This is a genomic window from Streptomyces sp. NBC_00328, assembly GCF_036139655.1.
GTDB lineage: Bacteria > Actinomycetota > Actinomycetes > Streptomycetales > Streptomycetaceae > Streptomyces.
Genome location: NZ_CP108013.1, coordinates 4,138,553 through 4,196,223, shown reverse-complemented (window position 1 = coordinate 4,196,223; position 57,671 = coordinate 4,138,553). Strand labels below are relative to the sequence as shown.

The following is a 57,671-nucleotide window of genomic DNA, read 5'->3' as shown; positions in this document are numbered from 1 at the left end:
GCCGTCGCGGGTGTAGGGCGGGAGCAACCGGGCCGGGCGGGCCGCGAGTTCCCTCAGGCGGGGCAGGTCGCGCGGGGCGGGGCAGGCGAGGATCACGCGGGCGACGAGGCGGCCGGGGGCGGCCGGATCGACGGTGAGGTCGGCCGCGTCGAACGTCGACAGGTACGCCCGCGTGTGGTCCCACCAGGCGCTGCGGTAGGCGGGAGCGCGCAGTTCCAGTTCGCGCGTGTACATCCGCAGCTCGTGGTCGAGGAACTTGGTGTGCACGGCCCGCGCGAGCTGCTTCTCCCCGGCGCTCAGCAGGATCTCGTACGCCGCCCGGTTCGCCTCGGTCCGTGCCCGCCAGTTGCCGATGCCGGCGCGGTCGAGCGAGATGGACAGGCGCTCCGCGGTGCGCCGCACGTGCCAGATGTACACCGTGTCGGGGATCAGCGCGATGCGCGGCGCGGCGGCCAGCACCCGCGCGGTGAACACGAAGTCCTCGTAGGGGTAGCGGCCTTCGGGGAAGCGGATGCCGTGTTCGCGCAGGAAGCCGGTGCGGTACAGCTTGTTGACGCAGAGGGTGTCGTGGGCGAGACGGAGGCGGCGCGAGGGGCGGGCTATCACGGCGGGGCGTGCGTAGAGCGCGCGTTCCCAGGGGACCTCGCGGCCCGAGGGCAGTTCGCGGCGCACGCACAGGCCGGCCGCGACCTGGACGTGGTGTTCCTCGGCGGCGGCGAGCAGCGCGTCCACCGCGCCGGGAGGCAGGACGTCGTCGCTGTCCAGGAACATCAGGTACGGGGCCGTGGCCGCGTCGATGCCGTCGTTGCGGGGGCTGCCGCAGCCGCCGCTGTTGGCCGGCCGGTGGATCACCCGCAGGCGCGGTTCCTCCTCGGCGAGCGCGTCGAGGAGGGCGGGGCTGCCGTCCGTCGAGCGGTCGTCCACGGCGATCACCTCGCGCACGGCCGGACCCTGGGCGAGCGCCGAGCGCACGGCGTCCGCCACATGGGCGGCGTCGTCGTACCCGATGACGACGACGCCGACCTTCGCCTCGTGAGGGTTCATGTGATCCATGTGCCGTAATCGTAGGTATTGCGGGTAATTCTCCGTCAAGAGGCGGTCACTGTCGCGTTCGGAGCCCGGCGGGAATCCGGTGTGCGCCCCGCTCCCGCCCGGCCGGCGCGGCACGGTGCGGGGCGGCCGTGGACAGGCCCGACCGCCACAGCCGTACGAACGACACCCCCGCCGCCGTGGCCAGCAGGCCGTTGCGTACGAGCATCAGCAGGCAGCCCGTCCAGGTGCTGTCCACCACGTCGCCGTACAGCCCCGGATACACCACCGAACTGACCGCCGTCGCCGCCACGATCAGCGCGGCGACCGGGCGCTGTGTGGTGTGCCGAGAGGTCAGGCAGACGGCGGCGAGACCCAGCAGCCACACCATGTACTGGGGGCTGATCACCCGGCTCGTCACGGTGAACAGCAGGACGGCCGTGAGCGCCGCGTCGTACGGGGTGGCCGTCGTCCAGCGCCGCGCGCGGACCCGCCACAGCAGCACGAGCGCGAACGCGGCGACCGTCAGGGCGAGCGAGCAGGCAGCGACCACGCCGGTGTACGGGCCGACGAACTCCATCGCGCCGTACTGGTAGCGGGCCGTACCCGGCCAGCCGGCGTGGCGCGCGAAGCCCAGGACCGTGCCGCCGAGGGACTCGATCTGGACACCCCGGCCGCTCTGCTGGCGCAGGAAGTCGAAGGGGCCGCTGAAGACCGCCGCGAGGACGGTGAGCAGCGCGGCCGCGGTGACCGCGGCCGACGTCCACACCTCGCGGGTGGTGCGGCCCCGGGGGGTTCCGATCAGCGCCAGCGCGGGCCAGACCTTGACCAGCGCCCCCATCGCGGCGAACGCGCCGCACACACGCGGACGGCGCGAGAGCGCCAGCAGGGAGACGACGGCGAAGGCCGTGACCTGCACGTCGTACCGGGCGAGCGGGATGTGCAGCAGGAGGGGCAGGCCCAGCACCCACAGCCAGGCGCCGCGCGAACTGCGGCCGGAGCGCAGCCCCGCGCGGGTGAGGACGACGGCGATCACGGCGTCGGCGGCGAGTGCGCAGGCCACGAACGCGGTGAAGTACGTCAGCCCCGGCAGCAGTCCGGGCGCCAGCAGCACCGGGCCGGCACCCGGCGGGTACTGCCACAGCCGGTCGCCCGCCGGGAACGCGCCCTGGGACAGCACGCCGTACCAGTGGAAGTACAGATGGCCCACCTCGCGGGACACCCCGCCCCTGCCGAGCGGGGCGAGCCGGTCGTGGGCGAGGAGCCACAGCATCAGGGCGCGGGTGGCGAGCCAGGCGGCGGCGAGGGCGGGCGGGCGGTGGTTCCGGATGGCGCTCATCAAGCCCGGATCGTAAGCCGCATGGATGGGTCATGCCGTGCGATACGCCGTCAATACCGGTCAAAGGTTGTTTAATAGCAAAAAATCGCCCCCATGGTGTATGCGTGGATGAGGCCGACGACGGCTCTGCGCCCGGTGGCCCGGCATCCGGTCGCCCGGCGCCGGCAGGCCCGGCGGTGGGGGGCGGCCCGGCGGTGGGGGGCCCGGCGTCGGGAGGCGGCGGCCGTGGTCCTGTCCGTCCTCGCGCCCGTCCTGGTCATGTTCGGGATCGGCCTGTGGGGACTCGACCGCGGCGGCATGTGGCGCGACGAGGCCGTGACGTTCCAGGTCGCGCAGCGCTCGGTGCCCCAGATCTGGCACCTGCTGCACAGGGTGGACGCCGTGCACGGCGTCTACTACCTCCTCATGCACCCCGTCCTCGCCCCGCACCCCGGCGAGATCGCCCTGCGGCTGCCCTCCGTCTGCGGCGCCGCCGCGACCGCCGGGCTCGTGGCCGCACTCGGGGCCCGTCTGAGCCGTCCGCGCGTCGGCCTGTGGGCGGGCCTGCTGTACGCCGTCACCCCCATGACCGGCCACTTCGCCCAGGAGGGCCGCTCCTACGCGCTCGTCGCGGCCGGGGCGGCCGGAGCGACCCTGCTGCTGGTCCGGGCCGCCCGGTCCACCCGGCCCTGCCCCTGGGTCGCCTACGGGGCGACGGCCACCGCGACCTGCCTGCTGCACGAAATGGCCCTGCTCCTGCTCCTCGCCCATGCCGCGACACTGGCGCTCGCCCGCGTACCGGCGCGGGTGTGGCGGGCCTGGGTCCTCGCCGCCGCGGCCACGGTCCTGGTGCTGGCGCCCCTCCTCCTGGTCTCCCACGGTCAGTCCGCGCAGGTCGCCTGGCTGCCGCGCACCGGCCTCGCCAGCGCGAGACGGCTGCTCGGGCTGTTCACCGGACCGGCCCGGCTCGTGATCGTGCCGTACCTCGTCCTCGCCGCCCTCGCGTTCCGGCCCGAGCGGACCCCGCGCGGCACCCTCTCGCTCACGGCCGTCGCCCTGCCCCTGGTGGCCGTGCCCCCGGGCGTGCTGCTGACGGTGTCCCACTGGCGTCCGTTCTACGACGAGCGTTACGTCCTGTACGCCCTCGCCGGGGCCCCGCTGCTCGCGGCCGCCGGAGCCGACCACCTCGCGACGAGGCTGCCGCGGCTGCTGCCCCACGCGGTCCCCACCGGCGTCCTCGCCGTGACCCTCGTCCTCGCCGTCCAGCTCCCACTGCTGCGCGCGGACCGCAGTCCCGACCGTCGCCCCGACAACCTGGCCGCCGTCTCCGCCGTCGCCGACCGCGAACTGCGCCCCGGTGACCCGGTGCTGTTCCTGCCGTCCCTCGCGCGGCGCGCGGCACTGGCGTACCCGAAGGGCTTCCGCGGGATCGATGACATCGCGCTGACCGTCCCCGCGCCGGCCTCCGGAACCCTGTACGGGCGCGAGGCCGGCCCCGGTGAACTGCGCCGGAGGCTGGACCGGCTCGACCGGGTGTGGCTGGTCGCCGCGCCCTTCGCGACGCGCCGGGCCTGGTCCCCGGCCGAGGCGGCCGAGCGTCTCAAGCTCGCCGTGGTCCACGAGCAGTTCGTGCCCCTGGAGCGGGTCGTCCGCAGAGGCGTGACGCTGCGCCTCTATGTGCGCCGGACTACGTACAGCCCGGGGCCTGGGACAGGGCTGCCTCGTCCAGTGCCGCCGTCAGCCGGTCGAGCCGGGCCCGGAGCTCTCGGATCTCCTCCAGGTCCGCCCCGGTAGCGGCCGCGATCCGGCGCGGCACGTCCAGCGCGCGCTCCCGCAGCGCGGACCCGTCCTCGGTGAGCCGCACCCGCACGGACCGCTCGTCGCGCGCGCTGCGTTCCCGCCGTACGAGCCCGGCCGCCTCCAGTCGCTTCAGCAGTGGCGACAGGGTCCCCGAGTCGAGTCGCAGATGCTCGCCGACCTTCTTCACGGGCAGCTCGCCGTGCTCCCACAGCACCAGCATCACCAGGTACTGCGGGTAGGTGATCCCGAGGTCCCTCAGGAGGACGCGGTAGACGCCGCCGAAGGCGCGCGAGGCGGCGTTCAGCGAGAAGCAGATCTGCTCGTCGAGGCGGAGGAAGTCCGCCGTGGCGGGGGCCTCGGGGCTCGGGGCGGGTGTTGCGGTCATGCCCTCAGGATAGCTCTAGTGGGCAATTAAGTTGTGCACAACTGAATTGCGTGCTCTAATTCAGGTCGTGGGGCTGCCGGACCGGCGGCCCCCGCCAGGATTCCGACTTGAGAGGGATGGTCCCCATGGACGCGATCTACACCGCCGTCGCCACCGCCACCCACGGCCGCGAGGGCCGTGCTGTCAGCTCCGACGGCACGCTCGACCTCCAGCTGGGCATTCCGGTGGAGATGGGCGGCAGCGGCCAGGGGACCAACCCCGAGCAGCTGTTCGCCGCCGGGTACGCGGCCTGTTTCGCGAGCGCCCTCGGCCTGGTCGGCCGCGCCGCGAAGGTCGACGTCACGCAGGCCGCGGTGACCGGCGAGGTGGGCATCGGCAAGCAGGGCGAGGGCTTCGGCCTGGCCGTCACGCTCCGCGTCGAGCTGCCCGACACCGTGGACGAGGCGACCGGCCGCAAGCTGGTCGAGCAGGCCCACCAGGTCTGCCCCTACTCCAACGCCACCCGCGGCAACATCCCCGTCGAGCTCGTCATCGAGTAACCGGCATCGAGCGGGCAGGTGCGGGACGGTTCGTCATCGAGCGGCACGGACCGCCGCACCGGCCTTCGCCCCGGCACCCGCACCGCCTTTCGCGCCGGCTCCTGCACCGGCCGCCGCACCGGTGCGGGTGCCGGGCCCCGGGCCGATCCGGGCCAGCACCTCCCCCGTCTCCCGGCTCCACGCCACGACCGTCGCCTCCTCGGGCACCTGCCGCCAGCGCGTCAGCAGCAGCCAGCGGACGTGGTACCGGCGGGCGACGGCGGTGCGCCCGGCCCGGGTCGAGGACGGGGCGAGGTAGGCACGGACCGCCGCGAGCCTGCGCAGCCGCTCGCCCTCGGCGAGAGCGGGGTCGGGCCAGGCGGGGGCCGCGAGATCCGGGCCGTAGCCCGCGAGCAGGTGGACCGAGTAGTACCCGTCCGCGATGACCGCCTCGCCGGGCCGGATGTGCCGCGCCGCCCAGTCGTACGTCGGCCAGCGCGGCGGCTGGCCGAAGCCGACCGGGTCGAGCGAGCGCGGCACCAGCGCCCCCGCGTGCACGGTCAGGAACCCGGTCAGGGCGCCCGCGGCCGCGGCCCCGCCCAGCAGCCGCCGCCACGGCCCCCACGGCCGCGGCTCCGCCAGCTCCACCCCGAGCGCGAACTGGAGCGGCACCAGCGTGAGCCCGAGGATCCTGCCGTACGTGTAGTGCCCGCTCACCCAGCCGTACCCCACCGCCGCGCACTCCAGCGCGAACATCAGCACCAGCGGATCGCGCCACCCGTGCCCCCCGCCCCGCCGGACGCGCCGGGCCCGCAGCCACAGCGCGGGCACCCCGGTCAGGGCCAGCCAGAAGTGTCCGGGCATCCCCTCGTACAGCCGCTCGTGCATGGCGTCCACGCTGCGGTCCCCGGTCAGCGCGAAGACATCGAAGTACGGCCATCCGTACGCGACGAGGAGCGCCGTCGCGCCCGCGAGCAGCCACCGGCCCGCCACCGCCGGACGCCATCCGCGCTGCCCGCCCGCCACGAACGCCACCCCGCCGAGCACCGCCGCGACCGACGTGATCGGATGCACGAGCAGGATCAGTCCGTACAGGGCGCCGAGGGCCGCGTACCCCCGCCGGCTCCCGAGGCCGCCCGGGCCCACGAACCGGACCGGGCCGCCGGTGCCCGCAGCGCGCCGGCCCGTGAACGCCCAGGCCCAGAAGGCCAGCCCGATGGCGAACGTCGAGGGATAGCCCAGGTTGCCGGTCATCGACATCAGCCCGAGGTAGCCGCTCCACCAGGCCCGCTCCGTGCCCCACAGCAGCACCATCGCGAACAGGCAGAGGACCGGCGCCGGGCGGCGGGGCGTCAGTACGCGGGTGAAGCGGCCGATGCCGGTCAGCAGCACCAGCAGGTTGACGGGCCCCGCCAGCCGCACCACCGCCCAGCCGCCGAGTCCGGTCAGCCGGGCGAAGGCGCCCTGGGCCACCGCGTACGGCGAGTAGTAGGGGCTGCCCGCGCCCGGCAGGTCCGCCATGGGATGCCGCGGATGCAGCAGGTCCGCCCGCAGACGTTCGACGACCGCCGCGTGCTGGCCCGCGTCGCAGCACAACGGGATCCGCCAGTAGGCGAGCGTCATCACCAGCCAGAACAGGCCGCCGCACACCTGGTACGGCGTCGGACGCCAGGTGCCCCGGCCGCGCAGCGCGGTCGCGCCGAGGACGGCCTCCCGCCGCGTGACGACGTCGGCGCTCATCGGGCGGTGGGGGAGCAGGGATCGGCGGTTTCCGGCATCTGCCCTATATGCCCGCCCCGAACGGCGGCCTAGCCGGGGATCACCTCATCGGGCGACCTCGGACTCCCTGCGCGACGGCCCCGGAACCAGGCCCCCCGGCATCCGCGCGCCCGGCCGGACGACCGCGTCGAGAAGCAGCGGAAGGCCCACCGCCGGCAGCAGCCACAGCAGCACGATCAGCCGGTCGCCCCAGACGTTGATGTCGGGGTGCGCGGCCTGGTTGAGCACTCCGGTGCCCGCCGCCGCCAGCAGGAAGACGGCGAAGGCCCGGTGTCTGCGCAGCGCCCCCCACCCGGCCGCCACGACGGCCGCGAGGAACAGCGGCTCCCACAACTGGCGGCGCGTCCACTCGATCCAGAAGGCGGCCTCCAGATGGAGGAACTCCGGCCACGGACGGACGCGGTCCGGACGTGCGTAATGCCCGGTGAGCAGATCCTGCACGCTCTCCGACTGGGACGGGTAGTGCAGCGCCTTCGCGAGCAGCACGGTGGCCAGCACGCCGCAGCCCGCCACCACGCCCAGGGTCCGCAGCGGTCCGTCCCACCGGCGCCGGCGCGCGAGCAGCACCCCGCACGAGGCGCCCAGGCACAGCCCGAGGAACAGCGCCTGCGAGTGCTTCACCGTGAAGAGGACCGCCAGACAGCCGCCGACCAGCCAGGTCCCGGCCCGCGCGCGGCCCTCCAGGACCAGCGCGCAGCCCCACAGGGCCGCGAGGGTCACGGCCATCATCAGGCCCTCGGTCATCGGGCGCATCGCCGTCGTACCGCACGGCAGGACGTAGTAGAGGGCCTGCCCGGTCAGGGCCGCGCCGGTGGAGGTGCGCAGGGTGCGCAGGAGAAGGAAGACGAGGACGCCCCCGGCCACCGTCACGGTCACGGCCGAGGCCCACAGGCCCCAGGTCACCCCCAGCAGCGTGACGAAGGGCACCAGCAGCACCGGATACCCCGGCCGCGCCTCGAAGATCCGCATGAAGCGGGGCGGCATGAACGGCACGGCGTGTCCCGTCGTCCGCCCGGCCGCCAGCCGCGCGGACACGCCCCGCCACTGCTCGCGCCGGCACTCGGCGAGGACCCGGCGCGTCGGGCTCGCGCGGTGGAAGCGCACCACGTCGACGGCCTGGTTGCGCCGGGCGACGGACGCCTTGCCCGCACAGACGTAGTCGATCGTCAGCGCGGCGGCCTGCTGCTTGCTGTCGCCGCGCAGGTTCAGCGCGTACGAGAGGTAGTTCTTGGTGTCGGGGGTGTCCCGGTTGGTGACGTTGGCGAGCTGGAGGACGGCGAAGACGACGGCGATCAGGATCACCCGGGCGCGGGCCGAACGCGGCGCGCGCGGGGCCCACGCCCGCAACCGGCGGGAGAGCGCGGTTGCGGGCGAGCCGCCGGAGCCGCCCGGGGCGCCGGCCGCCGTGCCGGTCACGGGGCCCCGCGCGGGGCTGCCCGCGGGTCCGTTCACGGGTCCCCGAGCCGGGCTGTCCGCCGGCGCCGGGCTCTTGGCGGGTGCGTTCGCGGGTCCCGGCGCGGGGCCGTCCGAAGGGCCGGTCGTGGGACCGGTCATGAGGTGGCTAGGACGTCGTGGCCCGCCTGCGCGGGCACCGGGGCGACCGCGGCCGGCGGCACGAGCGGCTCGCCGAGCATCAGCGTCCGCACCACCCGCTCGGCGGCCCGGCCGTCGTCGAACTCGCAGAACCGCTCACGGAATCCGGCCCGCAGCCGCTCCGACTCCCCGTCCCGCCAGGCCCCCGACGCGAACAGCCGTCCCAACTCCCGCTGGGAGCGGGCCACATGGCCCGGCGCGTCGGCCGTGATGTCGAAGTAGGTGCCCCGGCTCGCCGCGTACGCGCCCCAGTCGTCGGCGAGGATCACGATCGGCCGGTCGAGGTTGGCGTAGTCGAACATGAGGGCCGAGTAGTCGGTCACCAGGGCGTCGGCGGCGAGCATCACGTCCTCGACGCGCGGCTCGTCCGTCGCGTCGAGGACGACACCGCGCCGGTGCAGTTCGGCCAGCCCCATGCCGCGCGCCGGACCCTCCGCGAGCGAGGGATGCAGCCGTACGACCAGGGTGTGGTCCGTGCCGAGGTCCTCCGCGAACGCGGCCAGGTCCAGCCGCTCGGCATGCCCGCCGCGGACGTACTCGCGGCGCGTCGGCGCGTAGAGCACCACCCGGTTCCCGGCCGGGATCCCGAGGCGCGCGCGGGCCGCCGCCCCGTCCTCGGGCCGGGCCCGCACCAGGACGTCGTTGCGGGGGCTGCCGCTGCGCAGCGAGGTGAAGTGGCAGGGGTAGGCGCGGTCCCAGACCAGCTCCGAGTGCCGGTTGGCGACCAGGCTGTAGTCCCAGCGGTCGGCGCGGCGCAGCATCTGCGGCACGTCGATGCCGTGCCGCGCGCCCGGCTTGTGCAGCAGGTCCGCGGCCATGTACTTCAGCGGGGTGCCCTGATGAGTGTGGATGTGGACGCTGCCGGGGCGCTTGACCAGCGAACCGGGCCAGTTGACGTTGTTCACGAAGTACGTGGCCCGCGCGGTGATCCGGCGGTAGCGCGGCGAGTCGAGCAGGACGTGCTCGGTGTCCGGCGGCAGCAGCGCCGCCTGCTCCTCGTCGCGCACCACCCACACCCCGCGCACGTGCGGGGCGAGTTCGCGCGCCGCCGCGTACACCGCGGCCGGATCGCCGAGGACCCCCCGGTGCGAGAACGCCGAGTACACCGCCAGACGCGGGTCCAGCGGCCGGAGCCCGTGCACAGCGGACCGGCCGCGCTTGACCCGCGCGGCGGCGATCCGGCGGGCCTGCTGTCCGCGCCGGACCAGTTCCCGGCCCGCGCGGTCCGTCTGGCGCCGCACCCGGTAGCGGGTGAAACCGCGCTCCAGGACGCGTAGTTCGGCCGGTACGGGACCGGCCTTGTGCCTGCGGAAGAGGGCGGCCGTCAGCCGGAAGAACTCGGCCTTGTCCTCCTCGGGCAGCCGGTCCTCCTTGGAGAGGATGTCGAGGCAGTGCTCGCCCATCTTGCGGTGCAGGAACGGGCGCCAGTGGGAGAGTTCCGGCCTGGAGCCGACGAACGCGAAGACCCGCTCGTACTGGTCGTGGATGTCGAAGTGCTTGCGGCTGGTGGTGGACAGGATGTTGCCCTGCCGCCGCTGGCGGTAGGCCAGACAGATCCGGTCCAGGGCCGCGATCCGCTCCGCGCTGAGCATCACCGGGAACGTCCAGGGCGTGTCCTCGTAGTACCCGGGCGGGAAGGCGAAACCCTCCCGCTCGACGAACGCGCGGCGGTAGACCTTGTTCCACACCACCATCAACAGATCGAGGATCTCCGGGTGTTCGGCCGCCGTGAAGGTGCCGGGGCCGGCCTCCGCGAGGACCCGCGCGAGCACGTTCCTGCGGGTGCCGCCCCACCAGTAGGTGCGCGCGTAGTCGAAGACCAGCACATCCGGGCCGGCGGTCTCGTCCAGACGGTCGGCGACGGCGCGCAGCGCGCCCGGCGTGAGGGTGTCGTCGCTGTCGAGGAAGAGGAGGTAGTCCCCGCCCGCGAGCGGCATCCCGGCGTTGCGGGCGCGGCCGAGCCCCACGTTCTCCGGCAGATGCAGCACCCGTACCCGGGGGTCGCGCTCGGCGTACTCGTCGAGGATCGCCCCGCAGCCGTCCGGGGAACAGTCGTCGACGGCGATGACCTCCAGGTCCGGGTACGACTGCTCCAGGACCGAGTCGAGACACTCGCGCAGAAAGCCCTGCACCTTGAAGACGGGGACGATGACGCTGAAGCGGGGCACGTCAGCTCCTTACGAGGGTGGACGCGGCGGGAGCCGGGACGCGTTCGGCGAGCGGCAGGACGGGCGGGATCGTCTCGGGGGACTCGCCCAGCAGCACGCGGCGCACGACCCGCTCGGCGGCCCTGCCGTCGTCGAACTGGCAGAAGCGCTCACGGAAGCGGGCCCGCAGCGCGGCGGCGGCCGGATCCGCGTAGGAACCGTCGGCGAACAGCGCGGCCAGCTCGTCCGGGGTGCGCGCCACCCGGCCCGGCGGCTCGTCCAGCACGTCGAAATAGACGCCCCGGGTCTCCCGGTAGACCTCCCAGTCGTCCGCGTACACGACGACCGGGCGGTCGAGGTTGGCGTAGTCGAACATGATCGACGAGTAGTCCGTGATCAGCGCGTCGGCGGCCAGGCAGACGTCCTCGGAGGACCGGTGCCCGGTCACGTCGATGATCCGTCCGCTGCCGCGCCCGCGGCCCTCGTCGTAGAAGTAGTGGGCGCGCAGCAGGACGACGAACTGCTCGCCGATCGCCTCGCAGAAGGCCTCCAGGTCGAGCCGGGACTCGAAACCGGTGCTGTGGTCGCGGTGGGTCGGCGCGTACAGCAGCGCCGTCCTGCCCTCGGGCACCCCGAGCCGTTCGCGGACCCGGGCCACGTCCTCGGCGGTCGCCGTGCAGTAGACGTCGTTGCGCGGATAGCCGTACTCCAGGGCCTCGTAGCCGCCCGGGAAGGCCCGTTCCCACATCTGGGTGGAGTGCCGGTTGGAGGAGAGGTTGTAGTCCCAGCGGTCCACCCGGGCCAGCAGCTTGGTGAAGCTGCCGGTCGCGGCGGCCACCACCGGGAAGGTCGACTGGTCGACGCCCATCTTCTTCAGCGGTGTGCCGTGCTGGGTCTGGAGGTGCACGCTGCCGGGGCGTTTGACCACACCGTCCGCGAAGTTGGCGTTGTTGACGAGGTACTTGGCGCGGGCCAGCACCTCCCAGGCGCGACGGCTGCCGATCACCGCGTGCTCGACGTCCTTCGGCAGCGCGTCCACCGCCTCCGGCTCGACCAGGAACACCGAGCGGATGTGCGGGGCGAGTTCGCGGGCCTTGGCGTGGATCGCCGCCGGATTGCAGGCGTAACCCCGGCCCCAGTAGGCGCAGTACACCGCGAGGTTCTCGTCCAGGGGACGACGGAGCTGGAGGGCGTAGCGCGCGCGGGTGCGCAGGGTCTTTCCGCGGGGCACCCGCCGGACCACCCCGGAGACGGCCCGGTTCGTTCCGCGCAGCGCCCGGAACGCGCTGTACGCGCCCGCCGCGAGCAGCCGGTGCTGCACACCGAGACTGCCCGCCGGAGCCCGGAACCCGGCCGGACGGTGCCGCCGGTAGAGCTTGCCCGCCCGGCGGAAGAAGGCCCGGCGGCGCCCCGCGGGCACCCGGTCCGGGTGCGCGGCCGTCTTCAGGACCAGCGAGAAGAGCTGGCCGAACAGCGCCTTCGACCGGGCCGCGGGCAGGGTCCGCCGCGAGGCGTGGCCGAGGACCCGCTCGACCTGGTCGAGGAGGTCGAAGTGGTGCTCGCCCGGTGCGTTGAGTCGGCTGCCCTGGCGGCGCGGACGGTGCCGTACGCAGACCGTGCGCAGCACCGCCGACCGCTCGGCCGTCACCGTCACCAGGCCGCCCCAGCCGGCGTCCGTGAAATGCCCCTCCGGAAAAGCCAGTTCGTGCTCGGCGACGAAGCCTCGGCGGTACGCGGCGCTCCACGCCGGAACGTGCACGCCCAGCACCTCCGGGGCCTTGTCGAGCGGGGGCGTGCTCGGCTCGCCCTCCCACCAGTGCACCCGCTGATGCCCGAAGTACAGGACGTCCACGTCGGCCGAGAGCTTCGCGTCCAGGGCGTCCAGCGCGCCCGGCGCCAGATCGTCGTCGCCGTCGAGGAAGAGCAGGTACGCGCCCCTCGCCGCCGCGATCCCGGCGTTGCGCGCCGCGCTCAGTCCGCCCGACGGCGGCGAATGGACCGGGACCACCCGGGAGTCCCGGGCCGCGTACGCGGCGGCGACCGCCGCGGCCGGGGAGTCCGGCTCGTCGCAGACCGGGATCAGCTCGAAGCCGCCGAAGGACTGGGCCAGGACCGAGTCCAGCGCGCGGGCCAGGTGCCCGGCGACTTCGAAGGTGGGCACGATGACACTGAAGCGGGGCATTCTGCTCTTTCTCTCAAGGGGCGCCGAACCTCTTTCTCTCAAGGGGCGCCGGACGGGGGATTCATCGCCCGGGGCGCCCGGCCGGCCGCCAGGTGGAGGGCCGGGTGGGCGTGGGCCGCGAAGGACTGGAGGGCACGCGGGCTCCGGTTCAGAGGGTCTCGGTGAGCGGAACGGCGGCACCCGGCGCCGGCACGCTCCCGAGTGGCAGGCCGGTGCCTGGGACGAGCGCGAGGGCCGCCTCGGCCGAGGGGACCGGGCGGCGCTGGGCGAACGGCACGAACGGCGGCAGGCGGGCGCCCTCGCCGAGCACCACATGCCGTACGACGCGTTCGGCGGCCCTGCCGTCGTCGTACGGACAGAACCGCTCGCGGAACGCGGCCCGCAGCCGGTCCGAGTGCGCGTCGCGCCACTGCCCGGTCGTGAACACGTCGATCAGCTCGTCCTCGCCGTGCGCGAGGGCGCCCGGCGGGAAGGCCCGCAGGTCGAAGTAGGTGCCGCGAGCCGCCTCGTACGCCTCCCAGTCGTCCGCGAGGACGACGATCGGCCGGTCGAGCGCCGCGTAGTCGAACATCAGGGACGAGTAGTCGGTGACCAGCACGTCCGAGGCGAGGCACAGCGACTCGACGCTCGGATGGCCGGACACGTCGATGACCCGGCCGCCCGCCGCCGTCTCGGCGAGCGGCACCCCGTGGAGGTGATGGGCGCGGGTCAGCACGACGAAGCGCGGGCCCAGCCCGCGCAGCACACGCTCCAGGTCCAGGGTGCGCGGCTGGGTGCGCCGGTAGTCGCGGTACGTCGGCGCGTAGAGCACGGCGACCGTGCCCGTGGGGATGCCGAGCGACGCGCGCAGCCGGTCCACGTCCGCCGGTGTCGCGTGCTGGAACACGTCGTTGCGGGGCTGCCCGTACTCCAGCGTCGTGTACGAGGAGGGGAAGACGCGTTCCCAGACCAGCGTGGAGTGGCGGTTGGCGGACAGGCAGTAGTCCCACTTGTCGGCATCGCGCAGCAGCTCGGCGAAGTCGGTGTCGCGCGCGGCGGCCGGGCGGTCCTGGAGGTCGAGCCCCATCCGCTTCAACGGTGTCCCGTGCTGCGTCTGGATCATGATCTGGCCGGGCCGCTTGACCAGTCGCCGGTCGAAGCCGACGTTGTTCACCAGGTACTTGGAGCGGGCGAGCGCCGTCCAGTACCCCGCCGTGCCGGGACGCAGCCGCTCCGTCCGGTCCGGGATCGTGTGGTGGTGTTCGGCGTGCGCGATCCACGCGGTGCGGATGTGCGGGGCGAAGCTGCGGAACGCGGACTCCAGGGCCCCCGGGTTGCAGCCGTGGCCCCGGCCCCGGTAGCTGGAGAAGACGGCGCGGTCGGCGCGCAGCGGGAGACGGAGCTGCACGCGGTAGTGGAACCGGAGCGCGGCGCCGCGCACCGCGCGCCGCAGCCCGGCGGCCGGCCGCACGGCTCTCTTGCGGATCCGCGACAGGAAGGAGAGCAGCCGGTACGTGCGGTGTGTGCCGAGGCCGATCAGCGCGTGGCGCAGCCGGGTGCGCGGGTCGGCCGGCGCGCCCGGGACGCGGTAACGGCGGTAGTGCCAACGGGCCCTGCGCAGGAACTCGGCCCGCGCGGCGCGCGGCAGCCGGCCCCGCTTCACGAACACCGTGGCGAAATGGTCGATCATGCGCCGGAACAGCACCGGGCGCCACCGGTCGAGGTCCGGGTGCGCGGCGACATGCGCGAACACACGGTCGTACTGCTCGAAGACGTCGAAGTGCTTGCGGCTGCTGGTGCCGAGGATGCTGCCGTGGCGCCGCTGGCGGTAGTGCACACAGACCCGGTCGAGGGTCGCGATCGTCTCGGCGGACATCAGCGCCGGATACGTCCAGGGCGTGTCCTCGTAGTAGCCGGGCGGGAACCGGAAGCCCGCCCGCTCGACGAACTCCCGGCGGTACGCCTTGTTCCACACGACCATCAGCAGCCGCAGCAGCCCGGGGCGCTCGTCCAGCCGGAAGGGTGCCGGGCCCTCCTCGGTGAGCTGTGCCGAGAGCTGGTTGCGCACCACCTCGCCCGACCAGTAGGTGCGCGCGTAGTCGTAGACCAGGACGTCCGGGTCGCCGGTCTCCTCGAGCCGGTCGGCGACGGCCCGCAGCGCGTCCGGGGTGAGTGTGTCGTCGCTGTCCAGGAAGATCAGGTAGTCGCCGGTGGCGCGTTCGAGACCGGCGTTGCGGGCGAGCCCGAGCCCCACGTTCCCGGGGAGGTGCACGGCGAGCACCCGGGCGTCGCGGGCCGCGAACTCGTCGATGATCGAGCCGCAGGCGTCGGGTGAACAGTCGTCGACCGCGATGAGTTCGAGGTCCGGGCAGGACTGTCCGAGCACGGATTCGAGGCACTCGTGCAGGTACGCCTGAACCTTGTACACGGGGACGATGACACTGAACCTGGGCACGGGACATCCATGGGTCGGCGTGGGCATACCTGCCCGGAAACGGCCGAAGGGGTGACTTGGTTACGCCAGATGTGGCATCCGGGGGACTCGGGGTGAACGGCGAGGGGCGGGCCGGTGTCCGGCCCGCCCCTCAAGCACCTCCACGACCTGCCTACTTGACCGCGCCCGCCATCACTCCGGAGACGAACTGCCTCTGGAACGCGAAGAAGACGGCCAGCGGGATCACCATCGAGATGAACGCGCCCGGCGCCAGCACGTCGATGTTGTTGCCGAACTGGCGTACCTGCGTCTGGAGCGCGACCGTGATGGGCTGACTCCCCGAGTCGGAGAACACCAGCGCGACCAGCATGTCGTTCCACACCCACAGGAACTGGAAGATCCCCAGCGAGGCGATCGCGGGGCCGCCGAGCGGCATCACGACCCGTGCGAACAGGCGCAATTCGCCCGCGCCGTCCAGCCGGGCCGCCTCCAGGAGTTCCCTCGGGATCTCCGCGAAGAAGTTCCGCAGCAGGAACACCGCGAAGGGCAGGCCGTATCCGACGTGGAAGAGGACCACGCCGGTCACCGACCCGAAGACGCCGATCTTTCCGAAGAGTTCGGCGATCGGGATCAGGGCCACCTGCACCGGAACGACCAGCAGGCCGACCACGCCGAGGAACCACCAGTCGCGGCCGGGGAACTCCATCCACGCGAAGGCGTAGCCCGCGAGCGAGCCGATCACGACGACCAGCAGCGTCGCCGGGACCGTGATCAGCACCGTGTTGAGCAGCGAGCCGGTGATGTCGCTGTTCTCCAGCAGCTTCTGGTAGTTGTCCACGGTGAGCTGCGAGGGCGCGCTGAACACCTTCCACCAGCCGCTGCCGCTCATGTGCTCGGGGCTGCGCAGCGAGGACAGCAGCAGCCCGATCGTCGGCACCAGCCAGAACAAGCCGACGAGCACCAGGAATACGCGTACGACACCGCTGCCGAGTCCGCTCGCGATCCGTGAACCGAGCGAGGGCCGGGCCCTGTTCACGGCCGTCGCGGGCACCGTCTTCGCCAACTGTCCGGCATGTGTGCTCATCGCCGCACCTCCCGCCGAAGCCGGCGCACGTTGAAGGCCATCACCGGGATCACCAGCAGGAGCAGGAACACCGCGATGGCGCTCGCGACGCCCGGCCTGCCCTCCGAGAAGCCCTTGCGGTACAGCTCCAGGGCCAGCACGTTCGCGTCGTCCTGGGAGGAGCCCGGCGCGATGATGAACACCAGGTCGAAGACCTTCAGCACGTTGATCATCAGGGTCACGGCGACGACCGCGAGCACCGGCGCGAGGAGCGGCACGGTGACCCGGCGGAACACCTGCCACTCGTTCGCCCCGTCGACCCGGGCCGCTTCCAGGAGTTCACGCGGCACACCCGCGAGCCCCGCCGCGATCAGGACCATCGCGAAGCCCGCCCACATCCAGACGTACGAGCCGATGATGGCCGGGGTGACCAGGGACGGGCCCAGCCAGTCGACCCCGTTGTACGGCTCCGCGAAGTTGCCCGCCGGCAGCCGCAGCCGGGCTCCGTCCGCCTTGCCCGAGAGCGAGAACGTGCCGTCGGCGCCGGCCTTCGCCGAGTCGACGACCTTGCCGTCCTTGACCGCCTCGATCCGCATCCCGGAGTAGCCCAGCTCGCTCGTGTCGACCTGGCCGAGCCTGCCCACGCCCTTCCCGCGGGTGAAGTCCTGCCAGGCGGTGCCGGTGACCCTGCCGGGATCGGTGCCCGCCCGCACCGCCTTCCTCGCGCTGTCCGGCATCACGTCCGGGGCGACGCCCACCAGCGGCAGGGCGACGGACTGTCCGGCGTGCACGGCGTCCCGGGTGACGAACCCGCCCTTCTCGGCCGTGAGCGGCGATTCCCGGCCGGGGTGGGCCTTGGGGAACGCCGACGCCGGGGCGAAGGTGTCGTGCACCCCCACCCACACCGCGTTCGCGACGCCCTTGTCCGGGTCCTGGTCGTACACCAGCCGGAAGATGATGCCGGCGGCGAGCATCGAGATCGCCATCGGCATGAAGACGACCAGCTTGAACGCCGTTCCCCAGCGCACCCGTTCGGTGAGCACCGCGAAGACCAGCCCCAGCGCGGTCGCGACCGTCGGGGCGAACACCACCCAGACGATGTTGTTCTTGAGCGCGGTGCGGATGCCGTCGTCGGTGAACAGCGCCCTGTAGTTGTCGAACCCGGCGAACCCGTCGCCCTGCTGGTCGTAGAAGCTGCGCACGACCGAGTACCCGATGGGGTAGACCACGAGCGCGCCGAGCAGCACCAGGGCGGGCAGCAGGAAGAGCGCCACCACCGCCTTGCGGGTCCCGGTCACGCTCTTGCGTGTACGGGCCGGGGGCACCGGTGCGGTGCCCCCGGCCGTCGCGGACGTCATGGCCGGATCAGCCCTTGTAGGCCGCTGCGGCGTCCGCTTCGAGCTTCGCCTGAGCCCCCGCCACGTCCATCGGGTTCTTCAGGAAGTCCTGGAGGTCCTTCCACTCGCCCTTGCCGGGCGTCCCGCCGAAGGCCTGCGGGGCCTGGTCGGACATGTCGAAGCGGAAGTCGTCGCCGGCCGCGATCAGCGCCTTGGCGATGGCCTGCTGGACGGCGTTCGGGTACGCGGACTCGGGCACGTTCTTGTTGGGCGAGAGGTAACCGCCGAGCTTGGCCTGGATGGTCGCCGCGTCGGGCGAGGCCAGGAAGGTCAGGAGCGCCTGGGCCGCCTTCGAGTCCTTCAGGACGACGGCCGCGTCACCGCCGCTGACCACCGGGGCATGGCCGCCGCCGACCGCCGGGAACGGGAACACCTTCGCGTCCGTCCCGATCTTCGCCTTGGTCTCCGCGATGTTGACGGCCACGAAGTCGCCCTCGAAGACCATGCCCGCCTTCGGCTGGTCGCCGCCGGTGAACGTCTGGGTGACCGAGGCCGGGAACTCCGTCTGGAGCGCGCCGTCCGGACCGCCCGCGATGAGGTTCTTGTCGCTCCAGATCCCGGTGAGCGTGGTCAGCGCGTCCTTCACGGACGGATCCGTCCACTTGATCTTGTGCTGGGCGAGCTGGTCGTACTTCTCGGGTCCCGCCTGGGAGAGGTAGACGTTCTCGAACCAGTCGGTGAGCGTCCAGCCGTCGGCGCCGGCGATCGAGAGGGGGGTGACACCGGAGTCGTAGACCTTGTGCACGGTGCCGAAGAACTCCTTCCAGTGCAAGGGCTCCTTGGCCCCCGCGTTTTCGAAGACCTTGGCGTTGTACCAGATCAGCGACTTGTTGGCGGCCTTGTAGTACACGGCGTACTGCTTGCCGCCGACCTTGCCGAGGTCCTGCCAGCCCCGCGCGTAGTTCTTCGTCAACTGCGCCTGCGCGTCCGGGCCGACGGGCTTCGCCCACCCCTTGTCGACCGCCTGCTTCACCGCGCCGACCTGGGGGAGCAGAGCCACGTCCGGGGGCGCGCCGCCCGCGATCTTCGAACCGAGGAAGTTGATGATCGGGTCCTGCGCCGGTACGAAGGTGACCTTGGCGCCGGTGCGCTTCTCGAACTCCGCCAGCACCTTCTTGAAGTTGGCCTGTTCCGCCCCGGTCCAGACGGCGGCGACCTCCAGGGTGGCGCCGTCGAGCCTGGGCAGGGTGACGGAGCCCGCGCCGCCGCTCGCCGTGGCCTTGCCGCCGTCGCTTCCCTTGTCGTCATCGCCGCCGCCACCGCACGCCGTCAGCGTGAGCGCACCCGCGACGACGGCGGCCGCGGCGGCCCGCGCGGCTGCGCGCGAGCGGCGGGTGAAGTGATCGGGCGACCTGCGTATCTGAGGAATGCTGCGCATCACTGCCCCGTTCTTCGTTCTTCGTCGAACGTCAAAGCGGCTGCTGCCCGGATCACTCCGGTCTACGCCTGCCCACTCGGGGGCGGCAAGACCGCCGGTGGTGTCAAGTGCGCGATCGTGACGGGGTCGTGACGTCACGTCATGGATCGCCGGGCGCGCCGGCGCCGCTCGGCCGCACGCGGGCGGGAACGGCGCCGTCCCCGTGACGTGCGCGGCCGGGGGGTGCCGCGGGCGCGGGCCGGAGCGGCGGGAGCACCTCGGGCGCGGGCTACAGAAGCGACGGCACCTCGGTGGCGGAGACGGAACGCGCGGCTCGTTCCAGGGCGCTGGCGAGCAGGGCCAGGTCCGTGGGTCCGTTGCCCAGCTCGCGGACCGGGCGCCGGGCCGGCGGGTCGCCCATGCGGTGCCACTCCAGGGGTACGACCGTGGGGCGCAGCGTCGCCGTCCGGGGAATGCGGCCCGTGACCCGCCCGCCCTGGAACGAGGTCTCCCGGCCGTCCGGGAGCAGCAGCCGGCCACGCCCGGGGGCGGGTTCCTCCGGGCCTGGAGACGGCGCGTCGAGGATGACGCGCAGCGCGGCGGAACGCGCCAGTTCCGACGCCGCCGTACGGCCGTCGCCGCCGGACGCCGCCACGAGGTGCACCCCGAGCCGGTCGCCCTCCCGGACGACGGCCTCCAGCGCCCGTACGACCGAACCGGCCGCCGGGCGTCCCGGGGACCCCAGCGGCGGTGCCAGCAGGGCGTCCAGGTCGTCGACGACCACGACCAGCCGGGCCAGCGCGGGCCCCGGCTCGGTCTGCCGGCGGGCGGCGGCGGGGCGCAGCCGCAGCGTCGAGCTGGACGGGGTGTCGAGGTCCGAGGCCCCCAGGGAGGAGGTCCCGCCCGACGAGCTTCCGCCCGAGCGCTGGGCCACGATCCGGCCGGGGACCGTCCGCCCGGCATGCCACTCCGCGAAGCCGAGGCGGCCCAGGAGTTCGGAACGCCGCTTCAGCTCGGCACTGAGCGACTGGGCGAACTCCCGCATCCGTACGGGGTCGTTGGCCGTCAGGTGCGTGGTGACGTGCGGCAGGTCGGTGCAGACCTGAAGGCCTTCCCCGGCGCCCGCGCCGCCATGGGCCGCGGTTCCGTCGCGGCCGTCCATCAGGACGATCCCGAGCCGGTCGGGCCGTTCGGCGGCGGCGAGGGACGCGGCGACCGAGCGCAGCAGTTCCGTACGGCCGCTGCCCGGCGGGCCCTCGATGAGCAGATGCGGGCCCTCGACGGGCAGGTCGACGGCGACGGGTCCGCGCGGACCCGCGCCGAGCACAGCCCGCGCCCGTCCGCCGAACGCCTCGCTGTCGTCCGCGGCGTCCGCCCAACGCGCCATCAGGGAGGCGGGGGTGGCCCGTGCCAGCCCCAACTCGTCGAGCAGACGGGCCGTCTGGGGCAGGGGCGCCGACACGCGCGTGTGCCGGTCCCCGAGCCCGCCGTCCGTCCGCAGCGGCGCGAGGGACCGGGCGAACCGCTCGGCCCAGGCGAGGGACACGGCGTCCACGGCGGCGACGGTGCCGTGCCCCAGGGGGCCACGCGGCAACCGGCCACCGGCGCCGGAGGACGTACGGCCCGTGCGGGACGCGGTGGCGCCGGCGCGCCCGCCCGGACCGTCGTGCCGTCCGGACGCGGGGCGGGGGACACCGGTGTGGGTGGCTCCGTCGTTCCGGGGACCGGAGTGCGCCGGTGAGGTGTGCCCGGCTCCCGGGAATCCCCGCCCGGTGCCGTCGGCTCCGGCGTGCCGGGCCCCTTCCGGGGCGTGCTCGCCGCTGCCGCCCGGTGCCACCCGCAGCAGCCGCAGCGCCGTGGCCACGTCCCCGCTCAGCAGGGCCACCGCCCCGCACTCGCGGAACGCCGGCGACGCCTCGCACGCCGCTTCGTAGGTCTCGCTCACCGGTGACGCGGGCGAGGCGGCAGCGGTCTCGGCGAGGCACAGCAGATGGATTCCGGCCCGCGGGCCGTCGTGCGCGAGGCGCGTCAGGGCCTCCCGCACATCGGCGCCCCCGGGGTCCCCGTCCACGATCACCACCGTGTACGGGCCGTCGTACCCCTCGGCCGCGTCGTCGGCCCGCGCCCAGGACGGCCTTCGTACCGTGTCGCGCGCACCGCTCTCACCGGGTGCGGCCACGTGTCCGGCGCGAGCGGCGTCGGCGTCGTGCGTCGCGGACCGGGCGGCCGGAACCGTGGCACCGGCGCTCCCGGGCAGCGGACCACGGACGCCCGGCGCGCCCGGCGCCTCCGCGAGGTGGTCCTCCAGACGGCGCAGGAGCTCGTCCGTGCGCGCCGCCGCCTGCTCGCGGTCGTACGCGAGCAGCAGACGGCAGTCCTGGCCGTGCGCGGGACGCAGATGGGGGAGCCAGCCGAGCCAGGACCACTCGGCGGTGCGCTCCTCCACCGTGCGGGCCCGGTCGGTGCTGACGAGGACGATCTCCAGGGTGTCGGGGGAGTGCAGCGCGGCGAGCTGCGCGACGACCGAGCGGGCCAGCCCCGACAGACGCGCGCGCGGTCCGGCCAGGCCCAGTGAGCCGGCCTCCCGCAGCCCGGCGGTCACCGGCACCGCGGGCAGCAGGCCCGAGCCGTCCGGTGCCGCCCGGTCGGCCGTGCCCAGCCGTACCGTCAGTGCCTCGGGGTGGCCGGGGCCGCGCTCCCACAGCCGGGGGCCGGGGCCCAGCGCGGTGAGCAGCAGGGTCGCCGGGTCGGGCCAGCTCTCGGGCGAGCGACGCACGGCGGGAAGGAGCTCCTCCACCGCGACGGTTCCGTCCTCGTACGTCTCCGGGGCGTCCTGGGGCGGTCCTCCGCGGCCGCCGGCCAGACGCCGGGCCCACGCGCCGATCCCGCCCCGCCTGCGCACCCCCGGCGGGATGTCCGCGCCCGGCGTCGGCGTGCCCGTGCGCGGGCCGGGGACGCTCGCCCCGGGGGTGCCGGTCGCGTCGGCGGCGCCGGGACCGAAGGCCTCCGGGCGCGCGGCCCGCGGTCCGGCACCCGCGCCGGATGTCTCCCCGCGCGCGGGGCGCGTTCCGGTCCGTTCGCCGGGCGTCTCCCCGGGCCCGCCGGGGCGGTCCGCCTCGCGCGGGGACGCGCCGGTGCCGGACCCGCGGCCCTCCGTCGTCGAGCCCCGCGGCCCGCTCTCGATCCGGGGCGCCCCGCCCTGCTCCGGCACGGCGGGGGGCACCGCCCGCCCGTGCTCCAGCGCCCCGGGGACGCCGCCGGCGGAGGCACCCCACTCGGCGGTCCCGTAGGCGTGATGCGTCTCGCCCACGGGCGGTATGACGCTCCCCCTGGCGAAGGAGGCGCTCTCCCCGCGCGCGTGGGGCACGGCACCGCGCGGCTGCGGGGCGCCCTGCGGGGAACCCGGCCGCGCCGGGGAGTCCGCGCCCGATCCGGTGGGCGAGGCGCCCGGTGAGGTCTCCGCGGGGAAGCCGCCCGCGGCCGCGGTGTCCCGCCGGGCGGTGGCACCGGCGGGGGCCGGAGTGCCGGGCCCGTCGGTCCCGCGGGCCCGGGAGGGAGCGTCCCCGGCGGACCCGGCCCGCACCCTCACATGGCCCTCGCCGTCCGGAGCCGTCTCCACCAGGCCCGGGCCTCCCGGAGGGCAGAGCCGCAGGGCGGACTCGCCGACGCGCAGCAGCGCGCCCGCGGCGAAGGGGACGGGGCGGCTGCCGACGCGGGAGCCGTCGAGCGTCGTGCCGTTCGTGGAGCCGATGTCGGCGACCGAGACACGGCCCTCGGGGGTGACGGTGACCGCGCAGTGCAGGCGGGACACGTCGGGGTCGTCCAGGGGCACGTCGGCGTCTGCGGAGCGGCCGATGCGGATCTGGCCGCCGTGCAGCAGGTGCACGCCGCCGGCGTCGGGTCCCGCGACCACATGGAGCTGGGCCGAGACGCCGTCCAGGTCGGGACCCGGCTCGGCGGGCGCGCCCAGACAGAGCACGGCGCCGTCGGTCAGGGGCGGCTCGCCGAGCGTGCAGCGCTGGGCGTCGAGCCGCTCCGCGCCCGCGTAGAGCACGATCTGGCCCCCGCCGGACTCACGGCCCCGCTCCCCCTGGGAGGTGCCCCCGCTTCCCCCGGCCGCCGCGGCCAGCCCCGACGCGACCGCGGCCAGCGCCGTCCCGGCGGGCGCGGTGACCAGCACATCGCAGGCCGTGGCTCGCCCCCGCGGCTCCGATGACGGGCCCAGCGGGTCTACGACGGTCAGCCGGATCTGCATCGCCGTCAGGGGTCCCTTCCGCGCAGGTGCCCGCGACGAGGGCGAGGCTGCGCTGCGGTCCCCCACCGCAGATCCCCCCACCGCGCACGGGCACGTCGGCCAGTAACTGGAGGCATCCTCGCACCTGCGACCGACAACACGCCCGCCCCCCACCCGTAAGTGATCTTGATTGGTCGGCTCTGCCCGTAAAAGTTCCTGACCAGTGCCCGCCCGATGTCGGCTTGAGATCGCTCACGGCCGGTCGCGGCAACCAAGCGACCGGAGTGAGCGTCTTTCCGTCGAACACACGCGAGCGACTTTCGGTCGGCTTTCCGTCGAACGTGGACGGGAGCGCCTACGTAAGCGCTTATGCGAACCACAGGTGCGCACGGGACCTATGGGAAAGCACACGGGCGGGACAGCCCTTCGCCAGGCAGGGCGGCACTAGAGTGGGTCGGAATCTCCTGTACCACGGTGATCACGGTGGACGGACCAGGCAAGCAAGCAACAGGGAGCGCATGACGTGCGGCCGGTAGGGAGCAAGTACCTCCTTGAGGAGCCGCTGGGGCGCGGCGCCACAGGCACGGTCTGGCGAGCCCGCCAGCGGGAGACCGCGGGCGCCGAGGCGGCCGTCGCCGGGCAGCCCGGCGAGACCGTGGCGATCAAGGTCCTGAAGGAAGAGCTCGCGAGCGACGCCGACATCGTGATGCGGTTCCTCCGCGAGCGGTCGGTGCTGCTGCGCCTGACCCATCCGAACATCGTGCGGGTGCGCGACCTCGTCGTCGAAGGCGATCTCCTCGCCCTCGTCATGGACCTGGTCGACGGCCCCGACCTGCACCGCTACCTGCGCGAGAACGGGCCGTTCTCGCCCGTCGCGGCCTCGCTGCTCACCGCCCAGATCGCCGACGCGCTCGCCGCCAGCCACGCCGACGGCGTCGTGCACCGCGACCTGAAGCCCGCGAACGTCCTGCTCAAGCAGGACGCCGGCCAGATGCACCCGATGCTGACCGACTTCGGCATCGCGCGGCTCGCCGATTCCCCCGGCCTCACCCGGACCCACGAATTCGTCGGCACGCCCGCGTATGTCGCCCCGGAGTCCGCCGAGGGACGCCCCCAGACGTCCGCCGTCGACATCTACGGCGCCGGCATCCTGATGTACGAGCTGGTCACCGGGCGCCCGCCGTTCGCCGGCGGGTCCGCCCTCGAAGTGCTGCACCAGCACCTGAGCGCCGAACCGCGCCGCCCCTCGACCGTCCCGGACCCGCTGTGGACCGTCATAGAGCGCTGCCTGCGCAAGAACCCGGACGAACGGCCCAGCGCCGAGAACCTCGCGCGCGGACTGCGTGCCGTCGCCTCGGGCATCGGGGTGCACGCCTCACCGGCGCAGATCGCAGCCGCCGAGGGCGTGGGCGCCCTGCTCGCCCCTGACCCGGCCCCGGCTCACGTCCCGGACATCCCCGGCGCGGCCGACGCCACACAGGTGCTGCCGCAGGGAGCGGGCTCCTACGACCCGTACGGCGCCACCAGCGTGCTGCCGCACACCGCCGGCGCGGCCGACCCGACCGCCGTGCTGCCGCCCGTGCCCCAGAACCAGCCGGGCGGACAGTCCGGCCAGGGCGAGGACCCGCACCCCTGGCAGAACCAGATGCGCGCGGCCCGCGACCGCAACGAACAGACGCAGGTCCAGTACCTCGACCCGAACGAGGACCCGCTGCGCCACCGCCCGCAGCGCCAGGTCGCCCGACCGCAGCAGCCCCAGCAGCCCCAGCGGCAGCGTCCGCAGCAGGGCCAGCAGCCGCCGCCCGGATACGGCTATCCGCAGCAGGGCCAGCAGCCGCAGCAGTACGCGCCGCAGCACCAGCAGCCGCAGCGCTACGCCCCCGCGCCCCAGCAGCAGCCCCAGCCGCAGCGGTACGCGCCCGAGCCGCAGCGGCCCCAGCAGCCCGCGCCGCGTCAGCCGCGCGAGCCCCGTCAGCGCAGCTCCAACCCCATGAAGATCCCGGGACTCGGCTGCCTCAAGGGGTGCCTGTTCACGATCGTCATCTTCTTCGTGGCCGGCTGGCTGATCTGGGAGTTCAGCCCCCTCCAGGACTGGATCGGCTCGACCAGGAGCTTCTGGGGCCAGCTCACCCACTGGTACGACCAAGTCAGCAGCTGGATCGGGGATCTCGGCTCGAAGGACCCCACGGGCGGCTCGGGCAACTGATCCGGACCCCCTCGGGCAGCCGACTCTGGGGACTTGTCGACATCTGACGGGTGATTTCGGTCTCGGGCGTGAAGGTTGGCTCCGCGGGCGCGTACTTTAAGCGGCAACACGCGTCTGTAGGAGCAGTCTTGGCACGCAAGATCGGCAGCAGGTACACCGCGCACCAGATCCTGGGGCGGGGGAGCGCCGGCACGGTGTGGCTGGGCGAGGGACCCGAGGGGCCCGTCGCCATCAAGCTGCTGCGCGAGGACCTCGCGTCAGACCAGGAGCTGGTGGGGCGCTTCGTGCAGGAGCGCACCGCGCTGCTCGGCCTCGACCACCCCCACGTGGTGGCGGTGCGCGACCTGGTGGTGGACGGCAACGACCTCGCCCTCGTCATGGACCTCGTCCGGGGCACCGACCTGCGCACCCGGCTCGACCGGGAGCGCAGGCTCGCCCCGGAGGCCGCGGTCGCGATCGTCGCCGACGTGGCGGACGGACTCGCGGCCGCGCACGCCGCCGGGGTCGTCCATCGCGACGTGAAGCCCGAGAACGTCCTGCTCGACATGCAGGGCCCGCTCGGTCCCGGCGGCTCCCATCCGGCCCTCCTGACCGACTTCGGAGTGGCCAAGCTCATCGACTCGCCGCGCCGGACCCGGGTCACGAAGATCATCGGTACGCCGGACTACCTCGCGCCCGAGATCGTCGAGGGCCTGCCCCCGCGCGCCGCCGTCGACATCTACGCCCTGGCGACCGTGCTCTACGAGCTGCTCGCCGGCTTCACGCCCTTCGGGGGCGGGCACCCCGGCGCGGTCCTGCGCCGCCATGTCACCGAGACGGTGGTCCCGCTGCCGGGCATCCCGGACGAGCTCTGGCAGCTGCTCGTGCAGTGTCTGGCCAAGGCGCCCGCGTCCCGGCTGCGGGCCTCCGAACTGGGCGCGCGGCTGCGGGAGCAGCTCCCGCTGCTGGCCGGGATGCCGCCGCTGGACGTGGACTCCCCGGACGCGGACTCCGCGGACGGGGACGAGGAGCACGAGGAGAGCGCCGAGCCGTCGGCGCCCGCCGCGGCGCGGGAGCGGCGCGGGGCCGTGCCCCTCGTGCCGGGGGCCGCGCCCGACTCGAACCGGGACACCCACACCTCGATGCGGGTACCGGCACCCGACGAGCTGGCCGGCGGGGCCCGGGGGACGGCTCGCGCGCCCCGGGCCGCGGGCGCGCGCCGTCCCGGTTCCGCCCGGCACCGTGCCTCCGCCCGGCGGCGGCGGATCACCCTGGGGGCGGCGGCGGTCGTCCTCGTGGCCGCGGTGGGTGTCGGTACCTGGCTCGCCACCTCCGGCGACGACGACGCGGCCCCCCAGGACACCAAGAACTCGGCCCCGGCCTCCCCGTGAACCCGGCCTCCCCGTGAACCCGGCCGGTGCGCCGGGAAAGGCCCTTCTCGCCCCCTCCGCCCCTACCCGTCCCGTACCTGGGGCCCCGCCCCAGACCCCGCTCCTCAAGCGCCGGAGGGGCTGATTCTCGGCCCGTCCGGCGATTGAGGACGAGGCCGTCAGGCCGAAGCGGGGGTCTGGGGGCGGCAGCCCCCAGGTTCGGGACGGGCAGGGGCGGAGGGGGCGAGACACGTTTTCGGGGCTTCCGGTCCCTGGCCGGGGCTCCCCCGGGGACGAGGGGCGGGCCCGGTTGCCGCAACCGTTACGCTGGAGGCGTGGCAGTCGTCGATGTATCCGAAGAGCTCAAGTCCCTCTCCTCGACCATGGAGTCGATCGAGGCCGTCCTGGACCTCGACAAGCTGAGGGCAGATGTCGCCGTGCTCGAGGAGCAGGCGGCCGCGCCGTCCCTGTGGGACGACCCGGACGAGGCGCAGAAGATCACCAGCAAGCTGAGCCACCTCCAGGCGGAGGTCAGGAAGGCCGAGGCGCTCCGCGGGCGTATCGACGATCTGAGCGTGCTCTTCGAGATGGCCGAGGAGGAGGACGACCCGGACACCCGCGCCGAGGCCGACACCGAACTCGTCGCCGTCAAGAAGGCGCTGGACGAGATGGAGGTGCGTACCCTCCTGTCCGGCGAGTACGACTCCCGTGAGGCCGTCGTCACCATCCGTGCCGAGGCCGGCGGCGTCGACGCCTCCGACTTCGCCGAGAAGCTCCAGCGCATGTACCTGCGCTGGGCCGAGCGCCACGGCTACAAGACGGAGCTCTACGAGACCTCGTACGCGGAAGAGGCGGGCATCAAGTCCACCACCTTCGCCGTCCACGTGCCGTACGCGTACGGCACGCTCTCCGTGGAGCAGGGCACGCACCGCCTGGTGCGCATCTCGCCGTTCGACAACCAGGGGCGCCGCCAGACCTCCTTCGCCGGTGTCGAGATCCTGCCGGTCGTCGAGCAGACCGACCACATCGAGATCGACGAGTCCGAGCTCCGGATCGACGTGTACCGCTCGTCCGGCCCCGGCGGCCAGGGCGTCAACACCACCGACTCCGCGGTGCGCCTGACCCACCTCGCCACCGGCATCGTCGTCTCGTGCCAGAACGAGCGGTCGCAGATCCAGAACAAGGCCTCGGCCATGAACGTTCTGCAGGCCAAGCTCCTTGAGCGGCGCCGGCAGGAGGAGCAGGCCGCGATGGACGCCCTCAAGGGCGACGGCGGCAACTCCTGGGGAAACCAGATGCGTTCGTACGTCCTGCACCCGTACCAGATGGTCAAGGACCTGCGCACGGAGTTCGAAGTCGGCAACCCCGAGGCCGTGTTCGGCGGCGAGATCGACGGCTTCCTGGAGGCCGGGATTCGCTGGCGCAAGCAGCAGGAGAAGTAAGCACACGACAGAAGCGTGCGGGCGGGAGTTCCCCGCCCCCGCTGAAATCTCTTTGTCGACAAGGCAACTGCCGTCCATCGGACGGCAGTTGCCTTCGTTGTGGGGGCTTTCTGGGTTTTCCGTCACAGTCACATGTCCTCAGGCCAGGCAAACGATGGTGTTCCGGACATTGCGTACGCAACGACCTTGACGCTGCTTTGAAAACTGGGAAGGGTGACGGGTGGCATGCGTATCACCGGGGCGCATGTGAACCGGGGGGTCGAACGCAATCTCCTGTGACGCCGTGGCTCCGGACGCTGCTCCATTGACGATCAGCTACTGGGGGTAGCAGGAACATGACCAAGAAGACGCGGATCCGCGTGGCGCGGATAGCCGCCAGCGCGGTGATCGCCGCCGGTGCCTCACTGACGGCGGCTGGTGCCGCCTCGGCGCTCGACCTCAATGTCGGTCTCACGGCGACCACCGCCGACCCGGCCCCGGACCCGACCGGCATCCCGACGGACCCGGCCCCGACGGACCCGGCGCCGACGGACCCGGCCCCGACGGATCCGGCGCCGACCGAGCCGGCGCCCACCGAGCCGGCGCCCACGGAGACCGAGCCCACCGAGCCGGCCCCGACCGCGACCGAGCCGACCGAGGACCCGGACCCGACCGAGGAACCCGGCACCGGCAGCAGCTCCGCCCCGGCGGAGAACGGCACGGGCGGCACCGGTGGCGGCGGCAACGACGCCGACCCCAACGGTGGATCCAGCGCTCAGGAGGAGGGCTCCTCCGCCCTCACCGACACCGGTTCGGACACCCAGGCCCAGGGCAAGGACGGAGCGCTGGCCGAGACGGGGGCCGGTCAGATCACGTTCCTGCTCATCGGTGCCGCCACGATGATCGCCGGTGGTATCGGCTTCCGTCTGATGCCGCGTCTCGCCGGCGGCCGCGACGGTGCCGCCGCCTGACACGCGCCCGTGCGACGAAGGACCCGGAGCAGCTCGCTCCGGGCCCTTCCCGTGTCAGGTGTGACCGGCGGCCGTGCCGGACCGTCCCGGTGGCTCTCACACCGTCTGGTGGGCCACCAGCGCCAGTGCCGCGATCAGCACCGCGAGCAGGGCGATCAGTGCCATGGGGTTGAGTCCCGCGAAGGGGCTCTCCTGCTGGAGCCGCTCCCGGTTCGCGCGGCAGACGCGGCAGCGGCCCTCGCTGACGGGTGCCGCGCAGTTAGCGCATACCAGTCGGTCGTACGTCATGCGCCGGCCCTCCTTGCCACGTCTCCGCGTACGCAGCGATCTCGCGTACACATCGCTCCCTTAACGCTGCGGCGAACGCAACCGTTCCCCTACCACTGTGCCAGGTTCCGCGGAATTCGGCGCGGCCCCCCTTGTCCTGCCCTTGTCCTGCCCCGTCCGGAGTACTCTCAGCCCGTCCGGCCGGGTGCGAATCGCGCCTCGGATCCGTGACAAATCGTGCAAGCCGTGCCCAACCCCGTACGCCGACTGCGCTCGTCCACCCGGTTCGCGTATGGTCACGCACACCTACCCCCGGCGACCCGTGGTGCACCTGTGATCCGATTCGACAATGTCTCCAAGGTCTACCCCAAGCAGACCCGCCCCGCTCTCAGGGATGTCTCCCTGGAGATCGAGCGCGGAGAATTCGTGTTCCTCGTGGGCTCCTCCGGCTCCGGAAAGTCCACCTTCCTGCGGCTGATCCTCCGCGAGGAGCAAACCAGCCAAGGCCAGGTGCACGTCCTGGGCAAGGACCTCGCGCGCCTCTCCAACTGGAAGGTGCCGCAGATGCGCCGCCAGCTGGGGACCGTGTTCCAGGACTTCCGCCTCCTGCCCAACAAGACGGTCGCCGAGAACGTGGCCTTCGCCCAGGAGGTCATCGGCAAGTCCCGCGGCGAGATCCGCAAGTCCGTGCCCCAGGTGCTCGACCTCGTCGGCCTGGGCGGCAAGGAGGACCGGATGCCCGGCGAGCTGTCCGGTGGTGAGCAGCAGCGTGTGGCCATCGCGAGAGCCTTCGTGAACCGGCCCAAGCTCCTCATCGCGGACGAGCCGACCGGAAACCTGGACCCGCAGACCTCCGTGGGCATCATGAAACTGCTCGACCGGATCAACCGGACGGGCACCACGGTCCTGATGGCGACGCACGACCAGAACATCGTGGACCAGATGCGCAAGCGCGTCATCGAGCTGGAGCAGGGCCGTCTCGTCCGCGACCAGGCGCGCGGCGTCTACGGCTACCAGCACTGATCATCGTCCACGGAAAGGTCTGAGGAAGACGCCATGCGCGCGCAGTTCGTTCTGTCGGAGATCGGTGTCGGTCTCCGCCGCAACCTGACCATGACCTTCGCGGTCGTCGTCTCGGTCGCCCTCTCGCTCGCCCTGTTCGGCGGCTCGCTCCTGATGAGCGACCAGGTGAACACCATGAAGGGCTACTGGTACGACAAGGTCAACGTCTCGATCTTCCTCTGCAACAAGAGCGACGCCGAGTCCGACCCGCACTGCGCCAGGGGCGCGGTGACCAGTGACCAGAAGAAGCAGATCGTCGCCGACCTGGGCAAGATGTCCACGGTCGTCCAGAAGGTCACCTACGAGTCCTCGGACCAGGCGTACAAGCACTACAAGGAGCAGTTCGGCGACTCCCCGCTGGCCAGCTCCCTCACGCCGGACCAGATGCAGGAGTCGTACCGGATCAAGCTGAAGGACCCGGAGAAGTACCAGGTCATCGCGACCGCCTTCGACGGCCGGGACGGCGTGCAGTCCGTCCAGGACCAGAAGGGCATCCTGGACAACCTGTTCGGGCTGCTCAACGGCATGAACTGGGCCGCGCGCGCGGTGATGGCGATGATGCTCGTCGTCGCCCTGATGCTGATCGTCAACACGGTGCGCGTCTCGGCGTTCAGCCGGCGGCGCGAGACCGGCATCATGCGGCTCGTCGGCGCCTCCGGCTTCTACATCCAGGCGCCGTTCATCGCGGAGGCCGCGGTCGCCGGACTCATCGGCGGCGGTGTCGCCTGCGGATTCCTGCTGATCGCCCGGTACTTCATCATCGACCACGGTCTGGCGCTGTCCGAGAAGCTCAACCTGATCAACTTCATCGGCTGGGACGCCGTGTTGACCAAGCTCCCGCTCATCCTCGCGACGAGCCTGCTGATGCCCGCGCTGGCCGCATTCTTCGCATTGCGCAAGTACCTGAAGGTGTGACGCATCCCAAGAGGGCCGTACCGTCAACCGGCGGTGCGGCCCTTCGCGTTGTCCTAGACTCACCGGCATGTCAGGCCGTGACCTGTTCTGTGAGCCCCGCCGCATCCGCCGCGGGGCGGCCCTGACATTGGTGTTCGCGAGTGTCCTCGTCGCCGGCGCGGCCACCGGATCGTTCTCCGACCCCGCCCGGAAGACCACTGACCCGACGGCCGGTTCGGCCTCGGCTCGCCGTCACGACGAGGTCACCCAGGCCGCCGCCGAGGCGATGGCCGACGGCAAATCCCCCATGGAGGCCGCCGAACGGGCCGTCAGCCGCAGCGGGGACCGCTGGGGCGCCGTCTACTCCCAGGGCGAGTACGAGGAGTTCGAGGAGGCCCTGGACGGCCAGTACACCGGCGTCGGCCTGTGGGCCCGCCGCGAGAGCGACGGACGGATCGAGGTCACCCGCGTCAGCGCCGGCTCACCCGCCGCCGCCGCGGGCATCCGCAAGGGCGACCTGCTGCGCACCGTCGACGGCGCGAGGGTGGACGGCCGGCCGGTCACCGAGGTGGTCTCGTTACTGCGCGGCGACGCCGACGCGGCGACCGCCGGCACGAAGGTCTCCCTCGGTCTGGAGCGCGGCGCGCAGTCGTGGAGCCGGACCCTGCGCCGCGCCAGGCTCTCCACGGACTCCGTGACCGTCAGCAGCCTTCCCGGCCGGGTCACCCTGATCAAGGTCGACGCCTTCACCAAGGGCGTGGGCGACGCCGTACGGACCGCCGTCGGCAGGGCGCCGGCCCGGGCCGGGATCGTCCTCGACCTGCGCGGCAACTCCGGCGGCCTGGTCGCCGAGGCCGTCACCACCGCCTCGGCCTTCCTCGACGGCGGCCTCGTCGCCACGTACGACGTGAACGGCGCCCAGCGCGCCCTGCACGCGGACGCCGGCGGCGACACCGCCAGACCCCTGGTCACGCTCGTGGACGGCGGCACGATGAGCGCGGCCGAGCTGCTCACCGGGGCCCTCCAGGACCGTGGGCGCGCGGTCGTCGTGGGTTCCAGGACCTTCGGCAAGGGCTCGGTGCAGATGCCGAGCCGGCTGCCCGACGGCTCCGTCGCCGAGCTGACCGTCGGCCACTACCGCACCCCCGCGGGCCGCTCCGTCGACGGCCGGGGCATCACCCCCGACCTGGAAGCGGACAGGGAGCCGCTGGAGCGGGCCGAGACCGTGCTGAGCGGTCTCGGGGACCTTCCCTGACCCGCGGACCGCGGACCCGGTAATCGGCTTTCCCCCGAGCCCCCCTGTAGTGCGAAAATGGCCAGCACTATGAGCAAGGGAATGTACGTACCGAAGGAGTCCCAGCCCAAGCAGGGCGGCCAGGCCTCCGGCAAGGTCAAGGACGGCAAGCGCAAGATCGTCGCGCAGAACAAGAAGGCGCGGCACGACTACGCGATCGTCGACACCTACGAGGCCGGGCTCGTCCTGACCGGCACCGAGGTCAAGTCGCTGCGCCAGGGCCGCGCCTCGCTGACCGACGGCTTCGTCCAGATCGACGGGAACGAGGCGTGGCTGCACAACGCCCACATCCCGGAGTACAGCCAGGGCACCTGGACCAACCACACCGTGCGCCGCAAGCGCAAGCTCCTCCTGCACCGCGAGGAGATCGACAAGCTGGAGGCGAAGACCCAGGAGACGGGTCACACGATCGTCCCGCTCGCCCTGTACTTCAAGGACGGCCGGGCGAAGGCGGAGATCGCGCTCGCCCGGGGCAAGAAGGAGTACGACAAGCGGCAGACCCTGCGCGAGAAGCAGGACCGGCGCGAGTCGGACCGCGCGATCGCGTCGGCCAAGCGGAAGCAGCGCGGCGAGTAGGGCGCCGGGCGGCCCGGTGAGCGACGCCCGGGAAGGCCGGGCGGCGCGGCGGGCGGGCCCCCGCGGAATAGGCTGGCACCGTCGTGTGTTGGTCACGTAGGATGGCAACGCACCTCACAGCGGGTGCGGGGTTCCTCCTCGGAGGGGCCGAGCTTTGAAAAATCAACATGGGGATGATCGGTTTCGACAGCGGCTGTTGAAGCAGGGGAAGCGTGTCGAGGAAGCGGCAATGATCTCGTAAACCATATGTCGCAAAAAATAATCGCCAATTCTAAGAGCGATTCCCAGTCCTTCGCCCTCGCTGCCTAATAAGCAGTGAGTGAGGGACCCTAAAGGGTGTCAGCCCGGGAGTGTTCCCGGCCCGGATCCTGGCATAATCTAGGGGACTAAACCACTGAGCCCGGTCACGGGGTTCGGTGGGAAATCAAACAGTGACTGAGCCCGTCGGCGACTTGTTCGCGTGATTGCCGGGGCTGAGAAAATCGCAGCGAACTGCACACGGAGAAGCCCTGATTTTGCACCGTTGGACGCGGGTTCGATTCCCGCCATCTCCACTCATCCCATGTTTTAACTGAATATCACGACGAAGGCCCCGCTGCTCCGGCAGCGGGGCCTTCGTCGTGTTGTCAGGAAGTCAGCGTGCGCGGTGCCGTGCTCGCGCGTTCCGTCAGCCGGGGAGTCAGCAGGGTCGCCTCCGCGACCGGCGTGCCCGCCAGTTTCCGCATCAGCAACTCGACCGCCCGCGCGCCCACTTCGGCGGACGGCAGGGCGATCGAGGTGACCGGGACGCGCAGACTCCCGGCGAGCTCGTCCGGACAGATCGCGGTGACGGACAGATCGGCCGGAACCCGCAGACCGAGCTGTTCGAAGGCCTCGATCAACGGTTCCAGGACCGGCTCGTTGTGCACGACGACACCGGTCAACGCGGGCTGCTCGCGGAGGAGTTGCTCGGCCACCCGGCGCGCGGCGGCGGGCGAGGCCTCACAGGGGTGGACGGACGAGGCCAGGCCGTTCCGGTCGGCGGCGGCCGTGAACCCCTGCACCACCCGCTGCGCGAACGCCGTGCCCCGCACGTACACCTCCGGTGGCGAGCCGACCAGCGCGACGACCCGGTGTCCGAGCCCCGCGAGCCGCTCCACGCACAGCTCACCGGCCGCCTTGAAGTCCAGGTCGATGCAGGTGAGCCCGTCGGGGGTGGCCGGGAAGCCGATGAGCACCGACGGCCGGTCCAGCGCGCGCAACGACGGCAGCCGGGGATCGTGGAGCTGGACGTCCATCACGACCAGCGCGTCCACCAGCGCGGTGTCCGCGACCCGGCGCAGTCCCTCCTCGCCCTCCTCCTGGGTGAGCAGCAGGACGTCGTGGTCGTGCAGCCGGGCCGCCGTCACCACCGACACCGCGAACTGCATCACCACCGGCACATGGATGCCCGTCCGCAGCGGCACGACCAGCGCCAGGACGTTCGACCGGCTGCTGGCCAGCGCCCTGGCCCCCGCGTGCGGGCGGTAGCCCAGCCGGCGGATGCTCTCCTCGACGCGCTGCCGGGTCGCCTCGGAGATCGGCCGCTTGCCGCTGAGGGCGTAGGAGACGGTGCTCGGGGACACCCCGGCGTGCCGCGCCACATCGGTGATCTTGACCATCACTCGGACTCCAGCTCGACGGAGAGGAAGCCCGTCCCGGCGCGGGCCCGGACCTCGCGTCCGTCCGCGGCCAGCCCCCAGGGCGCGGACGGGTCGCTGCAGGACGCGCGCAGGGTGTTCCCCTCGCGCACGACGGTGAAGGTGACCGGGCCGACCGGCACCGTCACCCGCGCCCCCCGCTTCAGGCCGTACGCGCGCAGGGTGACCCCGTCGGCGTGGTCGTACTCGGGGCGGTCGTCCACCGCGCCGACCGGGATCACCGCGCCCGGCCGCACCAGCAGCGGCACGCTTGTGAACCCGTGCCGCTCGCGCACCCAGCGCGGTCCGGTCACCGGCGGCCCGCCGAGGTAGGCGGTCCACGTGCCCTCGGGAACGTAGTACGAGACGTCCCCCTCGTCGCTGAAGACGGGCGCGACCAGCAGGTCCGGGCCCAGCATGTACTGCCGTTCCAGATGCGCGCACCCCGGATCGTCCGGGAACTCCAGGACCATCGCGCGCATCATCGGCACCCCTTCCGCGTGGGCGGTGCGGGCGGCCTCGTACAGATACGGCATGAGGCGGAGCTTGAGCCGGGTGAACAGCCGCAGGACGTCCACGGCCTCCTCGTCGAACAGCCAGGGCACGCGGTACGAGGACGAGCCGTGCAGCCGGCTGTGCGAGGACAGCAGACCGAAGGCGATCCACCGCTTGAACAGGGCGGGCGTCGGTGTCCCCTCGAAGCCGCCGATGTCGTGGCTCCAGAACCCGAACCCCGACAGGCCGAGACTGAGCCCGCCGCGCAGCGACTCGGCCATCGAGGCGTACGTCGCCTCGCAGTCGCCGCCCCAGTGCACCGGGAACCGCTGGCTCCCCGCGGTCGCGGAACGGGCGAAGACGACGGCCTCCTGCTCCCCCCGGTGTTTGCGGAGCACCTCGAACACGGTCTGGTTGTAGAGGTACGTGTAGTAGTTGTGCATCCGCTCCGGGTCGGCGCCGTCGGCGTAGGCCACGTCCACCGGTACCCGCTCGCCGAAGTCCGTCTTGAAGCAGTCGACGCCCTGCTCCAGCAGCGCCTCCAGCTTCGCGGCGTACCAGTCCCGGGCCGCCGGGCTGGTGAAGTCGACCAGCGCCATGCCCGGCTGCCACAGATCCCACTGCCACACGCTGCCGTCGGGCCGCCGCAGCAGATGCCCGAGAGCCCGCCCCTCCGCGAACAGCGGTGAGCGCTGCGCGATGTAGGGGTTGATCCAGACGCAGATCCGCAGCCCCTTGTCCTTCAGCCGCGTCAGCATCCCCTCCGGGTCGGGGAACACCCGCGGGTCCCACCGGAAGTCGCACCAGTTGAACTCGCGCATCCAGAAACAGTCGAAGTGGAAGACGGACAGCGGCAGTTCGCGCTCCCGCATGCCGTCGATGAAGGAGGTGACGGTGTCCTCGTCGTAGGAGGTGGTGAACGACGTCGACAGCCACAGGCCGAAGGACCACGCGGGCGGCAGGGCCGGTCGCCCGGTGAGCGCCGTGTACGTGCGCAGGATGTCCTTCGGGGTCGGGCCGTGGATGACGTAGTACGTCAACTGCTGGGCCTCGGCGCTGAACTGGACCCGCGAGACCGCCTCCGAGCCGACCTCGAAGGAGACCCGGCCCGGATGGTCGACGAAGACGCCGTAACCCGCGTCCGTCAGATAGAACGGCACGTTCTTGTAGGCCTGTTCGGTGGCGGTGCCGCCGTCCGCGTTCCACATGTCCACGACCTGGCCGTTCTTGACGAGCGGCCCGAACCGCTCGCCGAGGCCGTAGACCTGGGTGCCGACACCGAGGTCCAGCTGCTCGCGCAGATAGTGGGCGCCGGTCGTGTCCCGCATGATGCCCATGCCCTTGGGGCCGCTGCTGGTGAGGACGCGGCCGTGCGCGAGGAAGTCGATGTGCCAGGGGGTGGTGCGGGCGATCCGGACGGACAGGGCGCCCGAGGTCAGGGTCGCGTGGCTGTCGTCGTACTCCGTGTGCGGCGTGAACCCGGTTCCGTGCAGCTCGAACCGGGGGCCCCGGGGCTCCTCGCCCTGGAAGTGGGTGAACGTGACGCCGATGACGTCGGGCCTCGGCGCGTGGGCGCTGATCGTCACGACCGGTCCCTTCAGCAGGTCACCGCGGTGCCGTATGGGCTGCGTCGGCGCGTGGATCTCCAGGCCGCCCGGGCCCGAGGTCACATCGAGGACCTCGACCGGGTGGGCCGCGGTGACGCCCTCGCGCAGCAGCCAGTAGCCGTCCGTGAACTTCAATGTCCTACCCCTTACTTCACTGCGCCGACGGCGATGCCGCGGGTGAGGGTCCGCTGGAAGACGAGGAAGAAGACGATGGCGGGCAGCACGCCCAGCAGGGCCGCCGCGTTCGTCATCGTGGCGTCCATCAGACGCTGGCCCTGGAGGACGCCGAGGGCCACCGACACGGTCTGGTTGTCGTTGGAGATCAGCATGACCAGCGGCAGCAGGAACTCGTTCCACGTCCAGACGAAGAAGAAGACGAGCAGCACACCGATCGTGGGACGGCTGACCGGGACGACGATGCGCCACAGCACCTGCCACCGGTTCGCCCCGTCGATGCGCGCGGCCTCGATGATCTCGCGGGGGAACCGCCCGAGGACGGCGGAGAGGAGATAGGTGCCGAAGGCCGTCTGGATCACCGCGAACACGATGATCACGCTGAGCCTGGTGTCGTAGAGGCCGGCCTGCTTGCTCAGGTAGTAGAGCGGGTAGACCAGCGCCTCCTGCGGCAGTGTGTTGGCGAGGACGAAGAAGGCGAGCACCCAGGTGCGGCCCCTGATCCGGCCGATGCCGATGGCGTACGCGTTGAGGACCGACAGGACGGCGGCCAGGACCGCCACCGACCCGGAGATCAGGACCGAGTTGAGGAGCTTTTGCCCGAAGTCGACGCGCTGCCAGAAGTCCCTGAGACCGTCGAGGTAGAGGCCGCGCGGAAGGCCGAGGGGGCCGTGCGCGGAGTACTCGGCGGGCGACTTGACCGCGTTGAGGGCGACCACGGCGAAGGGCAGCACCATGAACAGGGCGCCGATGACGAGCGCCACGAGCACCGGGTAGCGGCGGAGGGCGGTCATGCGCGGACCCCTTCCTCGGCGTCCTCGGCGCGGGTCTGGAACCTCAGCCCGATCAGTGCCAAGGCCAGGGTGATCACGGTCAGGACGGTGGAGACGGCCGCGCCGTAGCCGACCTGGGTCTTCTCGAAGAAGGTCGTGAAGGAGAAGTACGACGGCACGTCGGTGGCTCCTCCCGGACCGCCCTTCGTCAGGACGTAGACCGCCCCGAACACCTTCAGCGCGGCGATCGTGCACCACAGCAGGACGACCGAGATCTCCGGGCGGATCTGCGGCAGCGTGATGTGCCGGAACCGCCGCCACCAGCCCGCGCCGTCCAGTTCCGCGGCCTCGTGCAGTTCCGGGTCGACGCGTTGCAGTCCCGCCATGAAGACCACGAGAGGAAAGCCGAGCTGCACCCAGACCATCACCCCCATCACGCTGTACAGCGCGAAGTCGGGGTCGCCGAGCCAGTCCTGCTGCCAGGAGCCGAGACCGACGGCCTTGAGCAGCGCGTTGAGCGAGCCGTTGTCGGGGGCGAGGATCCAGCTCCACACGATCCCGGCGACGGCGATCGGCAGGACCTGGGGGAGGTAGTAACAGGCCCGCAGCACCGCCACGATCCTGCTGCCGAAGTGCTTGCCGATGTAGTCGAACAGAGCCGCGGCCAGGACGAGTCCGATCGCCGTCGGGAGGAGGGCCATCGCCAGCACCATGAACAGGCTGTGCCGGAACGACGCCCAGAACTCGCTGTCGTCCACCAGGGCACGGTAGTTGGCGAGCCCGGTCCACGAAGGAGTCCCGACGCCCTGCCAGTCGGTGAAGCCGAGCCCGGTGTTCATCAGGAACGGCACGACGACGACGGCCGTGAAGGCCACCGCTCCGGGCAGCAGGAACAGTGCGTACGAGGCGCGCGGACGGCGCGGGTGACCGGCCTCGGCCGGCCGGCCGGTCACCCGCCCGCCGCGTTCGGCGGTCACCGTCATCGCCGGGGTGCGCCCTTGTCGTACGCCTTCTGGAGGTTGTCCAGGTAGGCGTCGGGCTCCTCGCTGCCGGTGATCAGCTTCTGCGTCTCGGAGACGAGGGTGTCGTAGAAGCCCGCCACCGGCCAGTCCGGATAGAAGGCGAGCCCGTCACGCCCCGAGAGGGTGTTGTAGTCGGCTATCAGGGTCTTGGTCCTGGCGTCGGTGATCGCGGAGGTGTCCGCGGCCACCGGGACACCGCCCTTGTTGCCCAGCAGGTTCTGGATCTTCTTCGACATGGTGATGTCGATGAAGTCGTAGGCCAGTTCCTTGTTGTCGGCGCCCTTGGGGACCACCCACAGGTTGCCGCCGGAGCCCAGGGTGAGGTTCGAGCCCGGGAACAGGCCGGAGTCCCAGTCGAATGCGGCCTCCGACTCGAAGCGGCCGTACCACCAGCTTCCGGAGAAGAGGATCGGCGACTTGCCCTGGATCCAGGACACGCCCGCGTCCTCGGCCTTCGTGCCGCTGGACTTCTTGGAGATGTACCCCTTCTTCACCCAGTCGGCGAAGGTGTCCGCCGCGTAGCTCCAGGCCGTGTCGTGGAAGTCGGTCCTGCCCTTGTACAGCTCGTAGGTGTCGACCCAGGAGCGGTCGGCCCTGGAGAGGGCGAGCTGGTAGAGGTACTGCTGGGCCATGTACTCGGCGCCCGCGTTGGCGAGGGGGGTGACGCCCTTCGCCACGAACGCGTCCATCGCGGAGACCAGTTCGCCGTACGTGGCCGGCTCCGCGATCCCGTACTTCTCGAAGAGGTCCTTGTTGTAGAAGACCATCGTGTACTCGGCGTAGTTGGGCACGCCGTACCACTTGCCCGAGCCCATGACGCCGTTCGTGTCGTACTGGCTCGTGGTCCTCACACCGGCGCTGAGCTTCTTGTCCCAGCCGCGCCGGCCGGCCTCGGCCGTCAGGTCGGTCAGCAGCCCCTGCTTGGACAGGAGTCCGGCGGTCGCGTTGCCCTTGTTGTACTCCATGAGGTCGGGGGCGTCGTTCGAGTTGAGGACCATGGGCGCGGTCTTCTGGATCTGCTCGAAGCCCTTCTCCTCGAACTTCACCTGCACGCCCGGGTGTTGCGCTTCGAATTCCTTGATGGCCTCCTTCCAGGCCACCCCCATCGCACTGTCCGGACCCTCGTAGTGCCACAGCTTCAGTGTCTTGCCGTCCGGGGAACCGCTGTCCGAGCCGCCGCAGGACGTCGCCAGCAGGGCGCCCGCCAGGGCCACCGCCACCGCCGCCGCCCCACGCCGTCGTTTCGTCAGCATCCACTGCCTCCAGAGGAGTCGGATGGGTATCGGGCCGTCATGCGCCGTCGTCGAACCGTTTCGATGCATGACGTCGAAGCGCTTCGACGGGGGAAGGTAGGTGGCAGCCGTGAACACGTCAATGGGCTGAACCGGAATCGGGTCAGCGGTTCGACGGGCCGGACAGCGGCGGTGCCGGGTCCCGGCCCGGAGCTCAGGCGGTGTTCGCCGGGTCGAGTTCGAGGCGCAGCTCCCGGCGCCGTGCCGTACCCGTTCTCGCGGCCAGCACGGCGATCACCAGCGCGGTCGTCGCCGCCAGGACCGGGACCGTGTACGCCGCGGCCGGCGACCAGCGCTCCACCATCCATCCGCCCGCAGCGGAACCGCCGGCTATCCCGCCCAGCAGGCCGGTCACCGCGAGTGTCATGCCCTCGTTCAGCCGGCCCTCGGGTGTGCGCCGCTGGACCAGGGTCATGCCGGTGACCATGGTCGGAGCGGTCGCCATGCCGGCCACGAGCAGCGCACCCGCGAGAACCGGGAGCGAGCCGGTGAGCCGGACGGCGAGGAGCGGAAGCGTCAGCAGGACCGCCATCGCGCCGACACACGCCGCGTACCGCCGCGCGGCGAGCGTCTCGGCGTCGAACGGTTCGACGTACCCGGCAGAACCCGCCGCGCGGTCGGCGGGAGTCGCACGTCCGGGCGACGGAGCGCCCCGCCGCAGCGCGCCGAAGACCAGGCCCGCCACACACGACCCCGCCGCCTGGAGGGCGAGCACCACGCCCGCGGCCGACCGGTGCCCCCGCTCGTCCGCGAACGCGATCGTGGCCACCTCCATCGCGCCGAACACCGCTCCGGTGGCGAGGAAGGAGAGCAGCAGCGGGGGCATTCCGGGCGCGAGCACGGGCGAGCCGGACGCCGTGACCGGCCGGGGCGGCGGCTGCGTCGAACGCTGTGCCGTGAAGAGCAGAACACCCGTCATCAGCAGCGCGGACCCCACGAGCATGCCCGCCTCCGGGGCGACCGTCCCGCACAGGAAGGCCGCGAGCACCGGGCCCAGCATGAAACACAGCTCGTCCACGGCCTGCTCGAAGGAGTTCGCGGTGTGCAGCGCCGCCGCGTCCCCTTCGAGGAGATGGGCCCAGCGCGCGCGGGACATCCCGCCCGTGTTGGGGGTCGTGGCGGTGGCGGCGTACGCGGCGAACAGGGTCCAGCCGGGCGCGCCGAAGCGCACGCACGCCACCAGCCCCGTCGCGCCGAGCAGCGCGAAGGCCGTGGCGGGCACGGCCACCCGGGCCTGTCCGTGGCGGTCGACGAGCCGCGCGGTCCAGGGGGCGACCAAGGCCGTCGTGGCGAGACCCGTCGCCGTGACGGCACCGGCGAGCGCGTACGAACCACGCGCCCCGGCGATCATGATGACCGCGCTCACGCTGAACATGCCCATGGGCAGCCGGGCGACGAGGTTGCCGAGGGTGAAGGCGCGGGTGCCGGGCAGCGCGAAGAGACGGCGGTACGGGGTGAGCGGTGACATGGGTGAACCGTCGCCCGGCGCGGCGCCGGCGGTCCAACACCTGCTCCGTCGCGATTGACGCACGTGCGTTGTAGGTTCACGTGATGCCTGGTCAACGCCCCCTTCCCGATCACCGGCCCTTTCCCGGTCATCTGGACCCCCGTCTGCTGCGCGCCTTCCTCGCCGTCGCCGAGGAACTGCACTTCACCCGCGCCGCCGCCCGCCTGTACGTCGCCCAGCAGTCCCTGAGCCGTGACATCCGCCGGCTGGAGCGGGAGCTCGGGGCGGAGCTGTTCGTGCGGACGACCCGGCAGGTGACGCCGACGCTGGACGCCGAGCGGCTGCTGCCGTACGCGCGCCGCGTGCTGGAGGCGCACGACGCGCTGCTGGACGCCTTCGCGCGGCCCGGCGGCGAGGAGCGACCGCTGCTCGTCGACGTCAACACCCCCGGCCTGGTCTCCAGCCGCATCCTCGACCGGGCCCGTGAACTCGCCCCCGGCAGCGAGCTGATGGCGCGTTACGAGACCGGGCTCACCGGTGCGGCGGCGGACCTGCTCGCCGGACGTCTGGACGTGTCGTTCGGCCGGTTCGCGGGACTCGACCCGGCCGTGCGGGCCCGGCTGGAGCAGCGGCTCGTGCGCTACGAGCCGATGGCCGTCGTCCTGCCCGAGGACCATCACCTCGCTGCCCTGGACGCGGTGCCGCTGGCCGCGCTCGCGGGCGAGACGGTGTACGCGGGGGCGGGCAACCCCCGGACGCTGGAGTGGACCGATCTGGCACGTCACCTGTTCGAGGGACGGGGTATCCGACTGGCGTCACCTGCACCGGTGGCGGTGGGACCCGAGGAATTCCGGCGGATCATGGCGAAGTGGCGGACTCCGGTCCTGGCCGTGGTGGAGTTTCCGGCCATGCCCGGTTCGGTGTCGAGACCCCTCATCGACCCCGTTCCCCTCTCACCAGTGTCACTGGTGTGGCGCAAGGGACTCGTTCATCCGGGAATTGATGCGCTAATACGAGCTGCTATCGAACTCGCAAGCGACGAAAAGTGGCTCCTGAGTCCCCGGAGAGGGTGGATTCCAGCCACCGACGCCCTCATTTTCATGAAACGCGGATGAGGCGTCAGCGCACGAGTCCCGCCGCCGCTACATTTTTCTTCCGGGCGCGGTGTGATATTGGGGGGCGCTCAGACCGGGTGGGGGCCCGGTCCTGACGGCATAGAGACTATTTGCCCGGAGTCGTCGCGCACCCGTGAACAGTCCCGTGGGGGGAAGCACGTGCGCGTAGAGAACTGGCGGAAAGACGCCCAACCGGCTGATCCGGAAAGCGGTCGGCGGGACGGACGCGGAGTCGATCCGTCACCTGGGAAAGACGCCGGGAAACCGATCTCCCGGCCGAAGGCCGGCAGAACGGTTTCGTGGCCGGATATGGGAGTTGGCATCAGTCCTGAGCGTGGGGGACGCGCCGAGCGAGCAGCCGGCGGACGTCCCGAGCGAACCCCGGAGCCGGAGACCGAACTGCTCGTCGGTCGCGTGACGGATACGGACGTGCTCTCCGGCCGGCGTCCCGAGCCCGCCTCGGCGTCCGGGCGGAAACCAGGGGCGTGGCCCGCCTCCGCGGGCACGGTGACGGCGGCAACGTCGTCCCTCACCCGTACGGCCCCGATACCACCCCTCTTCAACGACGGACCGGTCTTCGACGACGGTCCGGCGACCGAGCTGCTCCCCGGAGCGGCGCCGGACCCCGGCCGCCCTCTGCCCGCTTCCTGGGAGAACTCCGGCGAACCGTCGGACGGCCACGACCGGCACGAGATCACCATCCAGCTCGACAGCGCGAGCAGGGCGGACGACGTGCCGGGCAAGGACGCCCCGGCGACCGCCGACGTCTCCGACGGCCCCGTCTTCGTCGACGAGTCCGGCCGCCGCAGCCGCCGCTTCCGCCGCCTCGGCATGCTCGTCGCCGCGGCCTGCGCGGTCTACGCCGTCGTGATCGTCGCCACGCTCCTGTCGGGCAACTCGAACGCACCCTGGCTCCCGGTTCCGGGCCAGGAGGAGGACACCCCCGCCGGCCAGGTCGAGACCTCACCGCTGCCCGCGCAGTCGGTGAAACCCTCCGGCACGGGCGCCGCCACCGCGCCCGGAGCGGTGGCCAAGGCCACCGACGGAACGACGCCCTCACCCGGCTCGACCGCCACGGCCGGCGCCTCCGCCGAGGCCACCGCCACCGGCGCCTCCGGCGACCCCGAGCCCAGCACGTCGCCGACCAAGAAGCCGAATCCGGGTGTCACCACCAAGAACCCGGACCCCGACCCCGAACCGACCTCCTCCGCGGACGGCCAGCCCACGGCCTCCGCCCCGGCGACCACTCCCGGCAGCACGGCCGCTCCCACGGAGAGCACGGGTACCACAGGCTCCACCGGAGCGGGGACCGGCACCGAATGAGCGGCCTTCGCCGGCGCGCGCCCGCCGGGCGGAAACACGCTTCCGCCACCGCGCCCGGCGCGGTGGCGGCGCTCGTAGAGGACCCGTCCGCGGCGTCCGGGCGGCCGAGCCGCCCCCTCGGTTCCCCGTACTCCCTCTCCCCTTCGTTCCCGGAGACCCTCCTCTGATGTCCCGCACCAGCCGCCACGGCCCCGCGCCCAGCACGCCGCGTCATGGCCCCGGCACCGCCCCGCGCCATGACCGCGGCGCCCGGCGCCGCCGTCTTCCCCTGCGCTTCCTGCTGCCTCTCGTCATCCTGCTCGCGATGATGGGCATGCTGATGCTGCGCGGCTACGTGCACAGCGAGATCCTCGCGGACCACCGCGTCCGGCCCGAGGCGGCCACGGACAAGGTGCCGCAGAAGATCCTCGACGGCGGTCCCGTCATCGACACCCGCGGCGGACGCACGACCAGCCTCGGCGTCCCGGACCACCGTCTCGTCCTCACCTTCGACGACGGCCCGGACCCGGCCTGGACCCCCAAGGTCCTGGACGTCCTCAAGGCGAACCACGCCCACGCGGTCTTCTTCGTCACCGGCACCATGGCCTCGCGCCACCCGGAGCTCATCGAGCGGATGGTGGGGGAGGGCCACGAGGTCGGCCTGCACACCTTCAGCCACCCCGACCTGTCGTACCAGTCCAAGAGCCGTATCGACTGGGAACTGTCGCAGAACCAGCTGGCACTGGAAGGCGCGGCGGGCATCCGCAGCTCCCTGTTCCGCCCGCCGTACTCCTCGTTCGCCGACGCCATGGACGACAGGTCCTGGCCGGTGACGCAGTACGTCGGAACCCGCGGCTACATCACCGTCGTCAACAACACCGACAGCGAGGACTGGCAGAAGCCGGGCGTCGACGAGATCATCCGGCGGGCCACGCCCAAGGGCGGCAAGGGCGCCATCGTCCTCATGCACGACTCGGGCGGCGACCGCCATCAGACCGTGCAGGCGCTGGCCGAGTTCCTGCCCCGGCTCCAGCGGCAGGGCTACGAGTTCCAGAACCTCACCGAGGCACTCGACGCGCCGAGCGCGAACACCCCGGTGACCGGCCTCGACCTGTGGAAGGGCAAGGCCTGGATCTTCCTGGTGCAGGCATCGGAGAAGACCACCGACATCCTGGTCGTCGGCATCGCGATCATCGGCGTGCTGGTCTTCACCCGCTTCGGGATGATGCTCCTGCTCTCCGCGCTGCACGCCCGCCGGGTCCGCCGCAAGGACTTCCGCTGGGGCGCGGCGCCGGTCACCGAACCGGTGACGGTGCTGGTCCCGGCGTACAACGAGGCCAAGTGCATCGAGAACACCGTGACCTCCCTCATGGCGAGCGAGCACCCCATCGAGATCATCGTCATCGACGACGGATCGGCCGACGGCACCGCCCGCATCGTCGAGGACATGCACGTGCCGAACGTACGCGTCGTACGCCAGGCCAACGCCGGCAAGCCCGCGGCCCTCAACCGGGGTCTGGCGAACGCCGGCCACGACATCGTCGTGATGATGGACGGCGACACGGTCTTCGAGCCGGCGACCGTCCGCGAACTCGTCCAGCCCTTCGCCGACCCCAAGGTCGGCGCGGTCGCGGGCAACGCCAAGGTCGGCAACCGGGACTCCCTCATCGGCGCCTGGCAGCACATCGAGTACGTGATGGGCTTCAACCTCGACCGCCGCATGTACGACCTGCTGCGCTGCATGCCGACCATCCCCGGCGCGGTCGGAGCCTTCCGCCGTACCGCGCTGGAGCGCGTCGGCGGCATGAGCGACGACACGCTCGCCGAGGACACCGACATCACGATGGCCCTGCACCGCGACGGCTGGCGGGTCGTCTACGCGGAGAACGCGCGCGCCTGGACCGAGGCCCCGGAGTCCGTCCAGCAGCTGTGGTCCCAGCGCTACCGCTGGTGCTACGGCACCATGCAGGCGATCTGGAAGCACCGCCGCGCCCTGGTCGAACGGGGCCCGTCGGGCCGCTTCGGCCGGGTCGGCCTGCCCCTGGTCTCCCTCTTCATGGTCCTGGCCCCGCTCCTCGCGCCCCTGATCGACGTCTTCCTGCTGTACGGCGTCGTCTTCGGCCCGACCCAGAAGACGATCGTCGCCTGGCTCGGCGTCCTCACCATCCAGGCGGTGTGCGCGGCGTACGCGTTCCGCCTGGACAAGGAACGCATGACCCATCTGATCTCGCTGCCCCTTCAGCAGGTCCTCTACCGGCAGCTGATGTACGTCGTCCTGCTGCAGTCCTGGATCACCGCCCTCACCGGCGGCCGGCTGCGCTGGCAGAAGCTGCGCCGCACCGGCGTCGTGGGGGCGGCACCGGGATCCGTCCCGCAGCAGCGGGCGTCGGACAGCGGGAACGAACGGAGGCCGGTCGGATGACCACGCACGAGTACCCGGTGGGGGCGACCCCGCCGCTGGGCACGCCGAAGCCGGCGGTCCCGCGTCCGCGTACGTACCCGGGAGCGCCCACGGACGACTGGCTCCGCCCGCAGCCGCAGACGGGTTCGGACCCGGTCCCGCCGCCCGGGACGGGACCGCTGTCCGACCCGGGACAGCTCTCCGAGACGAGCCCGCTTTCCGGAACAAGGCCGCTTCCCGAGACCGCCGAAGGGGCGGATCCGGGGCAGAAGCCGGCTCCGAGCCGCCCCGGCCGCGACCGCTATCTGGACCTGCTCCGCTCCATGGCGCTGGTCCGCGTCGTCGTGTACCACCTGATGGGCTGGGGCTGGCTGACGGTCGTCTTCCCCTCCATGGGCGTGATGTTCGCGCTGGCCGGCTCCCTGATGGCCCGCTCGCTGAGCAGGCCGCCGCTGGGCGTGATCAGGGGCCGCGTACGGCGTCTGCTGCCCCCGCTCTGGGCCTTCAGCGCGGTGGCGCTGGCCATGATGTTCGCGGGCGGCTGGAACCCCTGGCACGACCCCGACCACGGCGGCACATGGGGCCTGGTCGACCTGCTCAACTACATCGTCCCGGTCGGCGCCCCGCCGTTCCCCTGGAGCATCGGCTCCAAGTCGGGCCTGCTGGAGGACAGTTGGGCGGTCCAGAGCGCGGGTGTGCTCTGGTACCTGCGCGCGTACCTGTGGTTCGTGGTCGCGTCCCCGCTCATGCTGTGGGCGTTCCGCCGTGCTCCGTGGGTGACCGCGTCGGCTCCCCTCGCCCTGACGGCGGTGGTCGGCACCGGGCTGGTCACCATCCCCGGTGAGACCGGCAACGCCGTCACCGACTTCGCCGTCTACGGCGGCTGCTGGATCCTCGGCTTCGCCCACCACGAGGGCGTGCTCGTGAAGGTCCCGCGCTACATCGCCATCTCGTGCTCGGCCCTGATGATGGCCTTCGGTTTGTGGTGGGCCTCGGGTCATCTGGGCCCCGACGGCTGGGACTTGAACGACATCCCGCTGGCCGACGCGCTGTGGTCCTTCGGCTTCGTGGTGATCCTGCTCCAGTACAGCCCGTCCTGGCAGGAACTGCCGGGCCGCCTCGCCCGGTGGGACAAGCTGGTGACGCTGTCCAACAACCGCGCGGTCACGATCTACCTGTGGCACAACATGCTCATCATGGCCACGGTCCCGATCCTCGACCAGCTCTACGACCTCCCCTTCATGGAGAACGCAGGGGCGACGGCGGCCCTCGACGCCACCTACACCCTGTGGATGCTCGTCCTGGTGTGGCCGCTGATAGGCCTGACCATCGTGGCCTTCGGCTGGATCGAGGACATCGCGGCCAAACGAAGCCCGCGCCTCTGGCCGAACGGAGCAAAGGTCCGCAAGTCCAAGATCCGCAAGTCCAAGGTTCGCAATTCCAAGGTCCGTAAGTCCACGGTCCGTTCGACGGCCCGGGGGCGCCGGACCAAGGCTTAGCGGCGGCTTCTGGGAGGGCGCCGGGGGCAGAGGCCTGGCGGCGGCTGCACGACCGGGGTGCCCCGGCGGGCCGGCGATTCACCGCGCCGATGTGCCACACCGATTCACCGCACCGATTTGCCGGGGCACCCCCATCCCGTTCATCCCGCGATGTCACTCAATCGAAGGTTTCCGGGTGGCCGTTTGGTCACGCTATGGGCCTCTATATCCACCTGTTCGGCGCCCTACGTCCTCGTGCCGCCGCGTGGGCCCCGCTAGCGTGACGTGCCGCTGCCTCCCCCACGCCGCCAGGAGCCTCCGTGACCAGCTGCCCCCGCCTGTTCCCCACGGCCGCCGCCGGAGCGACAGCCGCACTGCTCGTCCTGACCGCCTGCGGCGGGGGCGGCGACGAGCCGAAGGGGCATGGCGAGATCGCGGGGGCGGGGGGTGAGGGGTCGGTTTCGGCGGGCGGGAGTGCGATGCCATCGGCGGGGCGACCGGAGATCGAGTTGCCGTCGGATCTCACTTACACGTTCGAGTGGCCCAAGACAGGCGACAAGGACACGGATGCGGTGCTCGGGGACACAGAGCAGTCCATCAAGGCCGTCGACCTGGCCATCGTCAACCAAGACGCCCTCGACAAGGCATACCTCTTCTACTACGAGGGCGAAGCCGCCGCGGAGACCCAGAAGTTCGTCGAGGCATACGTCAACGCCAAGGCTCGTACAACGGGTGTGTACCGCTACTACGCCCCAGCGGTGAAGGTGAACGGCGCCGACAGCGCGTCGCTCGTCTACTGCGAGGACCAGAGCAAGGCGTACGACATGTACCTGAAGCCGAAAAGAATCGACAAAACAGCCGTCACGAAGAACAGCTACGTTCTGTACAACACCCAGTTGCACAAGAATGGCAAGGGCGTCTGGGTCATCGAGAAGCTCCTTTCCCGGAGGGGAAGCACAAAGTGCCAGCCCTGAGCACCGGTTGGGGAGGTGTGATCTCCGCAGCGATGATCGGTTCCCTCTGTCTGAGCGCAGCGCCCGCACTGGCCGACAACGAGATCGGCGGAGGCGCTCAGACGTCCCCTCCCAGTGTGAGGGCTTCTGGGAACGCGGATGGTAAGGGCCTCCTCTTTGCCGCGGCGGGGGCTGTTGTGTTCGACCGGTCGGGGAACGGGGCGGGGGACTCTGTCGGCCCGGTGACCCCTTCGTCGGGCAATTGGACTCCGCCCGCCTGCTATTACGCCCCGAAGTACACCCCGGCTCAGATGCGGAAGTACAAGGAGTCGATCTGGGCGGTCGAATCGACGGGGTATCAGTGGGACGCGAAACAGCGCGACACCTACGTGAACGGGCATCCCTACAAGGACTTCAACAAGGCCAAGGCCGACCAGGGCTACTGGTGGGACTCGTACGTCACCGAAGGACGCGAGGGCGACCCCATCGCCTCCACATGCACGGAGGACGCCTTCTGGGTGGACAAGGGCGCGTCCCCGCCGGCGGACATTCCGGAGGCGATCACGCCGGAGATGCTGGCGCGGCTCGCCTACGCGGAGATGCGCGTGCCGTCGACGAGGGTGGACCTGGCTCCGGCGGGGACGACGAAGGTGAATCTGCCGACGTGGGCGTGGCTGGACACGGCGGAGTTCGAGCCGGTGTCGGTGACCGCGTCGGTTCCCCTGCTGAACGTGACCGCCACGACGACGGCCGAGCCGGTCACCCTCAGGATCGAGCCCGGTACGGCGGACGCGCAGACGTATCCCGCCTCGGGCGTCTGCGAGATCACGGGCGATCACATCGGCGAGGCGTACGTCAGGGGCAAGGCCGAGGAGACCCCTCCTTGCGGGCTGCGGTACCTGCGTTCCTCGGGCGACGGCTCGTACCGGTTGCAGGCCACCCTCACCTGGCGGATCCACTGGACGGGCACCGGCATACCCGCGCCACGGAACCTGCCGGACGGCAGGTTCGGCGCCGGCCAGGAGGTCGTCGTGCAGGAGATCCAGTCCGTCAACCGCTGAGTCCGGCCCCCGGACTCCCTGAGATCCGGAACGAGCAGAGGGCATGGCGGAACGGCTTGCTGTCGACGGCGATGAGCTGTCGCACTTCATGAAGATGCTCCGGAGATCAACCGAGTCGTTGCAGGGTCTGCGCAGAGCGTTGGAGGACGCCACGGTCACCGGTCTGGGAACGGACGACCTCGACTGTGCCTGCGAGGCATTCCAGGACAACTGGAAGTACGGAGCCGACCAGATCGGTGAGCAGACCGAGGACCTGGCCGAGATCATCGGGAAGAGCAGGGACAGCTACCGCGAGGTGGACAAAGCCCTGGAGCAAGCGCTGAAGAAGGCCGGGAACGGCGGGGGCGGGGGTACGAGGTGACCTACGAGCCCGAGGACACGGGAGCGGCGATGGACCCGCGGTCCCTCGCCGACCGCGACAAGCCGCAGGGACTCAAGTCGGCCCCGCGTATCCCCAACCCCGACTACCCGCATCTCGGGTTCGATCCGGTGCCGGGCAGTACGGAGACCGTGAGCGGCCTCCGTAAGAAGCTCACGGGGTGCGCGAAGGTCCTTGATGAGACGCATGAGCTCGTCACCAAGCTGATGGACGGCAGCTATTGGAAGGGCGACGCGGCCGTCGCCTTCCGCGAGCAGCTGGACGGCGGACCGCTTCCCCTGAACCTGAAGAACGCGGCGCACTCCATCCGCAAGGCGGCCCGGCAACTCGACCGCTGGGAAGGCGAACTCGACGACTTCCAGCGGCGTGCGAAGAGACTGGAACAGGAGGCGGAGGAAGCCCAGGCCGCCGTGGACCGGGCGAAGGGTCACGCCACGAAGGCGGGTGACAGCCCCGACCTGGAGGGGAAGGGCGCCGCGCGCGACGAGGCACGGAAGGCGTTGACCAGGGCGGAATCGGCGGTGGACGACGCCGAGGACGTGCTGCGCAGAGTTCGCGGAACGGCGCGCGAACTCGCCGAGGAACACGAGCACCAGGCCCGTCTACGCGCGGGCAAGATCCGCGACGCCACGAAGAAGCTGACGCCCCATGAACCGGGCTGGTTCGACTCGGCACTGGACTGGGTCACCGAGAACTTGCCGGACATCTTGAGCACTTTGGGGGCTGTGATCGGCTTGGTCGCGTTGTTTGTGGTGTCGGGTGGCACGGTGGCAGCGGCGCTCCTGCTGGCTACTGCGGCATTGAGCGGGACGGCTTTGGCTTTGCGGGTCTTTGGCAACCCGACGTTGCGTGAGTCCCTGTGGGACGGATTTACCAAGGGTGAGTTTGACATCGACTTCTGGAGCAACATTGTCACCGTCGGTGGCGATGCCCTCGGAGTGCTTCCTGGAGTCGGAGCGGTAGGCAAGGGAGCCACAATCGCGGTTCGAGCTACAGGGGAAGCGGGCGAAGCCTTGACGCTCACCCAACGAGCGGCCCGATTCGGCACGGAAACCATGGAGCACGCCAAGTCCATCGCGGACTTGGACAACGCACTGCTCGGTTTCACGGTCCGGGGTGCTCGGGCCGCGCCTATTGCCAAGGCGGTCGAAGTCACCTCGGCCTCGATCGGTGTCGGTACGGCCGGGTTCGGCCTGGTCATGGCTGCCGTCGACGCTGACGACGATGGGCTCAAGGACGGTTCCGTGGCGAGCATTGACGGAGCCCGACTCGGCCTTGATGCCGGTGGCCTTGTCAGCCTTGCCCGTCACGTCTTCTGAGCCGGAACAGAGAGAAGAGCGCGCCCTATGGATCCAACGAACTACCGAACTGCTTGGGATCACCCGCCAACCAGGCGTGCCTGGTTTCAGCACATGATCATGATTGCGGGGCGTCTGATCGGCTGGTTCGCAGTCTGGGCTGGGAGCCTCTTCCTTATTGTGGCGTTACCACGCTGGATCGGTTGGTTGTTCCTCGTTCTTCTCGTCTATGCAACCTTCCGAGCCGTCCTCCAACTCGCCTACATCCGTCCCTCCGTCTACATCCAGCGCGTCCTCTGGCAGTACCCCTGGCAACTCCTCACCGATGTCCCCCGGGGTCGGAACCGGCATCCGATGGTTCAAGAGGACGAGATGTGGCTGGAGTTGCCCAATCCTGAGGAGCCGGGGGAGCGGATTCCTCTGTTGTTTCTTTCTGGTATGCGGACCTTCTGGTGGATGCGACGGTTCGGTACCGCCCGTACGAAACCGGAGCTGAAGGCCGAGATCGAGCCGCTCTGGTTCGCCGGTGACCCCCGCTTCATCGCCGTCATCGCGGCCTCCAGGCGGAAACGTGAGGCACCCAAGAGACTGCACCTGCTCTATCAGCGCACGGCCACGGGCCGCCGGGGCATCGAGCCGACCGACTGGAACGCGAGCCCCGCCGCCCTCGAACGGGCCCGACGTTCCGGCGCTCATGTCCCCGACGCGGTGCGCCCGCACTCGCACCCTCACTGACTCGTACCCGGCAGGATCCGATGACCACGGCCCACCGTTTCACCGTCGCCGACTCGGCCGAAGACCCCGACGCCGATATCTGGTTCGCGGAACCCGCGGGCTTCACCGCTGTGCCCCTCGACGCGTTGCTGCCCGTACCGGGCTCCCAGGCCGCGGATGATCTGCGTACCGCACTCGCGCCGATTCTCGATGCGGCTCTTGACGGGGTGGCACGGCAGCGGTTCATCGCCCAGTTCACTCAGGGACAGCAACTGCTCGGCGCTCTGACCGAGGCAGGAACCGTCCATTGCTCCATCGGACTGCACCGTGATGACGTCGATGCGGGGGCGGCGAGCTGTGGCCGGCCGCTGTTGTCGTTCTTCACCGTCTCCTGGCGGGCAACGGCGGTGTCACCGCGAGCCGTGACGGCTGCGCGTGCGGTGAGCGGGCTCGACGCGCAGGCACGCATCGAGTTCGTCGAACTCCCGTGCGGGCCGGTCACGTTCAGCGAGAAGGTTCACACTCCCGGAGTCGTGAGCGGGATCCCGCAGATGTCCTTGGTCCAGTTCCGCGCCCACCTGCCGCATCCGGACTGCGGGCGGCTGGCCGTGTTCACGCTGAGCACGGCCGCTGTCGACCGGAGCGAGCAGTACCGCGCGATCCTTCGCCGTATCGCGGCCCTGGCCTCCTTCGACAACCCGCTGCGTCCGGCCTGCCCCCGGGTGCCGTGACGGAGGCTGAGGGCTTTGCGGAGAGCAACTGGGTGAACCGCGCTTCCGGGGGCTGTCGCTGAAGCGAAGCCTCCGGACGGCCAGTTGATCATGCTATGGGCCTCTATGGTCCTCTATGGGCAGCGGCTGTTACTCGGTTGGCACCATTCGCCGTGGTGTCGTCGCACGGGCCCCCGCTAGCGTCTTGGTGTCCCTTCGCACCTCATGCCGCACAGGAGTCTGCCGTGAACCGCCGTTTCCGCCCGCTTGCCACAGTCGCTGTCGGAGCGTCAGCTGTGCTGGTTCTGACCGCCTGCGGTGGGGGTGGTGACAAGTCGAAGGCCAACGACAAGATCGCCGGCGCGGACACCGGCGACAAGGCTTCGGCCTCACCCGGCACCAGCGCACCCCAGTCGACGGGCCGACCGAAGATCGAGTTGCCTGCCGACCTTCACTACACCTTCGAGTGGCGCAAAACCGGCAACAAGGAAAAAGATGCCGTTCTGGCCGACGGTGAGCTGTTCATCAAGGCCACGGACCAGGCCATCGCCAATCAAGACCCGCTCGACCCCGCATATCGCTTCTACTCGGCGGAAGAGCTCGCGGCGGCGACGCAGAAGTATGTGCAGCGATTTGTGGACCACGAGGCTCGCACCACCGGTACCTATCGTTTCTACAGCGAGACGGTGACCCTTCTTGGTGACGGATCGGCGGCGCTTACCTACTGCGAGGACCAGGGCAAGGCGTACAACAAGTTCGTCAAGACCGGAAAGGTCGACAAGACTCCCGTCACGAAGAACAGCTACATCTTCTACAACACGACGTTGAAGCGGAATTCGGACGGCGTCTGGGTGACGCAGGACATGCTCTCGGAGAGGGGTAGCGGCAAATGCCGGCCGTGAAATGGCGCGGGGCCGTGAGCGGCTCCCCGATTGCGATACTTCTCTTGGGCAACGCCCACGCCGCCGCCGCCGACGACTTCGGTAACGGCAGCCAGAAGCCTGGCGGTACTCACACGTCCGGTGGCGGTGATGGGGCGGTCCTCCGTCAGATCGCGACGATGGCCGGCTTCGACGGGCCCAGGGCTTTGCGGACAGCAACTGGGTGAACCGTGGCCCTGGCGGCTCTTGCTCAATCGACGCTCTCGGTGGGTCAGTTGGCCACGTTATGGGCCTCTATGGGCAACGTCTGTTACTCGGTTGGCACCGTTCGCTGTGGTGTCGTCGCACGGGCCCCCGCTAGCGTCTTGGTGTCCCTCCGAACCTCATGCCGCACAGGAGTCTGCCGTGAACCGCCGTTCCCGCCCGCTTGCCACAGTCGCTGTCGGAGCGTCAGCCGTGCTGGTTCTGACCGCCTGCGGTGGGGGTGGTGACAAGCCGAAGGCCAACGACAAGATCGCCGGCGCGGACACCGGCGACAAGGCTTCGGCCTCACCCGGCACCAGCGCCCCCCAGCCGACGGGCCGACCGAAGATCGAGTTGCCGTCGGATCTCACGCTGACCTTCGAAGGATCGAAGACCGGCGACGACACCAAGGATGCCGTCCTCGCCGACAGCGCGGAGCGGATGCGGGCCGTCGACGCGGCGATCACCGGGACGGACCCCAAGGGCGAGGCGCTCGGGTACTACAACACCGGCAAGGCTCTCGAAGCCGCGTTGACCTGGGTCAATCAGTTCAACGACGCGGGTTCGACCCTCACGGGTGAGGCGCGGTACTACGACCGGACCGTGACCCTCAACGGCAAGACCTCCGCCTCGCTCACGTTCTGCGCGGACGAGAGCAAGGGCTACGCCAAGGACAAGAAGACCAACAAGGTCAACAAGACCCCGGCCACCAAGAACAGCTACGTCCTTTACAACACACGCTTGGACAAGAGCTCAGAAGGTGTGTGGCAGACATCGCAGATCATTTCCACCAGGGGGGCGGCTCAGTGCCGGCCGTAGCGAGGAACACCATTCGTGCCGCTCTGCCGGCGGGCGTTCTGGTGGTCGGAAGTGCCCCGGACGCTTGGGCCACGGAGCCCGCCGGACGGCAGGATCGGCTCCGGCCAGGAGGTCGTCGGGCAGGAGGTCCAGTCCGTCAACCGCTGAGCCCGGCCTGTCCACGGACTCCCTGAGATCCCTTCCTCGGACACCCTTGGTCCAGTTCCGCGTTCGCCTGCCGCGGACTGCGGGCGGCTGGCCGTGTTCACGCTGAGCACCACCGCTGTCGGACGGCGTGAGCAGTGCAGGGCGGTCCTCCGCCAGATCGCGACGATGGCCGGCTTCGACGGGCCCAGGGCTTTGCGGACAGCAACTGGGTTAACCGTGGTCCTGGCGGCTCTCGCTCAATCGACGCTCTCAGTGGGTCAGTTGGCCAGGCTATGGGCCTCTATGGGCAACCACTGTTACTCGGTTGGCACCATTCGCGCTGGTGTCGCCGCACAGGCCCCCGCTAGCGTGTTGGTGCCCTTCCGAACCCCATGCCGCACAGGAGTCTGCCGTGAACCGCCGTTCCCGCCTGGTTGCCACAGTCGCTGTCGGAGCGTCAGCCGTGCTGGTTCTGACCGCCTGCGGTGGGGGTGGTGACAAGCCGAAGGCCAACGACAAGATCGCCGGCGCGGACACCGGCGGCAAGACGTCCGCCACACCCAGCGCAAGCGCGACGCAATCGACGGACCGACCGAAGATCGAGCTGCCGTCGGATCTCACCTACACCTTCGAGTGGCCCAAGACGGGCGACAAAGACAAGGATGCGGTGCTGAGCGACAGCGAGCAGTTCATCAAGGCCGTGGACATGGCGATTGCCGTGCAGAACCCGCTGCACAAGGCTTACCGCTTTTACTCCGAGGGCACAGCAGCAGCCGGGAGTCAGAAGTTCATTCAGGAGTTCGTGGACTACAAGGACCGCATCACCGGGGCGAAGCGCTACTACAACTCGAAGGTGGCGATCAACTCTGATGGAACGGCAGCCTTTGTCTACTGTGAAGACCAGAACAAGGCATACAACAAGAGCTTGAAGACGGGCAAGACGGAGGTGACTCCGAAGTCGAAGGACAACTACGTCCTGTACAGCAGCCTTCTTCGGGTCGACAAACAAGGTGTTTGGGTCACGGAGAAGCTGACATCGCAGCGGGGGAGCATCGCATGCCAGTCCTGAAGCATCGGAAGTCCACAGCGGTTGCAGTCATAGCCTGTGCTGCTGTGATGATCGGTTCGACCCAAGCCTTCGCGGGATATGGGCACGGTGGCAGCGCCAACGGATCAGGCTCCAGTGCATCGGGTGACTCGGACGGCAAGGGCAACCTCAGCGCCACAGCCGGTGCCGTTGTGTTCGATCGTTCGAAGAACGGGTCCGGTGATTCCTCCGGGCCGGTGACCTCCTCGTCCGGTAACTGGACCCCGCCCGCCTGCTATTACGCTCCGAAGTACACGCCGGACGAGCTGCAGAAGCACCTGGAGCCCATCTGGAACGCCGAGTCCACCGGTCCCGACTGGGACCGGACGCAGCGCGACAAGTACGTCAACGGCGGCGAGGCCAAGGACTTCAACAAGGACAAGACCGGCGAGGGCTACTGGTGGGACTCGTACGTCACGGAAGGCCGTGAGGGCGACCCCGGCGCGCTGAAGTGCACCAAGGACATCTTCTGGGTGGACAAGGGCGAGGCTCCCCCGGCGGACATTCCCGAGGCGATCACGCCGGAGATGCTGGCGCAGCTGGCCTACGCGGAGATACGGGTTCCGTCGACGAAGGTGGACCTGGCTCCGGCGGGGACGACGAAGGTGAATCTGCCGACGTGGGCGTGGCTGGACACGGCGGAGTTCAAACCGGTGTCGGTGACCGCGTCGGTTCCCCTGCTGAACGTGACCGCCACGACGACCGCCGAGCCGCTTTCGCTGAAGATCGAGCCCGGTACGGCGGACGCGCAGACGTATCCCGCCTCGGGCGTCTGCGAGATCACGGGCGATCACATCGGCGAGGCGTACGCGAAGGGCAAGGCCAAGGAGACGCCGCCCTGCGGGGTGAAGTACCTGCGTTCGTCGGGCGACGGTTCGTACAAGCTGAGGGCCACCATCACCTGGCAGATCCACTGGACGGGCACCGGCGTGACCCAGCCCCGGAAACTGCCGGACGGCACCTTCGGGGCCGACCAGGACATCGTCGTGCAGGAGATCCAGTCCATCAACCGCTGAGCCGGCCCGTCCACGGACCCGGCAAGGTCGAGTCAAGCGCCGGTAAACGGAAATGCCCGGCTGTTCTGCGGAGATGTCGTGCGTGACAAGGTGAGGCCGTTGCTGGTGTGAACGGGCGGGTCCGGTGGGGAGTTGGGGGTCACGTGAGTAAAAGGCAGATCCGGAAGATGTTCCGGTTGATGGCTCAGGGCCAGGCGGTACAGCTCACGAGCCCTATGGCCTCCGTGAAGAAACTGGCCCGACTCGCCTTCATCGCCCAGCAGTTCGGCTACGAGTACGCGGACGTGCGTCAGGGTGCCGGCCGCAACAACGCGCTCACGATGCTCATCGTGCCCGACCCCGGCCCGCAGGCTCAGGCGCGTGCC

Annotated in this window: 44 protein-coding genes and 1 other RNA gene (2 of these 45 running past the window's edge); 26 read left to right on the top strand and 19 right to left on the bottom strand. The window is 71.2% G+C overall.

Translation table 11 applies throughout. The features are described from left to right. Positions 1–1,044 carry the 5' portion of a glycosyltransferase family 2 protein gene (locus OG485_RS18325; RefSeq protein WP_328674536.1) on the bottom strand. Its footprint begins 552 nt before the window's first position, so the window shows 1,044 of its 1,596 coding nt (coding positions 1–1,044); the start codon lies at positions 1,042–1,044; its stop codon lies off the left edge, out of view. A 55-nt stretch (positions 1,045–1,099) separates the two neighbouring features. Further along, positions 1,100–2,368: a glycosyltransferase 87 family protein gene (locus OG485_RS18320; RefSeq protein ID WP_328669418.1), complete on the bottom strand. Its 1,269-nt coding sequence runs from the start codon at positions 2,366–2,368 to the stop codon at positions 1,100–1,102. A 108-nt stretch (positions 2,369–2,476) separates the two neighbouring features. Here OG485_RS18320 and OG485_RS18315 point away from each other — a divergent pair, with 108 nt between their 5' ends. Next, complete coding sequence (locus OG485_RS18315; protein WP_328669417.1) at positions 2,477–4,141, top strand: glycosyltransferase family 39 protein; 1,665 nt, start codon at positions 2,477–2,479, stop codon at positions 4,139–4,141. On the opposite strand, the gene OG485_RS18310 is transcribed toward OG485_RS18315, so the two are convergent. Continuing rightward, positions 4,035–4,532 carry a MarR family winged helix-turn-helix transcriptional regulator gene (locus OG485_RS18310; RefSeq protein ID WP_328669416.1) on the bottom strand — a complete coding sequence of 166 codons (498 nt, stop codon included), beginning with the start codon at positions 4,530–4,532 and terminating at the stop codon, positions 4,035–4,037. The two genes, OG485_RS18315 and OG485_RS18310, sit on opposite strands and share 107 nt — an antisense overlap. Before the next feature lie 125 nt (positions 4,533–4,657). Here OG485_RS18310 and OG485_RS18305 point away from each other — a divergent pair, with 125 nt between their 5' ends. Beyond that, positions 4,658–5,071: an organic hydroperoxide resistance protein gene (locus OG485_RS18305; protein WP_328451845.1), complete on the top strand. Its 414-nt coding sequence runs from the start codon at positions 4,658–4,660 to the stop codon at positions 5,069–5,071. Between the two features lie 33 nt (positions 5,072–5,104). On the opposite strand, the gene OG485_RS18300 is transcribed toward OG485_RS18305, so the two are convergent. The 9 genes from OG485_RS18300 to OG485_RS18260 all read right to left on the bottom strand — a co-directional run bounded on the left by OG485_RS18300 (position 5,105) and on the right by OG485_RS18260 (position 23,236). Next, complete coding sequence (locus tag OG485_RS18300; protein WP_328669415.1) at positions 5,105–6,790, bottom strand: hypothetical protein; 1,686 nt, start codon at positions 6,788–6,790, stop codon at positions 5,105–5,107. 84 nt (positions 6,791–6,874) lie between these two features. Then, positions 6,875–8,131: a hypothetical protein gene (locus tag OG485_RS18295; RefSeq protein WP_328674534.1), complete on the bottom strand. Its 1,257-nt coding sequence runs from the start codon at positions 8,129–8,131 to the stop codon at positions 6,875–6,877. Between the two features lie 248 nt (positions 8,132–8,379). Beyond that, positions 8,380–10,590, bottom strand: a complete 2,211-nt coding sequence (locus OG485_RS18290) for a bifunctional glycosyltransferase/CDP-glycerol:glycerophosphate glycerophosphotransferase (RefSeq protein ID WP_328669414.1) — start codon at positions 10,588–10,590, stop codon at positions 8,380–8,382. A gap of 1 nt (position 10,591) precedes the next feature. Further along, a complete protein-coding gene (locus tag OG485_RS18285) occupies positions 10,592–12,751 on the bottom strand; it encodes a bifunctional glycosyltransferase/CDP-glycerol:glycerophosphate glycerophosphotransferase (protein WP_328669413.1) in 2,160 nt (719 codons plus the stop codon). 148 nt (positions 12,752–12,899) lie between these two features. Further along, positions 12,900–15,185, bottom strand: coding sequence for a bifunctional glycosyltransferase/CDP-glycerol:glycerophosphate glycerophosphotransferase (locus OG485_RS18280; protein ID WP_328669412.1), 2,286 nt, complete (start codon positions 15,183–15,185; stop codon positions 12,900–12,902). Between the two features lie 151 nt (positions 15,186–15,336). Then, positions 15,337–16,248, bottom strand: a complete 912-nt coding sequence (locus OG485_RS18275) for a carbohydrate ABC transporter permease (RefSeq protein WP_328669411.1) — start codon at positions 16,246–16,248, stop codon at positions 15,337–15,339. After that, the gene (locus tag OG485_RS18270) at positions 16,245–17,585 is read right to left on the bottom strand and encodes a carbohydrate ABC transporter permease (protein WP_328669410.1); all 1,341 of its coding nucleotides are present in this window, start codon (positions 17,583–17,585) and stop codon (positions 16,245–16,247) included. Before OG485_RS18270 ends, OG485_RS18275 begins: the two co-directional genes overlap by 4 nt. Before the next feature lie 7 nt (positions 17,586–17,592). Next, a complete protein-coding gene (locus OG485_RS18265; RefSeq protein WP_328669409.1) occupies positions 17,593–19,002 on the bottom strand; it encodes an ABC transporter substrate-binding protein in 1,410 nt (469 codons plus the stop codon). A gap of 268 nt (positions 19,003–19,270) precedes the next feature. Next, positions 19,271–23,236 carry an FHA domain-containing protein gene (locus tag OG485_RS18260; protein WP_328669408.1) on the bottom strand — a complete coding sequence of 1,322 codons (3,966 nt, stop codon included), beginning with the start codon at positions 23,234–23,236 and terminating at the stop codon, positions 19,271–19,273. Positions 23,237–23,738: 502 nt separating this feature from the next. On the opposite strand from OG485_RS18260, the gene OG485_RS18255 reads away from it, so the two are divergent. The 4 genes from OG485_RS18255 to OG485_RS18240 all read left to right on the top strand — a co-directional run bounded on the left by OG485_RS18255 (position 23,739) and on the right by OG485_RS18240 (position 29,162). Beyond that, positions 23,739–25,421 carry a serine/threonine-protein kinase gene (locus OG485_RS18255; protein ID WP_328669407.1) on the top strand — a complete coding sequence of 561 codons (1,683 nt, stop codon included), beginning with the start codon at positions 23,739–23,741 and terminating at the stop codon, positions 25,419–25,421. 128 nt (positions 25,422–25,549) lie between these two features. Next, positions 25,550–26,791: a serine/threonine-protein kinase gene (locus tag OG485_RS18250; RefSeq protein WP_328669406.1), complete on the top strand. Its 1,242-nt coding sequence runs from the start codon at positions 25,550–25,552 to the stop codon at positions 26,789–26,791. Positions 26,792–27,105: 314 nt separating this feature from the next. After that, the gene (gene prfB / locus OG485_RS18245; RefSeq protein WP_328451867.1) at positions 27,106–28,212 is read left to right on the top strand and encodes a peptide chain release factor 2; all 1,107 of its coding nucleotides are present in this window, start codon (positions 27,106–27,108) and stop codon (positions 28,210–28,212) included. A 335-nt stretch (positions 28,213–28,547) separates the two neighbouring features. Continuing rightward, a complete protein-coding gene (locus OG485_RS18240; protein ID WP_328669405.1) occupies positions 28,548–29,162 on the top strand; it encodes a hypothetical protein in 615 nt (204 codons plus the stop codon). A gap of 96 nt (positions 29,163–29,258) precedes the next feature. On the opposite strand, the gene OG485_RS18235 is transcribed toward OG485_RS18240, so the two are convergent. After that, complete coding sequence (locus tag OG485_RS18235) at positions 29,259–29,450, bottom strand: hypothetical protein (protein ID WP_326787440.1); 192 nt, start codon at positions 29,448–29,450, stop codon at positions 29,259–29,261. A gap of 312 nt (positions 29,451–29,762) precedes the next feature. On the opposite strand from OG485_RS18235, the gene ftsE reads away from it, so the two are divergent. The 5 genes from ftsE to ssrA all read left to right on the top strand — a co-directional run bounded on the left by ftsE (position 29,763) and on the right by ssrA (position 33,812). Beyond that, complete coding sequence (gene ftsE / locus OG485_RS18230; RefSeq protein WP_328669404.1) at positions 29,763–30,452, top strand: cell division ATP-binding protein FtsE; 690 nt, start codon at positions 29,763–29,765, stop codon at positions 30,450–30,452. 33 nt (positions 30,453–30,485) lie between these two features. Then, the gene (ftsX, locus tag OG485_RS18225) at positions 30,486–31,406 is read left to right on the top strand and encodes a permease-like cell division protein FtsX (RefSeq protein WP_326787442.1); all 921 of its coding nucleotides are present in this window, start codon (positions 30,486–30,488) and stop codon (positions 31,404–31,406) included. 67 nt (positions 31,407–31,473) lie between these two features. Continuing rightward, positions 31,474–32,640 (top strand): S41 family peptidase, encoded by a 1,167-nt coding sequence (locus OG485_RS18220; protein WP_328669403.1) that lies wholly within the window; start codon positions 31,474–31,476, stop codon positions 32,638–32,640. Positions 32,641–32,709: 69 nt separating this feature from the next. Beyond that, the gene (gene smpB / locus OG485_RS18215; RefSeq protein ID WP_328669402.1) at positions 32,710–33,255 is read left to right on the top strand and encodes an SsrA-binding protein SmpB; all 546 of its coding nucleotides are present in this window, start codon (positions 32,710–32,712) and stop codon (positions 33,253–33,255) included. Positions 33,256–33,424: 169 nt separating this feature from the next. Then, positions 33,425–33,812: a transfer-messenger RNA gene (gene ssrA, locus OG485_RS18210) on the top strand. Positions 33,813–33,881: 69 nt separating this feature from the next. On the opposite strand, the gene OG485_RS18205 is transcribed toward ssrA, so the two are convergent. From OG485_RS18205 to OG485_RS18180, 6 genes are all read right to left on the bottom strand, one after another. Then, complete coding sequence (locus OG485_RS18205; protein ID WP_328669401.1) at positions 33,882–34,895, bottom strand: LacI family DNA-binding transcriptional regulator; 1,014 nt, start codon at positions 34,893–34,895, stop codon at positions 33,882–33,884. Further along, positions 34,895–37,150: an alpha-xylosidase gene (gene yicI, locus OG485_RS18200; protein ID WP_328669400.1), complete on the bottom strand. Its 2,256-nt coding sequence runs from the start codon at positions 37,148–37,150 to the stop codon at positions 34,895–34,897. The genes OG485_RS18205 and yicI overlap by 1 nt, the downstream gene beginning before the upstream one ends. A gap of 11 nt (positions 37,151–37,161) precedes the next feature. After that, positions 37,162–37,983 (bottom strand): carbohydrate ABC transporter permease, encoded by an 822-nt coding sequence (locus OG485_RS18195; protein WP_328669399.1) that lies wholly within the window; start codon positions 37,981–37,983, stop codon positions 37,162–37,164. Further along, positions 37,980–38,945: a carbohydrate ABC transporter permease gene (locus OG485_RS18190; protein ID WP_328669398.1), complete on the bottom strand. Its 966-nt coding sequence runs from the start codon at positions 38,943–38,945 to the stop codon at positions 37,980–37,982. The genes OG485_RS18195 and OG485_RS18190 overlap by 4 nt, the downstream gene beginning before the upstream one ends. Further along, positions 38,942–40,237: an extracellular solute-binding protein gene (locus OG485_RS18185; RefSeq protein ID WP_328669397.1), complete on the bottom strand. Its 1,296-nt coding sequence runs from the start codon at positions 40,235–40,237 to the stop codon at positions 38,942–38,944. Before OG485_RS18185 ends, OG485_RS18190 begins: the two co-directional genes overlap by 4 nt. A gap of 193 nt (positions 40,238–40,430) precedes the next feature. Continuing rightward, positions 40,431–41,744 carry an MFS transporter gene (locus OG485_RS18180; RefSeq protein ID WP_328669396.1) on the bottom strand — a complete coding sequence of 438 codons (1,314 nt, stop codon included), beginning with the start codon at positions 41,742–41,744 and terminating at the stop codon, positions 40,431–40,433. An 83-nt stretch (positions 41,745–41,827) separates the two neighbouring features. Between OG485_RS18180 and OG485_RS18175 the strand changes: the two genes are divergently transcribed. The 15 genes from OG485_RS18175 to OG485_RS18105 all read left to right on the top strand — a co-directional run. Continuing rightward, the gene (locus OG485_RS18175) at positions 41,828–42,838 is read left to right on the top strand and encodes a LysR family transcriptional regulator (protein WP_328669395.1); all 1,011 of its coding nucleotides are present in this window, start codon (positions 41,828–41,830) and stop codon (positions 42,836–42,838) included. A 414-nt stretch (positions 42,839–43,252) separates the two neighbouring features. Next, complete coding sequence (locus OG485_RS18170; RefSeq protein WP_328669394.1) at positions 43,253–44,161, top strand: hypothetical protein; 909 nt, start codon at positions 43,253–43,255, stop codon at positions 44,159–44,161. Between the two features lie 163 nt (positions 44,162–44,324). Continuing rightward, entirely contained in the window at positions 44,325–46,562 is a 2,238-nt protein-coding gene (locus tag OG485_RS18165; protein WP_443048921.1) for a glycosyltransferase, read from the top strand. Next, positions 46,559–48,040 (top strand): acyltransferase family protein, encoded by a 1,482-nt coding sequence (locus tag OG485_RS18160; RefSeq protein ID WP_328669393.1) that lies wholly within the window; start codon positions 46,559–46,561, stop codon positions 48,038–48,040. The genes OG485_RS18165 and OG485_RS18160 overlap by 4 nt, the downstream gene beginning before the upstream one ends. 299 nt (positions 48,041–48,339) lie before the next feature. After that, positions 48,340–48,993 carry a hypothetical protein gene (locus tag OG485_RS18155; RefSeq protein WP_328669392.1) on the top strand — a complete coding sequence of 218 codons (654 nt, stop codon included), beginning with the start codon at positions 48,340–48,342 and terminating at the stop codon, positions 48,991–48,993. Continuing rightward, complete coding sequence (locus tag OG485_RS18150; RefSeq protein WP_443048720.1) at positions 48,981–50,033, top strand: hypothetical protein; 1,053 nt, start codon at positions 48,981–48,983, stop codon at positions 50,031–50,033. The genes OG485_RS18155 and OG485_RS18150 overlap by 13 nt, the downstream gene beginning before the upstream one ends. A gap of 43 nt (positions 50,034–50,076) precedes the next feature. Then, complete coding sequence (locus tag OG485_RS18145) at positions 50,077–50,394, top strand: type VII secretion target (RefSeq protein WP_328669391.1); 318 nt, start codon at positions 50,077–50,079, stop codon at positions 50,392–50,394. Further along, on the top strand, positions 50,391–51,731 hold the full coding sequence (locus tag OG485_RS18140) for a hypothetical protein (RefSeq protein ID WP_328669390.1): 1,341 nt from the start codon (positions 50,391–50,393) through the stop codon (positions 51,729–51,731). Before OG485_RS18145 ends, OG485_RS18140 begins: the two co-directional genes overlap by 4 nt. A gap of 186 nt (positions 51,732–51,917) precedes the next feature. Further along, complete coding sequence (locus tag OG485_RS18135; protein WP_328669389.1) at positions 51,918–52,445, top strand: hypothetical protein; 528 nt, start codon at positions 51,918–51,920, stop codon at positions 52,443–52,445. 20 nt (positions 52,446–52,465) lie between these two features. Next, positions 52,466–53,155, top strand: a complete 690-nt coding sequence (locus tag OG485_RS18130) for a hypothetical protein (protein ID WP_328669388.1) — start codon at positions 52,466–52,468, stop codon at positions 53,153–53,155. A 275-nt stretch (positions 53,156–53,430) separates the two neighbouring features. After that, positions 53,431–54,036 carry a hypothetical protein gene (locus OG485_RS18125; protein WP_328669387.1) on the top strand — a complete coding sequence of 202 codons (606 nt, stop codon included), beginning with the start codon at positions 53,431–53,433 and terminating at the stop codon, positions 54,034–54,036. Positions 54,037–54,420: 384 nt separating this feature from the next. After that, the gene (locus OG485_RS18120) at positions 54,421–55,077 is read left to right on the top strand and encodes a hypothetical protein (protein WP_328669386.1); all 657 of its coding nucleotides are present in this window, start codon (positions 54,421–54,423) and stop codon (positions 55,075–55,077) included. Positions 55,078–55,666: 589 nt separating this feature from the next. Beyond that, positions 55,667–56,272, top strand: a complete 606-nt coding sequence (locus tag OG485_RS18115; protein WP_328669385.1) for a hypothetical protein — start codon at positions 55,667–55,669, stop codon at positions 56,270–56,272. Beyond that, positions 56,260–57,306: a hypothetical protein gene (locus OG485_RS18110; protein WP_328669384.1), complete on the top strand. Its 1,047-nt coding sequence runs from the start codon at positions 56,260–56,262 to the stop codon at positions 57,304–57,306. Before OG485_RS18115 ends, OG485_RS18110 begins: the two co-directional genes overlap by 13 nt. 143 nt (positions 57,307–57,449) lie before the next feature. Next, positions 57,450–57,671, top strand: partial view of a hypothetical protein gene (locus tag OG485_RS18105; protein ID WP_328669383.1) — the beginning only. Its footprint extends 807 nt past the window's final position; 222 of the gene's 1,029 nt are visible here — the first part of the coding sequence; it begins with the start codon at positions 57,450–57,452; the stop codon falls past the right edge of the window.

What these genes read in the sequence shown, in the direction of transcription:
- OG485_RS18205 (WP_328669401.1), bottom strand. Translation starts at nt 34,895, where the DNA reads ATGGTCAAGATCACCGATGTGGCGCGGCACGCCGGGGTGTCCCCGAGC.
- OG485_RS18285 (WP_328669413.1), bottom strand. Translation starts at nt 12,751, where the DNA reads ATGCCCCGCTTCAGTGTCATCGTGCCCACCTTCGAAGTCGCCGGGCAC.
- OG485_RS18260 (WP_328669408.1), bottom strand. Translation starts at nt 23,236, where the DNA reads ATGCAGATCCGGCTGACCGTCGTAGACCCGCTGGGCCCGTCATCGGAG.
- OG485_RS18270 (WP_328669410.1), bottom strand. Translation starts at nt 17,585, where the DNA reads ATGACGTCCGCGACGGCCGGGGGCACCGCACCGGTGCCCCCGGCCCGT.
- OG485_RS18130 (WP_328669388.1), top strand. Translation starts at nt 52,466, where the DNA reads ATGACCACGGCCCACCGTTTCACCGTCGCCGACTCGGCCGAAGACCCC.
- OG485_RS18275 (WP_328669411.1), bottom strand. Translation starts at nt 16,248, where the DNA reads ATGAGCACACATGCCGGACAGTTGGCGAAGACGGTGCCCGCGACGGCC.
- OG485_RS18185 (WP_328669397.1), bottom strand. Translation starts at nt 40,237, where the DNA reads ATGCTGACGAAACGACGGCGTGGGGCGGCGGCGGTGGCGGTGGCCCTG.
- OG485_RS18240 (WP_328669405.1), top strand. Translation starts at nt 28,548, where the DNA reads ATGACCAAGAAGACGCGGATCCGCGTGGCGCGGATAGCCGCCAGCGCG.
- OG485_RS18220 (WP_328669403.1), top strand. Translation starts at nt 31,474, where the DNA reads ATGTCAGGCCGTGACCTGTTCTGTGAGCCCCGCCGCATCCGCCGCGGG.
- OG485_RS18310 (WP_328669416.1), bottom strand. Translation starts at nt 4,532, where the DNA reads ATGACCGCAACACCCGCCCCGAGCCCCGAGGCCCCCGCCACGGCGGAC.
- OG485_RS18145 (WP_328669391.1), top strand. Translation starts at nt 50,077, where the DNA reads ATGGCGGAACGGCTTGCTGTCGACGGCGATGAGCTGTCGCACTTCATG.
- OG485_RS18305 (WP_328451845.1), top strand. Translation starts at nt 4,658, where the DNA reads ATGGACGCGATCTACACCGCCGTCGCCACCGCCACCCACGGCCGCGAG.
- OG485_RS18195 (WP_328669399.1), bottom strand. Translation starts at nt 37,983, where the DNA reads ATGACCGCCCTCCGCCGCTACCCGGTGCTCGTGGCGCTCGTCATCGGC.
- OG485_RS18160 (WP_328669393.1), top strand. Translation starts at nt 46,559, where the DNA reads ATGACCACGCACGAGTACCCGGTGGGGGCGACCCCGCCGCTGGGCACG.
- OG485_RS18180 (WP_328669396.1), bottom strand. Translation starts at nt 41,744, where the DNA reads ATGTCACCGCTCACCCCGTACCGCCGTCTCTTCGCGCTGCCCGGCACC.
- OG485_RS18190 (WP_328669398.1), bottom strand. Translation starts at nt 38,945, where the DNA reads ATGACGGTGACCGCCGAACGCGGCGGGCGGGTGACCGGCCGGCCGGCC.
- OG485_RS18110 (WP_328669384.1), top strand. Translation starts at nt 56,260, where the DNA reads ATGCCAGTCCTGAAGCATCGGAAGTCCACAGCGGTTGCAGTCATAGCC.
- OG485_RS18300 (WP_328669415.1), bottom strand. Translation starts at nt 6,790, where the DNA reads ATGAGCGCCGACGTCGTCACGCGGCGGGAGGCCGTCCTCGGCGCGACC.
- OG485_RS18320 (WP_328669418.1), bottom strand. Translation starts at nt 2,368, where the DNA reads ATGAGCGCCATCCGGAACCACCGCCCGCCCGCCCTCGCCGCCGCCTGG.
- OG485_RS18175 (WP_328669395.1), top strand. Translation starts at nt 41,828, where the DNA reads ATGCCTGGTCAACGCCCCCTTCCCGATCACCGGCCCTTTCCCGGTCAT.
- smpB (WP_328669402.1), top strand. Translation starts at nt 32,710, where the DNA reads ATGAGCAAGGGAATGTACGTACCGAAGGAGTCCCAGCCCAAGCAGGGC.
- ftsX (WP_326787442.1), top strand. Translation starts at nt 30,486, where the DNA reads ATGCGCGCGCAGTTCGTTCTGTCGGAGATCGGTGTCGGTCTCCGCCGC.
- OG485_RS18265 (WP_328669409.1), bottom strand. Translation starts at nt 19,002, where the DNA reads ATGCGCAGCATTCCTCAGATACGCAGGTCGCCCGATCACTTCACCCGC.
- OG485_RS18235 (WP_326787440.1), bottom strand. Translation starts at nt 29,450, where the DNA reads ATGACGTACGACCGACTGGTATGCGCTAACTGCGCGGCACCCGTCAGC.
- OG485_RS18315 (WP_328669417.1), top strand. Translation starts at nt 2,477, where the DNA reads ATGAGGCCGACGACGGCTCTGCGCCCGGTGGCCCGGCATCCGGTCGCC.